The organism is Kitasatospora sp. NPDC048722, assembly GCF_040650235.1.
In the GTDB taxonomy this organism is placed as follows: Bacteria; Actinomycetota; Actinomycetes; order Streptomycetales; family Streptomycetaceae; genus Kitasatospora.
Map to the genome: position 1 here is coordinate 1 of NZ_JBEZGX010000052.1, position 57,671 is coordinate 57,671.

General features: G+C 71.3%; 35 protein-coding genes and 2 pseudogenes (1 of these 37 running past the window's edge). 18 read left to right on the forward strand and 19 right to left on the reverse strand.

The features are described from left to right. A pseudogene (locus AB0C76_RS30985) lies at positions 1-135 on the forward strand (alpha-L-arabinofuranosidase); the annotation flags it as partial. Positions 136-194: 59 nt separating this feature from the next. Here the strand turns inward: AB0C76_RS30985 and AB0C76_RS30990 are convergent. Next, positions 195-1,868, reverse strand: a complete 1,674-nt coding sequence (locus tag AB0C76_RS30990; protein ID WP_359971939.1) for a hypothetical protein — start codon at positions 1,866-1,868, stop codon at positions 195-197. A 189-nt stretch (positions 1,869-2,057) separates the two neighbouring features. Next, complete coding sequence (locus tag AB0C76_RS30995; protein ID WP_359971941.1) at positions 2,058-2,348, reverse strand: D-arabinono-1,4-lactone oxidase; 291 nt, start codon at positions 2,346-2,348, stop codon at positions 2,058-2,060. 336 nt (positions 2,349-2,684) lie between these two features. Between AB0C76_RS30995 and AB0C76_RS31000 the strand changes: the two genes are divergently transcribed. Beyond that, the gene (locus AB0C76_RS31000; protein WP_359971943.1) at positions 2,685-3,047 is read left to right on the forward strand and encodes a DUF1304 domain-containing protein; all 363 of its coding nucleotides are present in this window, start codon (positions 2,685-2,687) and stop codon (positions 3,045-3,047) included. A 424-nt stretch (positions 3,048-3,471) separates the two neighbouring features. On the opposite strand, the gene mmsB is transcribed toward AB0C76_RS31000, so the two are convergent. From mmsB to AB0C76_RS31030, 6 genes are all read right to left on the reverse strand, one after another. Beyond that, the gene (gene mmsB, locus AB0C76_RS31005; RefSeq protein ID WP_359971945.1) at positions 3,472-4,707 is read right to left on the reverse strand and encodes a multiple monosaccharide ABC transporter permease; all 1,236 of its coding nucleotides are present in this window, start codon (positions 4,705-4,707) and stop codon (positions 3,472-3,474) included. Positions 4,708-4,710: 3 nt separating this feature from the next. Next, positions 4,711-6,258, reverse strand: coding sequence for a multiple monosaccharide ABC transporter ATP-binding protein (gene mmsA / locus AB0C76_RS31010; RefSeq protein ID WP_359971947.1), 1,548 nt, complete (start codon positions 6,256-6,258; stop codon positions 4,711-4,713). Positions 6,259-6,360: 102 nt separating this feature from the next. Continuing rightward, positions 6,361-7,455 (reverse strand): multiple monosaccharide ABC transporter substrate-binding protein, encoded by a 1,095-nt coding sequence (gene chvE / locus AB0C76_RS31015; RefSeq protein WP_359971949.1) that lies wholly within the window; start codon positions 7,453-7,455, stop codon positions 6,361-6,363. 625 nt (positions 7,456-8,080) lie between these two features. Further along, entirely contained in the window at positions 8,081-9,088 is a 1,008-nt protein-coding gene (locus AB0C76_RS31020) for an ABC transporter permease (protein ID WP_359971951.1), read from the reverse strand. Beyond that, positions 9,085-10,650, reverse strand: a complete 1,566-nt coding sequence (locus tag AB0C76_RS31025; protein WP_359971953.1) for a sugar ABC transporter ATP-binding protein — start codon at positions 10,648-10,650, stop codon at positions 9,085-9,087. Before AB0C76_RS31025 ends, AB0C76_RS31020 begins: the two co-directional genes overlap by 4 nt. Beyond that, on the reverse strand, positions 10,647-11,789 hold the full coding sequence (locus tag AB0C76_RS31030; RefSeq protein WP_359971954.1) for a substrate-binding domain-containing protein: 1,143 nt from the start codon (positions 11,787-11,789) through the stop codon (positions 10,647-10,649). The genes AB0C76_RS31025 and AB0C76_RS31030 overlap by 4 nt, the downstream gene beginning before the upstream one ends. A gap of 432 nt (positions 11,790-12,221) precedes the next feature. Here AB0C76_RS31030 and AB0C76_RS31035 point away from each other — a divergent pair, with 432 nt between their 5' ends. The 7 genes from AB0C76_RS31035 to AB0C76_RS31065 all read left to right on the forward strand — a co-directional run bounded on the left by AB0C76_RS31035 (position 12,222) and on the right by AB0C76_RS31065 (position 21,239). Next, positions 12,222-13,613 carry an arabinofuranosidase catalytic domain-containing protein gene (locus AB0C76_RS31035; RefSeq protein WP_359972010.1) on the forward strand — a complete coding sequence of 464 codons (1,392 nt, stop codon included), beginning with the start codon at positions 12,222-12,224 and terminating at the stop codon, positions 13,611-13,613. A gap of 190 nt (positions 13,614-13,803) precedes the next feature. Continuing rightward, on the forward strand, positions 13,804-14,457 hold the full coding sequence (locus AB0C76_RS31040; RefSeq protein WP_359971956.1) for an MOSC domain-containing protein: 654 nt from the start codon (positions 13,804-13,806) through the stop codon (positions 14,455-14,457). Positions 14,458-14,815: 358 nt separating this feature from the next. Then, positions 14,816-15,847, forward strand: coding sequence for a LacI family DNA-binding transcriptional regulator (locus AB0C76_RS31045; protein ID WP_359971958.1), 1,032 nt, complete (start codon positions 14,816-14,818; stop codon positions 15,845-15,847). Positions 15,848-16,175: 328 nt separating this feature from the next. After that, positions 16,176-17,873 carry a ribulokinase gene (locus AB0C76_RS31050; RefSeq protein ID WP_359971960.1) on the forward strand — a complete coding sequence of 566 codons (1,698 nt, stop codon included), beginning with the start codon at positions 16,176-16,178 and terminating at the stop codon, positions 17,871-17,873. Continuing rightward, a complete protein-coding gene (locus AB0C76_RS31055; RefSeq protein WP_359971961.1) occupies positions 17,870-18,541 on the forward strand; it encodes an L-ribulose-5-phosphate 4-epimerase in 672 nt (223 codons plus the stop codon). Before AB0C76_RS31050 ends, AB0C76_RS31055 begins: the two co-directional genes overlap by 4 nt. Positions 18,542-18,553: 12 nt before the next feature. After that, positions 18,554-20,059 carry an L-arabinose isomerase gene (araA, locus tag AB0C76_RS31060; protein WP_359971963.1) on the forward strand — a complete coding sequence of 502 codons (1,506 nt, stop codon included), beginning with the start codon at positions 18,554-18,556 and terminating at the stop codon, positions 20,057-20,059. A gap of 91 nt (positions 20,060-20,150) precedes the next feature. Continuing rightward, on the forward strand, positions 20,151-21,239 hold the full coding sequence (locus AB0C76_RS31065; RefSeq protein WP_359971965.1) for an aldose epimerase family protein: 1,089 nt from the start codon (positions 20,151-20,153) through the stop codon (positions 21,237-21,239). A gap of 87 nt (positions 21,240-21,326) precedes the next feature. Here the strand turns inward: AB0C76_RS31065 and AB0C76_RS31070 are convergent, their stop codons facing one another. The 10 genes from AB0C76_RS31070 to AB0C76_RS31115 all read right to left on the reverse strand — a co-directional run bounded on the left by AB0C76_RS31070 (position 21,327) and on the right by AB0C76_RS31115 (position 37,759). After that, positions 21,327-23,444 (reverse strand): beta-galactosidase, encoded by a 2,118-nt coding sequence (locus AB0C76_RS31070; RefSeq protein WP_359971967.1) that lies wholly within the window; start codon positions 23,442-23,444, stop codon positions 21,327-21,329. 69 nt (positions 23,445-23,513) lie between these two features. Beyond that, positions 23,514-25,265, reverse strand: coding sequence for a cellulase family glycosylhydrolase (locus tag AB0C76_RS31075; protein WP_359971969.1), 1,752 nt, complete (start codon positions 25,263-25,265; stop codon positions 23,514-23,516). A gap of 44 nt (positions 25,266-25,309) precedes the next feature. Beyond that, complete coding sequence (locus AB0C76_RS31080; RefSeq protein ID WP_359971971.1) at positions 25,310-26,821, reverse strand: glycoside hydrolase family 43 protein; 1,512 nt, start codon at positions 26,819-26,821, stop codon at positions 25,310-25,312. 84 nt (positions 26,822-26,905) lie between these two features. Beyond that, positions 26,906-28,675, reverse strand: coding sequence for a cellulose binding domain-containing protein (locus AB0C76_RS31085; RefSeq protein ID WP_359971973.1), 1,770 nt, complete (start codon positions 28,673-28,675; stop codon positions 26,906-26,908). 171 nt (positions 28,676-28,846) lie between these two features. Further along, on the reverse strand, positions 28,847-30,988 hold the full coding sequence (locus AB0C76_RS31090) for a glycoside hydrolase family 36 protein (protein ID WP_359971975.1): 2,142 nt from the start codon (positions 30,986-30,988) through the stop codon (positions 28,847-28,849). Between the two features lie 82 nt (positions 30,989-31,070). Continuing rightward, positions 31,071-33,056: a beta-galactosidase gene (locus tag AB0C76_RS31095; RefSeq protein WP_359971977.1), complete on the reverse strand. Its 1,986-nt coding sequence runs from the start codon at positions 33,054-33,056 to the stop codon at positions 31,071-31,073. A gap of 36 nt (positions 33,057-33,092) precedes the next feature. Next, positions 33,093-34,112: a LacI family DNA-binding transcriptional regulator gene (locus AB0C76_RS31100; RefSeq protein WP_359971978.1), complete on the reverse strand. Its 1,020-nt coding sequence runs from the start codon at positions 34,110-34,112 to the stop codon at positions 33,093-33,095. Between the two features lie 115 nt (positions 34,113-34,227). Continuing rightward, positions 34,228-35,202, reverse strand: coding sequence for a carbohydrate ABC transporter permease (locus AB0C76_RS31105; RefSeq protein ID WP_359971980.1), 975 nt, complete (start codon positions 35,200-35,202; stop codon positions 34,228-34,230). Then, on the reverse strand, positions 35,199-36,146 hold the full coding sequence (locus tag AB0C76_RS31110; protein ID WP_359971982.1) for an ABC transporter permease subunit: 948 nt from the start codon (positions 36,144-36,146) through the stop codon (positions 35,199-35,201). Before AB0C76_RS31110 ends, AB0C76_RS31105 begins: the two co-directional genes overlap by 4 nt. Continuing rightward, positions 36,143-37,759 carry a Tat pathway signal sequence domain protein gene (locus AB0C76_RS31115; RefSeq protein WP_359971984.1) on the reverse strand — a complete coding sequence of 539 codons (1,617 nt, stop codon included), beginning with the start codon at positions 37,757-37,759 and terminating at the stop codon, positions 36,143-36,145. Before AB0C76_RS31115 ends, AB0C76_RS31110 begins: the two co-directional genes overlap by 4 nt. Positions 37,760-38,039: 280 nt before the next feature. Here AB0C76_RS31115 and AB0C76_RS31120 point away from each other — a divergent pair, with 280 nt between their 5' ends. The 8 genes and pseudogenes from AB0C76_RS31120 to AB0C76_RS31155 all read left to right on the forward strand — a co-directional run bounded on the left by AB0C76_RS31120 (position 38,040) and on the right by AB0C76_RS31155 (position 52,234). Then, positions 38,040-40,886, forward strand: a complete 2,847-nt coding sequence (locus AB0C76_RS31120) for a glycoside hydrolase family 3 C-terminal domain-containing protein (protein WP_359971986.1) — start codon at positions 38,040-38,042, stop codon at positions 40,884-40,886. A gap of 108 nt (positions 40,887-40,994) precedes the next feature. Continuing rightward, positions 40,995-42,068, forward strand: a complete 1,074-nt coding sequence (locus AB0C76_RS31125; RefSeq protein WP_359971988.1) for an acetylxylan esterase — start codon at positions 40,995-40,997, stop codon at positions 42,066-42,068. A 42-nt stretch (positions 42,069-42,110) separates the two neighbouring features. Further along, positions 42,111-43,511 (forward strand): GH1 family beta-glucosidase, encoded by a 1,401-nt coding sequence (locus tag AB0C76_RS31130; RefSeq protein WP_359971990.1) that lies wholly within the window; start codon positions 42,111-42,113, stop codon positions 43,509-43,511. Beyond that, positions 43,508-45,790, forward strand: coding sequence for an alpha-xylosidase (gene yicI / locus AB0C76_RS31135; protein WP_359971992.1), 2,283 nt, complete (start codon positions 43,508-43,510; stop codon positions 45,788-45,790). Before AB0C76_RS31130 ends, yicI begins: the two co-directional genes overlap by 4 nt. A gap of 514 nt (positions 45,791-46,304) precedes the next feature. Further along, a complete protein-coding gene (locus tag AB0C76_RS31140; protein WP_359971994.1) occupies positions 46,305-47,855 on the forward strand; it encodes an alpha-L-arabinofuranosidase B in 1,551 nt (516 codons plus the stop codon). Between the two features lie 153 nt (positions 47,856-48,008). After that, entirely contained in the window at positions 48,009-49,562 is a 1,554-nt protein-coding gene (locus AB0C76_RS31145) for an alpha-L-arabinofuranosidase B (protein WP_359971996.1), read from the forward strand. A 152-nt stretch (positions 49,563-49,714) separates the two neighbouring features. Continuing rightward, a pseudogene (locus AB0C76_RS31150) lies at positions 49,715-50,212 on the forward strand (gfo/Idh/MocA family oxidoreductase); the annotation flags it as partial. A 39-nt stretch (positions 50,213-50,251) separates the two neighbouring features. After that, positions 50,252-52,234 carry a glycoside hydrolase family 31 protein gene (locus AB0C76_RS31155; protein ID WP_359971998.1) on the forward strand — a complete coding sequence of 661 codons (1,983 nt, stop codon included), beginning with the start codon at positions 50,252-50,254 and terminating at the stop codon, positions 52,232-52,234. Between the two features lie 601 nt (positions 52,235-52,835). On the opposite strand, the gene AB0C76_RS31160 is transcribed toward AB0C76_RS31155, so the two are convergent. Next, positions 52,836-55,070, reverse strand: a complete 2,235-nt coding sequence (locus AB0C76_RS31160; RefSeq protein WP_359972000.1) for an alpha-L-fucosidase — start codon at positions 55,068-55,070, stop codon at positions 52,836-52,838. A gap of 512 nt (positions 55,071-55,582) precedes the next feature. On the opposite strand from AB0C76_RS31160, the gene AB0C76_RS31165 reads away from it, so the two are divergent. After that, positions 55,583-57,671, forward strand: partial view of an alpha-galactosidase gene (locus tag AB0C76_RS31165; RefSeq protein ID WP_359972002.1) — the 5' portion only. The gene runs 44 nt beyond the window's last position; 2,089 of the gene's 2,133 nt are visible here — the first part of the coding sequence; it begins with the start codon at positions 55,583-55,585; its stop codon lies off the right edge, out of view.

A 57,671-nucleotide genomic window follows, 5' to 3' on the forward strand; every position in this document is an offset into this window, starting at 1 on the left:
CGCAACAACCCCGACCAGACCATGACCATCGACCCCTGCAACCTCCAGTTCCTCTACCAGGGCAAGTCCCCCACCGCCACCGGCCCCTACGACCAGCTCCCCTGGCGCCCGGGCCTCCTCACGCTCCAGCGCTGACCGGCACTCGCCGCCTCGAGGGACCCCCGGCCGACGCGACGGCCGGGGGTCGCTCCCGATCAGCGACCGGCCCCGCAGGCGCGCAGCGCGGCGCAGAGGGCGGGGCCGATCGGGACGAGGAGGTCGACGTTCCGGTCCCGGGGGGTGCCCGCCGACTCCGGACGGCCGACCCGAGCCGGCTCGTTCGCGCCGAGCTCGCGGTGGGCGGCGGCCAGGTCCCACAGGTCGAGGGCGGTTCCCGGTTCGAGCGGCGCGGCGTGGTCGATCATCGTGGAGCGGACCACCAGGACGCCCGTGCCGACGAGGAGTTCGACCATGCGCGCCTGGGACGGCCACTCGCACAGGCCGGCCGTGATGACGTGCCAGAAGCCGCCACCACCCGAACGCCTCCTCGCTGTGACCGAGTTGAGGTGTTGGTGGCCCGCCAGCCAGAGCGCCACGTTGCCGAAGCGGTGCAGGAGCGCCTCGACCTCGCCGCCGAGTACCCGCGGCAGGTCCGCATCCGGGTGTGCCGCCTCGTCCGGCCGTTCGGTGGTGTTGTCGAACACGGCCAGCCCGTGGTGCGAAGCCAGGACGACCACCCGGTCCTGGAAGCCCGTGCGGACCTCGGCGCCGGCCGCGTCCCGGTAGGAGGAGTGCACCTCGATCAGGCGCTGCTCCAGCCAGTCCCGCTGGCGCCGTCCGATGCTGCCGGTGACGTGGCCGGCCGGGTTGGTGGTGTCGAGGACGATCACCCGGACGCCGGGGACCTCGTCGTAGCAGTAGTAGGTACGGCCCTCGGCGAGGTCGGTCTCGCTGAACCCGTGCCCGCGGGGTGTGCCGGGGCTGTCCAGGTGCGCCCGGATGTACTCGGTCTTGTCGATGATCCGCCGGTCCGCTCGCGGCCGGATCTTCATCGCCGGTCCGCCGGCCAGCACCGCCGGGTCCGTGAGGTAGGCCTCGGCCGGCGCCCGGGGCAGTGCGGCGGGTGCGGCGACCGGCCGTTGGTCACCGGTGAGCACGCTCTGGAAGCCCGGTGTGACCGGTGCACGCCCCTGCGCGAGGCAGTCGTGGTTGCCGAAGCAGGCCAGCCAGTCGACGCCGAAGCCCCGGGCGGGGAACGGCTCGGAGGCCGAGGCCAGCAGGCCCGGCCGGTCCGGGAAGCCGTACCTCTGCTTGTACCGGTCACGCGACGTCGGCTCCGGGTTGTAGTAGTCGCCGGACACGGTGTACGAGGGGATCGCCGTGGTGTCACCGCTCCCGCTGACGCCGAACGTCGGATCCACGTCCTCGCCGCCGTGCATCAGCGTCAGGAACTGGCGGAGCTCGTTGCGTTGGGCGTTGTCGGTGTTGTCCCCGGTGGTGAGCACGAACCGGACGGGCGTGCCCGGATCCCTCGCCAACCTCGCCACGGTGCGCGCCATCGCCTCGAACGCGTGGGTGGAGACGATCTCCTGCGGACGGTACGCCGGTACCATCCTGGCCCAGCCGCGCCGTTCGGCGTACCGCTGGACGAAGTCGATCCGGCCGGGGGAGGCAAGGTCCGCGAGCTGGTAGTCGGTGACGTGGACGAACCGCAGGAGGGAAAGGAGCGGTCCGGTCCGGCGCCCGGTCAGGTCGTCCCGCGTGACGTGCGGTTCGCCGGGCGCCGGGGCGAGCCTGCGGTACGTCTGCTCACTGCCGTGGCCGACCACGTCGCCCGGGACGATGGTGGCGTCGAGCGTGGTCACCACGGCATCGGTCGGTTCCGGCACGGTTTCGGGTCTCCTCATGGGCCTGGGGTTCGCGATGGCGGATGGAGTGCAGGGGCATGGGCGTCCTCTGTGCTGAGCGGCGATGCACGGACCTGAGGTGCACCAGTCAAAGCCGATACAGTTGAACCGTCAAGTATAATGTTAGCGCTAACACGCCAGGTCACCGCAAGGGCCCCTGGAGCGCAGGTGCTACTCGGCGTGGAAGTGGCGGGTGACGAACTCGTTGCGGAACTTGCCCGCCGGGTCGAACTCGCCCAGCGGCCGGCGGAAGTCCTCCCAGCGCGGGTACGACTCGCGGACCGCCTCGGGCGCCATGGCGAAGACCTTGCCCCAGTGCGATCGGGCGGCGAAGGCGGACCGGGCCTGCTCGACCGCCTCGACCGCGCCCGCCACGGCCGCCGCGTCGGGGTGCGAGGTGAAGTGGAAGGCGACGCAGTCACGTTCGTGCGCGGGGCTGAGCCACAGGTCGTCCGCCGCCACCGTGCGGATCTCACCGATCTGCAGGGCCGGTGAGATCCGGTCCGCCAGCCCGTGAAGAGGCTGACGCTGTACGCGGCCGCCATGACCTCGTCGAACCGTTCGAGCAGCACGGCCGTCGGCAGTCCCTCGTAGACCCACTGCCGCACCTCGAACGCCGGGCGTCAACAAGGTGTTCTTGGAGCACGGCCGGCGGGCTCACCGCGGCGGAGGTCAACGTGTGCCGCGCCATGGCACTTGGGGCTTGCCGGACTGATCGTGTGTCACCTCTCCGCCCCCGGGGGCGCGTCAGCCTCACGACCGGTCAGGTGCTTGCCATGGCGGCGTAAGATGCCCGATATGTCCACAGTTGCCCTCATCGCGGTTGTCGCGCTCGCCCTTCTGCACGTCTACATCCTGGTCCTGGAGATGTTCCTGTGGACCACACCGCGAGCCCGGGGCTCCTTCGGGACGACCGAGGAGTTCGCGGTCTCGACCAAGGCGATGGCCGCCAACCAGGGCCTCTACAACGGCTTCCTGGCGGCCGGGCTCCTCTGGGGCGCGTTCGCCCCGGACCCGGTCGGGTTCCAGACGCGGGTCTTCTTCACGTCCTGCGTCGCCGTCGCCGGGCTGTTCGGTGCCCTGACGTCCTCCCGGAAGATCCTCTTCGTGCAGACCGTGCCGGCGCTGGTCGTGCTCGTCCTGGTCCTCCTGGCCCGCTGAGTCCCCGCTCGCCGAACACCCGGACGACCGTCCACCGAGGGGTGCCTCTCCCGAGAGGCACCCCTCCTGCTTTTCTCACGGCCGGTCCGTCCGGCTCGCGGCCGACACCTCCGGCGCCAGCCGCGTCCTGCCCATGCCGCCTGTGTCGCCCATATCCATGAATATGACCAACCGGCGCGTGGCCGGCAGGCGGCGGATCTCGTCGATCTCGCGCCGTCGGCCCACGAAGCCGGTCAACGCGGCGGGCGGGTTCCCGCGCTCGGGGGCACCCTGGTGACGTCTGATCCTGTCCTCTCACCAGGCTCGGGAGGCGCTATCGCACGGAGAAGTCTGACTGGAGAAGGTGGGCGGAACGACGACAAGCGGGCGGGGAGCCGCGCCGTGCCCTCAATCACGACGCTGCTCCCCGCCCGCGCTCAGGAGGTCAGGACCCGGCCTTGCGCTTGTTGTAGACGTCGAACCCGACGGCCGCGAGCAGCACCAGTCCCTTGATCACCTGCTGGTAGTCGGTTCCCACACCGACCAACGACATGCCGTTGTTCAGCACGCCGAGCACGAGGCCGCCGATGATGGCGCCGAGGACGGTGCCCACGCCGCCGCTGGCGGAGGCGCCGCCGATGAAGGCCGCGGCGATGGCCTCCAGTTCGAAGTTGATGCCGGCCTGCGGGGTGCCGGCGTTGAGGCGCGCGGCGAAGACGAGCCCGGCCAGGGCCGCGAGGACGCCCATGTTGGTGAAGGCGAGGAAGACGACCCGCTTGCTCTTCACTCCGGACAGCTTGGCCGCGGCCTCGTTGCCGCCGATGGCATAGGTGTGCCGCCCGATGATCGAGTTGCGCATCAGGTAGCCGAACCCGACCAGCAGGGCGCCGAGGATCAGCAGGACGATCGGCACACCGTGGTAGCTGGCCAGCAGCAGCGTGAAGACCACCACGGCGGCCGTGATCGCGGCGAGCTTGACGAGGAACAGCCCGGCCGGGAGGACCTCCAGCCCGTACGAGGCGGTCTGCCGCCGGCCGCGCACCTCCTGGAGGACGGCGACGGCCAGCACCGCGAGGCCCAGCAGCAGGGTGAGGTTGTGGTAGTTGGTGTGCGGTCCGACCTCGGGGAGGAACCCGCTGCTGATGCTCTGGAAGCCCTTGGGGAACGGTGCGACCGACTGGCCCTGCAGCAGGATCTGGGTGCCGCCGCGGAACAGCAGCATGCCCGCCAGGGTGACGATGAAGGACGGGATGCCCAGGTAGGCGATGAAGAAGCCCTGCCAGGCGCCGGCGAGGGCGCCGACGACCAGCGCGGCCAGCAGTGCCACGGGCCACGAGACGTGGTGCTTGACCATCATCACCGCGGCCGCGGCCCCGACGAAGGCGGCCAGCGAACCGACCGAGAGGTCGATGTGCCCGGCGATGATGACGATCATCATCCCGATCGCCAGGATGAGGATGTAGCCGTTCTGCTGGATCAGGTTGGTGATGTTGAGCGGCTGGAGCAGGATGCCGTCCGTCCAGACCTGGAACAGCAGCACGATCAGCGCGAGCGCGACCAGCATGCCGTACTGGCGCACGTTGCCGCGCAGGGCGCGGGCCAGGACGCCGCCGAGGGACGGGCCGGGGCCGGCCTGCGGTGCCTTCGGGGACGAATCCGGGATGATCTCGGTCGGGGCCATGCCTCACACCTGCTCGTTGCTGGATGCGGCGCTCATGGTCATGAGCCGCATGAGGGATTCCTGGGTGGCGTCGGCACGGGCCACCTCACCGGTGATCCGGCCTTCGGCCATGGTGTAGATCCGGTCGCACAGACCCAGGAGTTCGGGGAGTTCGGACGAGATGACGAGCACGGCCTTGCCCTGGGCGGCCAGCTCGGCGATGACGGTGTAGATCTCCGCCTTGGCGCCGATGTCGATGCCCCGGGTCGGCTCGTCGAGGATGAGGACCTCCGGCTCGGCGAAGATCCACTTGCTGAGGACGACCTTCTGCTGGTTGCCGCCGCTGAGCGTGCCGGTCCGGGTGAACACGGTCGGGGCCTTGATGTTCATGGTCCGCCGGAACGATTCGGCGACCCTGGCCTCCTCGTGCCGGTCGACCCGGCCGCGGTGGGAGAGCTTGCCGAGCGCGCTCAGGGAGATGTTCCGGCTGATGTCGTCGATCAGGTTGAGGCCGAGCTGTTTGCGGTCCTCGGTGACGTACGCGATGCCGTGCGCGATCGCCTCGGGCACCGTCCGGGTGCGGATCTCCTCGCCGTGCAGCCGGACCTTGCCGCCCGCCCACCGCCCGTACGAGCGGCCGAAGACGCTCATCGCCAGCTCGGTGCGGCCGGCCCCCATCAGGCCGGCGATGCCGACGATCTCGCCGCTCCGCACGCTCAGCGAGGCGCCGTCCACCACCGTGCGCTGGTGGTCGATCGGGTGCCGGACGCTCCAGTCCTCGACCTCGAAGGCGATCTCCCCGACGTCCGGGGTCCGCTCGGGGTAGCGGTGTTCCAGGTCGCGGCCGACCATGCCGCGGATGATCCGGTCCTCGGAGATGCCCTCGGAGCCGATCGCGATCGTCTCGATCGTCTGCCCGTCACGCAGGATGGTCACCGCGTCGGCGACCCTGGCGATCTCGTTCAGCTTGTGCGAGATGATGATGCACGAGATGCCCTGCGCCTTGAGCTCCAGGATCAGGTCGAGCAGCTTGCGGCTGTCCTCGTCGTTCAGCGCGGCGGTCGGCTCGTCCAGGATGAGCAGCTTGACCTTCTTGGCCAGCGCCTTGGCGATCTCGACCAGCTGCTGCTTGCCCACGCCGAGGTCGGCGACCCTGGTGTGCGGGTTCTCGTCCAGGCCGACCTGACGGAGCAGTTCGGCGGCGTGGGTGAGCGTGCGGTGCCAGCTGATGATGCCCCGCGTGGCGTGCTCGTTGCCCAGGAAGACGTTCTCGGCGATGGACAGGTACGGCACCAGGGCCAGTTCCTGGTGGATGATGACGATGCCGCGCTGCTCGCTGGCCCGGATGTCCTTGAACCGGCAGGGCTCGCCCTCGAAGAGGATCTCGCCCTCGTACCCGCCGTGCGGGTAGACGCCGCTGAGCACCTTCATCAGGGTGGACTTGCCGGCGCCGTTCTCGCCGCAGATGGCGTGCACCTCGCCCGCGGCGACGGTCAGGTTGACCTCGGACAGTGCCTTGACGCCGGGGAACGACTTGCTGATCGACCGCATTTCGAGAACGGGTCCAGCCATGGTTGTGCTTCCGTATCGTTCGGGGGCGGTGCGGTGGCCGAGGGCTGTTCGGCCCCCGCACCGCCGGTCGGGAGCCGGGCCCGCCGGGGCGGGCCCGGGGGACTACTTCAGCTGGTCAGCGGTGTACTGGCCGCTGTCCACCAGGACCTGCTTGTAGTTGTCCTTGTCGACGCTCACCGGCTGGAGCAGCTGCGCCGGGACGGTCTTGGCACCGTTGTCGTACTGGCTGGTGTCGTTGACCTCGGGCTTCCCGCCGGTCAGCACCGCGTCGCCCATCTGGGCGGCCGCCTTGGCCAGTTGGCGGGTGTCCTTGTAGACGGTCTGGGTCTGCTCGCCCGCGATGATCGACTTCACCGAGGCCAGCTCGGCGTCCTGGCCCGTGACGACGGGCAGGGACTTGGCGGTGCCGTAGCCGACGCCCTTGAGCGAGGAGATGATGCCGATCGAGATGCCGTCGTACGGCGAGAGCACGGCGTCGAGGCGGGCCGAGGTGTACGCCTTGCTCAGGAGGTTGTCCATCCTGGACTGGGCGAGACCGCCGTCCCAGCGGAGGGTGGCGACCTGGTTGAAGTCGGTCTGGCCGCTCTGCACGACCAGCTTCTTCTGGTCGATGAACGGCTTGAGGACGCTCATCGCGCCGTTGAAGAAGAAGGTGGCGTTGTTGTCGTCCGGCGAGCCCGCGAACAGCTCGATGTTGAACGGGCCCTTGCCGTCCTTGAGCCCGAGCTTGTCGACGATGTAGCCGCCCTGGAGGACGCCGACCTTGTAGTTGTCGAAGGTCGCGTAGTAGTCGACGTTCTTCGTGCCGCGGATCAGCCGGTCGTAGGAGATGACCGGGATGTGCGCATCGGCGGCCTTCTGCAGCACGTTGGTGAGAGAGGAGCCGTCGATGGCGGCGATCACCAGCAGCTTGGCGCCCTTGGTGATCATGTTCTCCACCTGGGAGACCTGGTTCTCCACGACGTTGTCGCCGTACTGGAGGTCGGTCTTGTAGCCCTTGGCCTGGAACTCCTTGACCATGTTGTTGCCGTCGTTGATCCAGCGTTCCGACGACTTGGTCGGCATGGCGATGCCGACGAGACCGCCCTTGGCGTCACCCTTGCCCGCGCCGTCGCCGGCGCCGTTGGCGCTCTGGCCGCAGGCTGCCAGGGAGAGGGCGAGACCCGCGGCGACGATGCCCGCTGAAAGCTTCCGCACAATTCCTCCAGTGATGTTCCGCGACCGGCACGGCGCCGCCTGTTCCTGGGCTGCCGGGGGAACGGTCGAGGGATGGCCGACCGGGAGCGGTCCTCGTGTCGAGGGAGTGGGTCCGCAGGGCACCGGCCTGGCGTGAAATGAAGTGTTAACGCTAACAACGGTGGCGTCAAGGGGCTCCGGATCACCGTTGGATCGCGGTTTCACTCGGCCGGTCCGCGTGAACGTCCGTCACTGGAGGGGTGGTTGCCCGGAGGGGCAAAGGGTGAATTTTCGGTGAAGCCTTGATGTCATAAAGGCTTCCAAAAGGGTGCCCGCCTCTCGCCGGCGGACGGGAGGCGGGCACCCCGCTCGGAGGGGCGGTCAGCTGGTGGCCAGGGTCAGACCGTAGGTGTCGAGAATCGGGTTGACGGGCTGGAAGTACGTGGTGCCACCGAAGGTGCAGCGGTCGGAGCCACCGGGGCGGAGCGCTGCGCCCCGGCCCGGCGGAGCCCGCGCGCGGTGCGAGTTCTCAGCCCTCGGGCCGGGGTGCTGCGCCCGGCGGACACGGCGAAACCCCCGCCGGGCCGGGGGGCGTGCCGGGACGGCCGAGGGGCGCGAGGCCCCGCCGGCCGTCCCGGGAGCAGGTTCAGGAGCGCCTGGCCACGTGCCTGGCGCGCAGGCGGTCGGCCGTGATGGCCAGGCCCAGGACGCAACCGAGCACGATGTTGGTGTAGTTGGCGTTGACCTGGAGGGTGGTCAGTCCGTTGTTGATCAGCTCCAGCAGGACGGCACCGGCGACGATGCCCACGACGCGCCCCTGCCCCCCGGTCAGGCTGACCCCGCCGATGACCGCGGCCGCGATCGCCGAGAGCTCCCAGCCGACGCCGACGCCGCTGGCGGAACCGACCCCCATCCGGCCCAGCACGAGCATTCCGGCGAAGGCCGACACCAGGGAGGAAGCCACGTACATCGACACCACCCGCCGGTCGCCGCGGATGCCGGCCAGTCTGGCGGCCTCGGGGTTGCCACCGACCGCGTAGACCTGCCGCCCCGCGTAGGTGCGCTCCAGGAAGAACCACGCGGCGGCGGTCACCACCGCGAACAGCACCAGCGGCACCGGGATCTGGGCCAGGTAGCTCTGGCCGACGTCGCCGAAGAAGGGGGAGATGCCGACGATCGAGGTCCCGGAGGTGATCGCCAGGGTCACGCCCTGCGCCACCGTGTACGTGACGAGCGTGACGACGAACGGCGGCATCCGCAGCCGGGTGACGGCCAGTCCGTGGACTAGGCCGACCAGTCCGGCGATCGCCAGGGTCGCCAGGACCGCCACACCGGCGGGCAACCCGGCCCGGACGTCGAACCAGGACATCAGGATCACGCTGGTGCCCAGCAGAGCGCCCACCGACAGGTCGATGCCGCCGGTCAGGATGACGAGCGACTCGCCGATCGCGATCAGCCCGTACTGGGCCAGGTCGGCGCCCATGCCCTGGAGGTTGACCGCGCTCGCGAAGGTGTCCCGGGCCAGCGCGAGCGCCGCGAACACGGCGACGCAGGCGAGGACGACGCCCACTTCGGGAGTGTCGACCAGGACGCGCAGACGGTTCCGGGCCGGTGCGAGCGCCTCCTCGCGGGCGGGGGCGGTCTCGGTGGTCATGCGTGCTCCTCGGTGCTCGCCGACGACTGCGGCCGACTGGTCGCCGCCGTCATGATGCGTTCCTTGCCGAACTGCTCGCGGGGCAGGTCGGCGACGATCCGTCCGTGCGCCATCACCAGGATCCGGTGGCAGATCCACAGCAGTTCCTCCAACTCGGACGAGGCGGCCAGGACGGCCAGGCCGTCCGCCGCGGCCCGGTCGACGAGCCGGTAGATCTCGGCCTTGGCCCCCACGTCCACGCCGCGGGTGGGCTCGTCGAGCAGCAGGACGTCCGGGGCGGCGTGCAGCCACCGGCCGAACACGACCTTCTGCTGGTTGCCGCCGGACAGGTCCCCGATCGGCTGCTCCTGGCTGTGCAGCCGGACCCCCAGACCGTCGACGATCCGTTGTGAGCGTGCACGGTCTCCGCCCGGGGTGAGGACGCCGTGCCAGGAGTCGCGCCGCAGCGTGGCGAGGGTGGCGTTCCAGCGCACCGGATGTGACAGCAGCAGGGACTGCTCCTTGCGGTCCTCCGGCACCAGACCGACGCCCGCGGCGACGGCATCGGCGGGATGGCGCGGGCGGAAGCGGCGTCCGGACAACTCGACTTCGCCGCCCGTACGGGGTTGCGCACCCATGAGGGTGTGCAGCAACCGGCTGCGGCCCGAGCCCATCAGCCCGGCCACGCCGACGATCTCGCCGGCCCTCAGGTCCAGATCGACCGGGCCGAGCCCGTCCGCGGTCAGCCCCCGTGCGGTCAGGACGGTTCGGGCCGGCGCGGGGACGGGCCGTGCCGCGGTGTGGGCCAGTTCCCCGCCGACCATCTCGCGGATCATCCGCGCCTCGGTGGCCTCGTCCGGGCGGAGGTCCGCGACCAGGCTGCCGCCGCGCAGCACGAGCACCCGGTCGGCGATGTCCCGCACCTCGTCCAGACGGTGGCCGATGAACAGAACCGCGCCGCCCTGCGCCGCGTGCCGCCGGGCGAGGGCGAGCACCTTCCCCGCCTCGACCGGCCCGAGCGAGGAGGTCGGCTCGTCCAGGATCAGGACCAGCGGCCGGTTGCCCCAGGCCTTGGCGATCTCGATCATCTGGCGCAGCGGAACGGGCAGCCGCTCCACGGGCCGGTCGACGTCGACGCCCTCGACGCCGACCTCCGCCAGCAGTTCGCGGGCCTCGCGCCGGGTGCCGGCGCGGTCGAACAGCGCCCGGTGCAGCATCCCCGCGCCCTGCCTGGCGCGAGTGCGCCGGCCGAGCAGCAGGTTCTCGGCCACGCTCAGTCGCCCGACCAGCGGGAACTCCTGTGCCACGAGACTGACGCCGAGGGCCTTCGCGTGGTCGGGACGGCCGGGGTGGAGGGGGCGGTCGGCGATCAGGACCTCCCCTGCGGAGGGGGAGACGGTACCGGACAGCACTCCCATCAGGGTGGACTTCCCGGCGCCGTTCTCCCCGACCACGCAGGTGATCTGACCTCGCATCAGGTCGAGTTCTGGGATGTCCAGCACGGTGACCGGCCCGTAGCTCTTGCGCACCGCGCGCAGGACCGCGGCCGGCCGAGCGGCCGCGGGGACGCCGACCCCGGTCATCCGGTGATGCCGAGCTGGGTCTGCTTGGCCCGGAAGGCGGCGAGGTTGTCCTGGGTGACGACGCCGACGCCGGAGCTCAGGGTGCTGCCGTCGGACTCCAGGAACGGCTTGACGACGGCCGTCGTGGCATCCTTGCCGAGCACCTTGAGCGCGGCCAACAGGTAGGCACCGGTGTAACCCTGCTGGTAGGGCGACTGCACGACGGTGGCCTGGATGACGCCCTGCTGGATGAACGTCAGGGTCTGGGCGTCGCTGTCGTCGGAGATCACCTTGACCTTGCCGGCCCGGCCCGCCGCCTGCACCGCCTGGGCGGCCGAGGGGCCGTCGTAGGAATAGACGCCGTAGAGGCCGGTCACTCCCGGGTCGGTCTGGATGGCGGTCTGGGCGTTGGTGAGGGCCTTGGCCGCGTCCATGTTGTCGGCGAGCTTGTTGGACACCTTGATGTCGGTGCCCTTCAGCGCGTCCTCGAAGCCCTGGATGCGCTCGACCGCGTTGGAGGCGGTCAACGAGCCGACCAGCACCACGACCTTGCCCCGGCCGCCCAGCGCGGCCTTCATCGCCTCGCCGGCCCGCTTGCCGGCCTGGTAGTTGGGCGTGCCGAGGTACAGCGCTGCGCCGTCCTCGGCCGGCAGCGGCGAGTCGATGGCGAGGACCGGGATGCCGGCCGAAGCGGCGGACTGGATCGGTGACTTGACGGCCGTCGGGTCGATCGCGGAGAGCGAGAAGGCGGAGATGTCCTGCCCGCGCAGGGTCTGGAGGATGGACAGCTGCTGGTCGAGCCGGCCGTTCGCCGGGGCCTGGAAGGTGCCCTTGACGCCGAGGTCGGCGAGCCCCTTGGTGAAGCCGGTCCTCCCGGCGTTCCAGTAGTCCACGGCGACGTTGACCACCATGGCCAGGTCCAGCTGGGAGAGGTCCTTGCCCTGGAGCGCCGCCTTGAGGGCCGCGTCCAGGCGGGTCAGGTTGTCGTCGTTGAAGGTGATGTCGCCCTGGATCGCGGGCGCGGCGGCCGTGGTGCCGCCGGCGGACGTGCCGGAGTCACCGGCGCCCTGCTTGCTGCAGCCGACGGCCAGTGCCAGGGCGGCGGTCGTTGCGGCCGCGACACGGGCCGCTCTGGAGAGCCGGGGCTGGGGTGCGCGCATGGATGGTTCCTCTCGATCGCTGCCGGTGGGTGGGGGAGCAAGTGACAAGCGCGGCGAACCGGCGCGAGTGCTCGGGTGTGCTGTGGAGTGTGAGCGCTAACATCGCCTAGCGTCAACCATCGTGCAGCAATGGAACGGTGCCGGCTGACGGCGGCTCAGTCCGGGTCGGCCGGGTTCCGTGTGGACGTGTCAGAAGTCTTGACGTCACACGGTCGTTGGGGGCACTGTCACCGGTCCAGGAACCCCTTCACCTCCGGCCCGGGCCAGACGTGTCTCGTTCAGGCTGGATTGTTAGCGCTCACTTACCCTTGGGCCGCGCTCACCGATGAGCAGGGAGACACCATGAGTGACAACAACGGGACGATCCGCGGACGCGGCGCGTTGCGCCGCCTCGCCCGCGCCACGGCGGCACTCGCCGTCCTCGTCGGCGCGATGGCCGGTGCCACCGCGACGAGCGGTGTGGCGCAGGCTGCTGCGCAGGGCCCGTGCGACGTGTACGCCGCCGGCGGCACGCCCTGTGTGGCCGCGCACAGCACCACCCGCGCGCTCTACGCCGGATACGGCGGTCCGCTGTACCAGGTCCGGCGTTCGTCGGACCAGGCCCTGCGGGACATCGGCGTGCAGGGCGCCGGTGGCTACGCCGACGCCGCCGCCCAGGACTCCTTCTGTGCCGGCACCAGCTGCGTGATCACCGTGATCTACGACCAGTCCGGCAAGGGCAACCACCTCACCCAGGCCCCCGGGGGCGGGGCCGCGTCCGGGCCGGACAACCTGGCGGACGCGACCCTGGCACCGACCACGCTGAACGGCCACCGGGCCTACGGCGTGTACGTGGCACCGGGCACCGGCTACCGCGACAACCACACTTCGGGCATCGCGACCGGCGACCAGCCCGAGGGGATGTACGCGATCCTGGACGGCACGCACTACAACGGCGGCTGCTGCTTCGACTACGGCAACGCCGAGACGAGCAGCAACGACACCGGCAACGGTCACATGGAGGCCATCTACTTCGGCAACATCAAGGTCTGGGGCTACGGCGCCGGTCCGGGCCCCTGGGTGATGGCCGATCTGGAGAACGGCCTGTTCTCCGGCGAGAACGCGCGCTACAACGCCAACGACCCGACGGTGAGCCACCGTTACCTGAGCGCCATGGTCAAGGGCGCGCCGAACCAGTGGGCGATCCGTGCGGGCGACGCCCAGTCCGGCGGCCTGTCGACCTTCTACTCCGGACCGCGCCCGAACGTGGCGGGCTACAACCCGATGCACAAGGAGGGTGCGATCATCCTCGGAATCGGCGGCGACAACAGCAAGGGCGCCCAAGGCACCTTCTACGAGGGCGTGATGACGTCCGGCTACCCGTCGGAGGCCACCGAGAACGCCGTCCAGGCCAACATCGTCGCCGCCGGTTACGCCAACTCCTCGGCCACCACGGGGGCGTTGCGCGGCACCGGCTCGGGCAAGTGCCTGGACGTCCCCAACGCCTCGGCCACCGCCGGGACGCAGACGCAGATCTACACCTGCTGGGGCGGGGCGAACCAGACCTGGACGCGCACCGCCGACGGGCAGCTCACGGTGAACGTCTCCGGCAGCACGCTGTGCCTGGACGCGTCCAGCGGCGGGACGGCCGACGGCACCAAGGTGGTGACCTGGCCCTGCAACGGCGGTGCCAACCAGAAGTGGCAGTTCAACTCCGACGGCACCGTCACCGGCGTTCCGTCCGGCCGCTGCCTGGACGTTGCCGGGGCGGCCGTCGCCGACTCCACCCCCGTCCAGTTGTGGAGCTGTTGGGGCGGCGACAACCAGAAGTGGACCCTCGGATAACACCCACCCCGGTCGGGCCCGGCTCCGCTGCCGTGCGGAGCCGGGCCCGGCCACCGGCCGGTGGCGGAGGGGGCCGGCGGCGGACGACAGCTCCTGGCGCGACGGGATCCGGGTGGACCAGAAGCCCGACTCCGCGACGCGACCGGGAAATTGGTCGCCCCGGGGTGCGAGGATCCGTACAGTCGCGGGCATGGAACTGCTCTCCGTCAACGTAGGCAGGCCCCGTCCCAACCCCTGGAAGGGCTTCAGGGCCACGGGCATCGACAAACAGCCGGTCGACGGTCCCGTCACGGTCACCTCTCCCGGCCCGAAGGGCACCGGTGAGGTCGGTCTCGCCGGCGACCGGGTCTACGACGTGAAGCACCACGGCGGTTTCGACCAGGCCGTCTACGCCTACGCCCGCGAGGACCTCGACGGCTGGGAGGCCGAGCTCGGGCGGCGGCTCGGCAACGGCGTCTTCGGGGAGAACCTCACGACCGTCGGCCTCGACGTCAACGGCGCCCTGATCGGTGAGCGCTGGCGCATCGGGGCGGACGTGGTCCTGGAGGTGTCGTGCGCCCGGATCCCGTGTGCGACCTTCCAGGGGTGGTTGCAGCGAGAGGGCTGGATCACGCGTTTCACCCGGGCCTCTGTGCCGGGCGCCTACCTGCGGGTGATCGAGCCCGGGGACATCCGGGCCGGCGACCCCGTCGAGATCGTGCACCGGCCCGACCATGACGTGACCGTCGACGTCGTGTTCCGCGCCATGACACTCGAACCGGACCTGCTGCCGCGACTTCTGGTCGCCGACGCGCTGCCCGAGGCGGATCGGGCGCTGGCTCGCAGGCGTACCGTGGGGGAATGACCGAGCTCTGCACGGGATCCTCGGCATGCACGAGACGAGGTGCACACGAGACGAGGTGCACGAGACGAGGTGCACACGGCTCCACGGCAGGGTGGATGCACGGCGTGCCGGCCTGATCCGCCAGGCCTGATCACGATGCGTGTGTAGGCGTTCACGAATTGCTTCCACTTCGTAATCCACAGGGCCGTGATCTGGCAAGGTCCCCCGCGTGGGAGGTGTGAGCGCTAACTTGGCACTATCGGCACGTGTCGGCGGCCCGAAGGACTGGTATGAAGGGACGCCGCCTGTTGAACCGAGGGTGACGGATTGGCCTGGACCTGGTCGCGTACTGTGGTTCCAGCCGAGGAGGGGACTGCGAGTGGGAACCGACAGCGCCGGGACGGAACAGCGCCAGCCCGTGATGGCGGACGTGGCGAAACTGGCGGGTGTCTCCCACCAGACGGTGTCCCGGGTGCTCAACGGCGCCCCGCACGTCCGGCCGGACACCCGGGACCGGGTGCTGGCCGCCATACGGGAGCTGGACTACCGGCCGAACTCGGCGGCCCGCACGTTGGTCACCCGCCGCTCGCAGACCCTCGGCGTGGTCAGCTTCGACTCGACCCTCTACGGCCCCGCCTCGATGCTGGACGGGATCGAGCGCGCCGCACGGAGCGCCGGGTACTTCGTGAGCGTGACCAGCCTGCGCTCCCTGGACGGCCGTTCGGTCCAGGAGGCCGTCGACCGGCTGCGCGACCAGGGGGTGGAGGGTGTCGTCGTGATCGCTCCGCAGACCTCCGCGGTCAGTGCCGTGGCCCGCCTCTCCAGCTCCGTGCCGCTCGTCGCCGTCGGTTCGGGCAACCAGACCCGGGTGCCCATGGTGTCGGTGGGCAACCGCTTCGGTGCCGGAGAGGCCACCGGGCACCTGCTCGACCTGGGCCACCGTACCGTTCACCACCTGGCAGGACCGGCCAACTGGCTGGAGAGCAAGGACCGCGAGGAGGGGTGGCGGCTCACGCTGCAGGCGGCCGGAGCCGCGGTGCCGGCCGTGGAGCGCGGCGACTGGAGCGCCCGCTCGGGCTACCAGGCCGGTCTGCGGATCGCCGGACTGGACGACGTCACCGCCGTCTTCTGCGCCAACGACCACATGGCCCTCGGCCTGCTGCGCGCCCTGCACGAGGCCGGCCGGTCGGTCCCCGAGGAAATCAGCGTGGTCGGCTTCGACGACATCCCGGAGGCCGCCTACTTCACCCCGCCGCTCACCACCGTGCGGCAGGATTTCGGCGAACTCGGCCGCAAGGCCCTGGAACTCCTCGTCGGGGAGCTGGAGGGCGTCGCGCCCGCCCACGCCCATGTGCAGATCACTCCGGAGTTGGTGCTGCGCCGCAGCGTCGGCCCCGCCGGGCACCGGTGATCCGGTCGTCGGAGTCCATGCCGGCGCACGCTCGATCACGATCGTGCACCGGGCCGCCTGCGGACGGGCGGGGCCGACCGGCGACACGTCCCTTGACAGCACATATGTGAACGCTAACAATTCATGTGAGCGCTAACAAAGGCGCTTCTCAGCTCCGCCGGCGGGCAACGACATCGCCTCCGTTCGTTCGCCGGCGGGTCCTCCTTCCGCCCTCCTCCGACGGAGCCGGCGGAACGGAGCCTGTCGCCGGTCCGGTCCGCCCTGCCCCGGACTTGGACCGCACCGGCGTCAGGCGACAACACCGGTCTCCCGCACGAAGGATGAGGAAGTGACCGTGAATCCTGCCGCCCGGGACTCCGAGGGGTACGTCGTCGGCATCGACTTCGGCACCCTCTCCGGCCGCGCCGTGGTGGTCCGCGTGCGCGACGGCGAAGAGATGGGCACCGCCGTCCACGAGTACCCGCACGCCGTCATCGAGCGCGAACTGCCCGGTACCGGCCGACCGCTCCCGCCCGACTGGGCGCTTCAGCACCCCGCCGACTGGCGTGCCGTGCTGCACACCGCCGTCCCGGCGGCGCTCGCCGACGCCGGGGTCGACCCCACCCAAGTCATCGGCATCGCCACCGACTTCACCGCCTGCACGGTCCTCCCGGTGCTCGCGGACGGCACACCCCTGGCGGAGACGCCCGAGTGGGCGCCGTACCCACATGCCTGGCCCAAGCTCTGGAAGCACCACGCCGCCCAGGGGCAGGCGGACCGGATCAACGCGCTCGCGCACGCCCGCGGGGAGAAGTGGATCTCGCGGTACGGCGGCCGGATATCCGCCGAGTGGCAGTACGCGAAGGCCTTGCAGGTCCTGGAGGAGGATCCGGCCGTCTACGCCGCCTGCGCCCGTTGGATCGAGGCCGCGGACTGGATCGTCTGGCAGCTCACCGGAGCCGAGAGCCGCAACACCTGCACCGCCGGCTACAAGGGCATCCACCAGGACGGCAGCTACCCGAGCGAGGAGTACCTCGCCGCGCTCCACCCGGAGTTCGCCGACTTCGCCCGCACGCGCCTGGAGCATCCGCTCTCCCCGCTCGGCTCCCGGGTCGGCTCCCTCAGTGCGCAGTCGGCGCGGTGGACCGGCCTGCCGGAGGGCATCGCGGTGGCGGCCGGCAACGTGGACGCCCACGTCGCCGCGCCCGCGGCCCGGGCCGTCGACCACGGCCAGCTCCTCGCCATCATGGGCACGTCGACCTGCCACGTCGTCAACGGTGCCACGCTGGCCGAGGTCCCGGGCATGTGCGGCGTGGTCGAGGACGGCATCGTCGCCGGTTCCTACGGCTACGAGGCGGGCCAGAGCGCCGTCGGAGACATCTTCGCCTGGTGGTTGCGTCAGGGCCTGCCGGCCGACTACGCGGCCGAGGCCGAGCGGAACGGGGAGGACGCGCACCAGCTCCTCACCCGCAAGGCCGCCGCCCAACCCGCGGGCGCCCACGGCCTGGTGGCGCTCGACTGGATGAACGGCAACCGCTCCACCCTGGTCGACCACCACCTCTCCGGCGTGATCGCCGGGCTCACCCTGGCCACGCGGCCCGAGGAGATCTACCGCGCCCTGCTGGAGGCCACGGCCTTCGGCACCCGCGTCATCGTCGAGGCGCTGGAACAGGGGGGCGTCCCCGTCACCGAGTTCGTCGTCACCGGCGGCCTCAAGAAGAACGCCCTGCTCATGCAGATCTACGCCGACGTGCTGCGCCGCCCGGTCTCGGTGGCCGAGTCCGAGCAGGGCCCGGCGCTCGGATCGGCCATCCACGCCGCCGTCGCCGCCGGGGCGTACCCCGAGGTCCGGGCCGCCGCCGCCGCCATGGGCCGCGTGCATCCGGCGGCGTACCTGCCGGACCAGGCCTCCGCCGACGTGTACGACCGGCTCTTCGCCGAGTACCGGTCCCTGCACGACCACTTCGGCCTCGGCGCCGACAAGCTCCTGCACCGCCTGCGCGACATCCGCAACGCCGCCCTCACCCCATCGAGCGAGGCCCTGTGAACGCGACCACGAACCTCATCCGCCAGCAGGTCAGCGACCTCCACCAGGAACTCGTCCGCTACGGCCTGGTGGTCTGGACCGCCGGCAACGTCTCCGCCCGGATCCCCGGCGAGGACCTGCTCGTGATCAAGCCGAGCGGCGTCCCCTACGACGAGCTGTCGCCGCAGAACATGATCGTGTGCGACCTGGATGGCAACGTGGTCGAGGGTGACCACTCGCCTTCGTCCGACACGGCCGCGCACGCCTACGTCTACCGCCACATGCCCGAGGTCGGCGGGGTGGTCCACACCCACTCCACCTTCGCGTGCGCGTGGGCGGCCCGCGGGGAGGCCGTGCCCTGCGTCCTCACCGCGATGGCGGACGAGTTCGGCGCCGAGATCCCGGTGGGCCCGTTCGCGCTGATCGGGGACGACTCGATCGGCCGGGGCATCGTGGACACCCTCAAGGGCCACCGCTCGCCCGCCGTCCTCATGCAGAACCACGGCGTCTTCACCATCGGGAAGGACGCCAAGGCCGCCGTCAAGGCCGCCGTGATGTGCGAGGACGTGGCCCGGACGGTCCACGTCTCCCGGCAGCTCGGCGAGCCGCTGCCGATCGCCCAGGCGGACATCGACAGCCTCAACTTCCGTTACCAGAACGTCTACGGCCAGCCCCCCGAGGCCCGGTAAGGAGTCACCACCATGACGTCACTCGCTGGACGCGAGATCTGGTTCCTGACGGGAAGTCAGGGGCTCTACGGCGAGCAGACGCTGCGGCAGGTCGCCGAGCAGTCCCAGCGGATCGCCGACGTACTGGGCACGGAGGCCGCCCTGCCGGTCGACGTCGTCTGGAAGCCGGTCCTCACCGACGCCTCCGCGATCCGCCGCATCTGTCTGGAGGCAAACGCCGAGGACCGGTGCATCGGCCTGGTCGCCTGGATGCACACCTTCTCCCCGGCGAAGATGTGGATCGCCGGCCTGGACGCCCTCCGGAAGCCGCTGCTCCACCTGCACACCCAGGCCAACGTCGACCTGCCCTGGTCCTCCATCGACATGGACTTCATGAACCTGAACCAGGCCGCCCACGGCGACCGCGAGTTCGGCTACATCCAGTCCCGCCTGGGCGTCGCCCGCAAGACAGTCGCCGGGCACGTCACCGACCCCGCCGTGACCGCCCGGATCGCCTCCTGGGCCCGCGCCGCCGCCGGCCGCGCCGAACTGCGCGGCCTGAAGCTCGCCCGCTTCGGCGACAACATGCGCGACGTCGCCGTCACCGAGGGCGACAAGGTCGAGGCCCAGCTCCGCTTCGGCGTCTCCGTCAACACCTACGGCGTCAACGACCTCGTGGCTGCCGTGGACGCCACGGCCGACGCCGACGTCACCGAGCTCGTCAAGGAGTACGAGGACAGCTACCACCTCGCGGCCGAACTGCGGGCCGGCGGGGAACGTCACGAGTCGCTGCGCTACGCGGCGCGGATCGAGCTCGGCCTGCGGGGCTTCCTGGAAGAGGGCGGCTTCAAGGCCTTCACCACCAACTTCGAGGACCTCGGCGGCCTGCGCCAGCTGCCCGGCCTGGCCGTGCAGCGGCTGATGGCCGACGGCTACGGCTTCGGCGGCGAGGGCGACTGGAAGACCTCCACGCTGCTGCGCACCCTCAAGGTGACCGCCACCGGCCTGGCCGGCGGCACCTCCTTCATGGAGGACTACACGTACCACCTGGAACCCGGTCACGAGCTGATCCTCGGCGCGCACATGCTGGAGGTCTGCCCGAGCATCGCGGCCGCCACGCCCTCCTGCGAGATCCACCCGCTCGGCATCGGCGGGCGCGAGGACCCGGTCCGCCTGGTCTTCGACGCCGAGCCGGGCCCCGCGGTGGTGGTCGGCCTCGCCGACCTCGGTGACCGCTTCCGGCTGGTCGCGAACGACGTCGACGTCGTCGAGCCGCCGGCGCCGCTGCCCAACCTGCCCGTGGCCCGCGCCGTGTGGAGGCCGCGTCCGGACCTCCACACCTCCGCCGAGGCGTGGCTGACGGCCGGCGCGCCGCACCACACCGTGCTCTCCGGCGCGCTGGGCACCGAGGAACTGGAGGATCTCGCCGAGATGCTCGGCGTGGAGCTCCTGGTGATCGACGAGGACACGTCGATCCGGCGGTTCACGAAGGAACTGCGCTGGAACCAGGCCTACCACCGCCTGGCCCAGGGGATGTGACCCACCACCGTCATACCGACGACGCCCGCCCGCCCGGCGGGCGTCGTCGCTCTCCGCACCGCACCGCACCGAACGCAATGGAGTAGCACCCGTGCCGAGAGACGCCCTCGTATCCCACGGCGAAGTGACGGTGACCCAGGAGCCCGCCGGGACCCTGCCGGACGGGCGGCGGATCACCCGGTGGACCTTCAGCGCGCCCGAGGGCGTCACGGTGGAGGTGCTGAGCCTGGGCGCCCGCCTCCAGGCCGTGCACGCGCCGGACCGGGACGGACGGCGCTGCAACGTCGTCCTCGGCTGTGAGGACGTCGAGGACCTGCTCGGGCAGGCCGCGTACTTCGGAGCGACGGTCGGCCGCTACGCCAACCGGATCGCCGGCGGGGTCCTGCCGATCGACGGCACGAGGCACCGACTGGCGGCACAGGAGAACGGCCACACCCTGCACGGCGGCCCGGACGGCTTCGCCACCCGGCTGTGGGACGGGGTGGCGGTCCGGGAGGGCCGTCGGGCCGGGGTCCGGCTGCGGCTGCACAGCCCCGACGGCGACCAGGGCTTCCCGGGCGCCCTGACCGCCGAAGTGATGTACCTGCTCGACCCGGCCGGCGACCTCTTCATCGTCTACCGCGCCGCCGTGGACGCGCCCACGGTGGTCAACCTCACGAACCACGCGTACTTCAACCTGGCCGGTGAGGGCTCCGGAACGGTGCTCGACCACCTGCTCCAGGTCGAGGCCTCGGGATACCTCCCGGTGGACGGGGAACTGATCCCGCTGGGGCCCGTGCAGCCGGTCACCGGCACACCGTTCGACCTCCGCGAGCCCAGGACGACCGCGGACCGCATCGCGGACGGGCACCCGCAGGTCCGCCGGGCCGGCCAGGGATTCGACCACAACTGGGTGCTCACCGGGAGGGGCTTCCGGAAGGCTGCGGTGCTGAGCCACCCGGCCAGCGGCCGCCGGGTCGAGTGCTTCACGATGGAGCCCGGCCTCCAGGTCTACACCGGCAACCACTTCGACGGCTCGCTGACCGGCCGCTCCGGCCGCCCGTACCCCGCTTACGCGGGCATCGCGCTGGAGACGCAGCACTTCCCGGACTCGCCCAACCGGCCCGAGTACCCCTCCACCGTCCTGCGCCCGGGGGAGGAGTACGGCTCGATGACGGTCTACCGCTTCCTGTCCGAGTAGGAGCACCCGGGGCTGAGCACCCGGGAAGGAGCACCCGGCCGGGTGGAGAACGGGGCGGTGGGCTCGGCGGAGCCCACCGCCCCGTTCTCAGTGGGCCACGAACACCCGCACGTCCCAGGCGCCCAGGGGCACCGACGCCCCGGCCGTCACCGCGGTCCCGTCGAGGACGTCGGTCAGATCCGCGGGTACCCGGACGTCGGCGGGCTGCCAGCTCCAGTTGTGGACCACGTGGACCCGGCGTCCGTCCGGGGCGGTGCCGGTCGTCGCGGTGACGGAGGCCGGCAGGTCGTGCCAGCCGCTCACGGGAACGGGAGCAAGCCATGCGGCGAGCTCCCGGGCGAGGTCGCGTCCGGGCACGGTGCCGACGCAGGTCACCCGGCCCTCGCCGTGGCGGCGGGTGGTGACGGCGGGCCAGCGCCCGAAGTGGGGGTGCTCGTAGCCGGCCAGCACCGTGGCGTCGGTGGTCGTGAGGCCCTCCACCCAGCGGGTCGCGGTGGCGCCGGACGGCAGCTCCAGCGGGCTGCCGGGCACGGCGCGCAGCGGGAGGTCCGCGCTCAGGTTGCCGAACTCGTCGTACCAGGCGCCCGCGGCGGCGGTGAGGCGCGGCGGGGCGGTCTCGTGGCGGGCGCGGGCCTCGTGGTCGGCGTAGCCGGTGCGGGGGCCGAGGACGAGGTGGCCGCCGGCTGCGGCGTAGGCCGCGAGCCAGTCGAGCAGGGAGTCCTCGGCGAGGTAGAGCCCGGGGACGACGAGCACGGGGTGGTGCCGGGCGGCCTCGTCGGGTGCCAGGCCGTCGCGCTCGCCCCGGGCGTCGTGGAGCCGGCGGACGTGCAGGATCCGCACCTGCCGGCCGGCGTCGAAGGCGCCGCGGTAGAAGGGGTCGAAGATGCGGTGGTAGGAGGCCGGGTCCGGATCGCCGTTCGGCTTCGCCAGCGGCGGGTACTTCTGCATCAGCCACTTGCTGGGCATCGAGTAGACCATCGCGATGTCGGCGTCCGGCTCGATCCCGGCGACCAGCGGCCCGGCGGTCTCGAACTCGGCTCCGAGGCGGGCGAGTTCGGCGTACACCCGGCCGGGCTTTCCGCTGTGGGGGAGGATCCCGCCCCAGTACGTCTCGGTGCCGAAGTGCAGGGTGTGCCAGTGCCAGTACTCGATCATCCGGGCGCCGCGCGAGACGAGCGCCCAGGCGGCCTGCCGCCACTGGCCGTCGAAGGCCGGCCGGTTCTCCGAGGTGCCGCTGATGGCCTGGGCGTTGGTCTCGGTGACGAGGAACGGCTCCTGGCGGGAGGAGAAGATCCGGTCGGCGCTCTGGTACAGCGCCCACACGCCGGTGGTCTTCCACCACTGCTCGTGGTCGTCGGGGGTGGCGTCGGGCAGCGCGAGGGCGTCCTGCATGTCGTAGTACGGGTTCCCCGCGGTGACGTCCAGGGCGTCGGTGATCTCGTCGTCCTCCATCGCGGGGTGGTTGTAGGCGAGGCAGGTGGTGACGAACTGGCCGGGGCGGGCGTACTCGCGGGTGATCCCGGCCTGCCAGGCGATGAACTCGGTGGTCTGGCGGGCCTGGAACGCCCGCCAGGCGACGTCGTACTGCGGCTGCTGGTTGCCGTCGGGCCGCCACAGGTCGGCCCAGGTGGAGAGCCGGTGCGACCAGTAGACCAGGCCCCACTCCCGGTTGAGCGTCTCCACGTCGCCGTAGGTGTGGCGCAGGTGGTCGACGAAGCGCTGGAAGACGCCGTGGTTGTGCGGCAGGCGCAGGCCGGGCTCGTTGTCGGCCTGGAAGCCGATGACGGCCGGGTGCGCGGCGTGGCGGTCGAGGATCGCCCGGGTGACGCGTTCGGCGTGGTGGCGGAAGGCGGGGTGGGAGAAGTCGGCCTCCTGGCGGGCGCCCCACCCCGTCGGTCGGCCGGTGGCCTGCTCGGTGACGATCTCCGGGTACTGGCGGGCCAGCCACGGCGGCACGGCGTAGGTGGGGGTGCCGAGGACGACCGCGATGCCGCGCTCGTGGGCGCCGTCGAGGACGGGGGTCGGCCAGTCGAGGTCGAAGCGGCCGTTCTCGGGCTCCCAGGTGGACCAGACGGACTCGCCGACCCGGATGACGGTGAACTTCGCCTCGGCCATCAGGTCGAGGTCTTCCTTGAGCCGCGGGTACGGCTGGTACTCGTGGTAGTAGGCGGCGCCGAACAGGACGCGCGGGGGCAGCGGGAACACGGGTGCACCTCGGGACGTGTGGGAGCCCCGGCTGCCGGGGGAGGCAGCCGGGGCGGGGAGGAACAGCGGTCAGGAGACGGTGCCGGTCACGGTGTTGCCAGACTTGGTGACGGTGTAGGTGACGGTGTCACCGGTCCAGAAGCGGAAGGTGAACGTCGCCGGGGCGCCGTCCTTGAGGGACTTGACGTAGTCGGGCTTGAGGGTGGTGGTGCCGGTGCTGTAGTCGGCACGGAGGTTGTCGAACGACTGGTAGGTGGTCCAGTTGGCCGGGCCGGCGGCGGTGCCGTCGGCGTAGGTGGACTGCACGTTGGCCATCAGGGCGCCGTTGAACCGGGTGGGGATGGTGAGCCCGTCGAGCGTCCCGGTGGCGTTGGCCATGGTCGGCTTGTCGTAGGAGCGCACGAAGAGCTTCCACGGGACGCCGTCGGAGTACCGGACTTCGAGGGTGGCGTTGATCCCGGCGGCGCGGTCCCCGGCCAACCGGGTGAGGGCGTCGGCGGTCAGGGTGAGCTTGTCGCCGTCGAGGGTGTAGTCGAGGAAGGGGATCAGCGGGCGGCCGCCCTGCCAGAGGCCTGCGAACCAGGAGCCGTTGCGGTTGAGCGTGATGGTCTGCGCGGCGATGGGGCCGGACTTCGGCAGGAAGACGTTGTCGGTGGAGGCGGTGCCCGAGCGGGTCCGCCAGGAGCTCTGGATCAGGTCCTTCATCTCGGGGACCATCCACTGCATGGTGGAACGGTTCAGGAAGTCGTTGGCGGCGTCCCAGACGGCGGAGGTCATGCCGTTGTGCCGCGCCTCGTAGTTGACGTGCTCGAAGTACTTGAGCATCTCGCCGCGCTCGACCACGCCGGAGTAGGGCGAGGTGAGCAGGCCGTACTCGCCGAGGTAGACGGGGATGCCCTTGGCGACGAAGGTGTCGTGCACGCGGGCGAAGCCGTCGGTCAGGTCCGACTGGGCCTTGGCGTCGTACGTCGGGTCGTTCGCGATGTTCACGCTGAACGGGTACCAGCTGTAGTAGTGCACGGTGGCGACCAAGTCGCGGTCGTTCAGCGAGCTCATCGTGGTGGACAGGTCGTCCAGCCAGCGCTGGGCGTTGTTGGTCTCCTCCGTGGGAAGGACGAGCAGGCGGTCCTTGTTCTTGCCACCGGAGTTGCGCACGATGCTGTGGAACGTGGTGTTGAGTTCCCGCAGGTACTGGGTCTTCTGGGCGTCGGTGGCGTCGGCGAACTGCGGTTCGTTGACGCTCTCCATGAGCAGCGTGCGCGGCTCGTCCTTGAAGGTGGTGGCGATCTGCTGCCAGGTGGAGCTGAACCGGGCCGTGATGTTGTCGTGGTCGGTGGACATGTACTTGATCCACTGCCACGAGTCGTGGTGGACGTTGATCTCGACGTAGAGGCCGTCCGCCAGGGCGAGGTCGACCACCTGCTTGACCCGCTTCATCCACACCGGGTCGATGGTGTACGGGGCGGTGGCGGACTGGTGCGGGTACCAGCTGACCGGGATCCGGACGCTGCGGAAGCCCTGGGCCTTGAGGCCGTCGAAGGTGGCCTTGGTGGTGAGCGGGTTGCCCCAGGACGTCTCGTCGGGGAGGGCGTCGAGGGTGTTGCCGAGGTTCCAGCTGGGCTGCATCTGCGCCACGGCGGCCATCGGGTTGTCGGGGACCCTGAGCCCGGCGGCCTCGGCCGCGGACGGGGCCTTGTCGGCGGGGGCGGCGATCGCCGTGCCGCCGCAGAGGGCGCCGGTGGTGACCATGGCCACCACGAGTCCGGCCGTGCGGTGGAGGCGGCGGTTGTGGGGGCGTACGGCCTGCGGGGCGTTGTTCACGGGATGTCCCTTCGGGTGAACGGGTGGGGTGCCATGACGGATGGTCAGGGGAGCGGGAGGGGCTCGTAGTCGAACCGGTCGAAGTGGACGGTGCCTTCGGCGGCGTACATGCCGATGACCCGGCCGGTGAAGCCGCCGGCCACCTCGGTGGAGAGGTAGCGCCCGTCGATCGCGGCGAGCGCGGTGAAGGTGCCGTCGGGCTCCTCGACGCCGAGGACGATGTCGTCGGGGCCGGTGCGCGGGCCGCGCGTCGGCCGCGGGACGACGTCGACACCGAGTACCACGGATCCGGCGGGCACCGGACGGGTGGCGACCTCGGTGCGCAGCGAGCCGATCCGGGCGAAGACCTTCACCTCGCCGTCGGCCGCCTCGATCTCGTAGTGGTGGTCCTCGTCCATGCGGACGGCGAGGCCGCCGCGGCCCCCGGCGGGGTCGATCAGGGTGCGGGCCCGGCAGCCGAGGTGCTGCTGGCGCCGGCCGACGAACACCACGTCGTTCTCGTCCAGGGAGGCGCCCGCGGCACGCAGGGTGAGCCAGCCGGAGCGCTCCTTCGTGGTGCACAGGTGCTCGGCGCGCCGGCGCACCGAGATCCACTGGGGGTGCAGCTCGGCCTGGTCGAAGTCGTCCCGGGCCGGAACGGCGGGCACGGGGTGCAGCGGCCAGGCCGGGGTGGGCAGTTCGGGGGTGACCGCGCCGACCACCGGCCAGCCGTCCACCCACTCGACCGGCGCGAGGAAGGTCTCCCGGCCGAGCACGTACCAGGCGGGGGTGCCGCCGCGCGGTCGGACGGCGAGCAGCACCATCCACCAGGAGCCGTCGGGCGCCTGGACGAGGTCGGCGTGCCCGGTGTTCTGGATGGGACTGTGGATGCCGCGGTGGGTCAGCACCGGGTTGGCCGGACACGGCTCGAAGGGGCCGGAGGGCGAGGCGGCGCGGGCGATGGAGACGGCGTGGCCGCGCTCGGTGCCGCCCTCGGCGATCAGCAGGTACCAGTACTCGCCGATCCGGTACAGGTGCGGCGCCTCGGGGGCCATGGCGCCGGGCGCGCCGGACCAGATCCGCTGCGGCTCGCCGAGGGTCTCGCCGGTCGTCGGGTCGATGCGGACCTGGGAGACGCCGGCGACGGTGCACCAGCAGGTGCCGTCCTCGTCCCAGGCGAGGTCCGGGTCGATCCCGGGGACCCCGGGCAGCGGGACCGGGTCGGACCAGGGGCCGGCCGGGTCGGTGGCGGTGAGGAGCATGTTGCCGCTGTCGCTGACGTTGGTGACGATCAGCCAGAAGCGGCCGTCGTGGTGGCGCAGCGTCGGGGCGTAGATCCCACCGGAGGACGGGGACTCGCGCGGCAGGCGCAGCTGGCTCGGCCGGTCCAGGGCGTTGCCGATCTGGGTCCAGTTGAACAGGTCGCGGCTGTGGAAGACGGGGATGCCGGGGAAGTACTCGAAGCTGGAGCAGACGAGGTAGTAGTCGTCGCCCACGCGGCAGACGCTCGGGTCCGGGTGGAATCCGGGGATCACCGGGTTGGGGAGGGTGCCGGTCGGCTGGGGCTGGTCTGACACGTGGTCGGTTCCTTTCGGAGGTCCATGTCGGGGTGGTGGTGCCCCGGGCCCTGGGGAACCCGGGGCACCACCGGCTCGTCGGGTTCAGCCGATCGCGCAGGAGGCGCCGTTGAACCAGAAGGCGGAGGGGTTGGCGTCGCTGCTGGACCAGGTGGCCTTGAAGCCCCACTGGACGCTGCCGCCCTGCGGGACGGCGGCGTTGTAGGACACGTTCCCGGCGTTGACGCGCGGGCCGTTCTGCGACACCGAGGCGTTCCAGCTGTTGGTGATGCCGTTGTCGCCGGGGAAGGTGAAGCCGAGGGACCAGCCGTTGACCTGGCCGAGGCCGTTGTTGACGACGGTGACGGAGCCGACCATCACGCCCTGCCACTCGTTCTTGTTGTAGACGACCCGGCAGGCCGCGCTGGTCGGGTGCATCTGGACGACCGTGATGCCGTAGGCGGGCACGGTCTGGGTGGTCGGGCTGCCGGACTGCGCGGTGCCGATCCCGTGGGCGTTCTTGAGGTAGGAGTGGACGGTCGGGGTGGCGGAGGACGGGGTGAACCCGGTGTAGGAGAGGTTCACCGTGGCGTCGTTGTCCGGGTCTTTGTTGATCAGCATGACGTCGACGTCGCCGTTGGCGCGGCGGACGGCGTGCGCGGTGAGCAGCGTGGACGAGCTGGCGGCCTTGACCAGGGTGTCCCCGGGCGCGCCCAGCCTGCTGATCATCTGGATGCCGTAGTAGGCGGGGAAGGGCGTGTTGACGGCCGGCTCGCAAGGGGAGCCGCTGGAGACCATGCCGCCGTCGTCGTAGTCGGTGGCGCCCTCGACGGTGGTCACCTTCGTGCAGTCGGTGCCGTTGCGCAGGTCCCACCAGTCCACGTTGAACGCGCCGTTCTCCAGCCAGGTGAGGTAGTCGTCCGGGGCGAACAGTCCGTTGGGGGAGGTGTCGAGGTAGGCCTGGGCGTTCGCCTCGGTCACCGCGATGCCGACGTCGGCGGCGTTGGATCCGGCGTACTGGTCGATCAGTGAGCGCACGGCGCCGGCGATGTTCGGGTTCTGGGCCTGCGGCTTGGTGAGCAGGTCGGCCGGGCTGGTGCTGGTGGGGTAGGCGTGCACGACGGCGAAGTCGATCTTCGAGCCGGCGATCGACAGGACGGTGTGGTTCCAGTCCATGGTGTCGCCCGGGCCGACGATTCCGTCCGGCCAGTAGCCGGGGGTGGTCAGCACGGCGCCGATCTTGATGCTCGGGTCGGCCGCCTTCATCGCCGCGATGTACTGGAGCAGGTTGTTCGCGTAGGTCGTGGCGCTCTTGCTGCTGTGGGTGTCGTACTCCCAGCCGCTGCCGTTGCTGTACTCCCCGTTGCCGTAGACCTCGTTGCCGATCTCCCAGTACTTGACGCCGTAGCGCTTGGTGACGTTGGCGTACTGGACCCAGGCGGCGGCCTCCTGGGGGGTGCCGGAGCCGTAGTTGGCGGTGATGATCGGCTGCGCTCCGGCGGCGCGGACGGTGCCCATGAAGGCGTCGAAGCCGGTGTTGGGGGCGACGTACGCGCCGCCCTCGGCGGTGCCGGTCTGCCAGTGGTAGACGTCGGAGTGGCTGCCGCCGGGGTAGCGGACGGCGTTGAAGCCGGCCGTGCCGAGCAGGCCGGGGGTGGCGGCGGCGTTCATGTTGACGTCGTAGACCGGGATGTTGACGCCGACGCCGGTGTCGGGGACGGCAGCGAGCTGCAGGGCCGCGTCGACCGACACGGACACGGAGTTCGCGGCGGCTGCGGGCGGTGCGACGGCGGCGATGGCGCCGGTGAGCGCGAGCGACAGGGCCGCCGCGGCTGCGATGACGCGTTCACGACAAGACTGGACGGGTGATGACATTGCGTCCCTCCAGGGGTGGGGGTGCGTGGTGTTCGGGTGGGGGATCGAACTCCCGCGTTCTGGACGGCTAGGGCCCGGTGCGGCTGCAAGGGATCGGGCCCGGACGCGAAGCGTGTTCCGTTGGGGATGCGGACCGGCGCGGTGGGGCGCGCGCAGTCGCGAGGCGCATCGTCAACTCCTCTCGGACGGCTCCTTGGTGAGGCGCAGCAGGACGGCGGAGGGGGTCGTCGGTAGGGTCAGGGTGAGCTCCGCGGTATCCGGGTGCCAGACTGCGGAGGCTTGGCTGGCAGCCGGGTAGAGCACCTCGACGCGGACATCGCCGCCGGCCAGGTGGGGCAGGTCGAGATCCCTGATGCCGTCCTCGCCGGAGCGGCGCCAGACGGTGACGTAGGTGGTGGCGGGCGTGTGCAGTGCCAGGGCGACCCACGGGTCCTCCCAGCCCGGGAGCCCGAGCGGCCAGGCGGGCAGCGCCTTCGGCAGGTCGGCGCGGATCGACTTGTGGACGGTGACCGCTTCGTGGACCAACCCCCGTGCTACCGCGGAGAGTTCTGTGATCCGGCCGGAGAGGTGGATGCGGCCGAGGAGCGCATTGGCCATGGTGAGGGCGACCTCGTCGAGGGAGTCCTCCGGCAGCGGGTAGGCCCAGACGGCGCCTTGCTCGGGCGTGACCGCGGTGGGGGCGGCTGCCGCGATCGGCGCGTAGCGCAGCAGGTCCTGCTGGTCGCTGGTGGACTGCAGCTGGAGCCGGGAGAGCAGGGCGTGGTCCATGCGCATGCCGCCGGAGGCGCAGTTCTCGATCACCAGGTCCGGGTACCGGTCCAGGACCCCGTCGAGCCAGTCGAGTTGGGCCCGGTTGTGGCCGAGCAGCCCGGCTGCCGGAACCTCTCCCGGGTGGCTGCTGGTACCGGAGCCCGGGTCGGTGTTGTGGTCGAGCTTGAGGTAGCCGACGCCCCATCCGCCGACCAGGCGCTCCACCACCCGGTCCAGGTGGGCGCGGGCGGCCGGGTGGCGCAGGTCCAGGTGGTACCGGCCCCCGCCCTCCTCCACGCGGTGTCCGTCGCGCCGGAAGAACGCCTCCGCCGGAAGGGAGCAGGCCACCGGGCTGTTCACCCCGACCGCCTCCGGCTCCAGCCACAGGCCCGGGACCATGCCCCGCTCCCGGATTCGGTCCAGGACTTCGTGGATGCCCTTCGGCCCGGGGAAGCGGGAGACCGATGGCTCCCAGGCCCCGACGGAGCTCCACCAGTTGTCGCCGTCGTCGTACCAGCCGGCGTCGATGACGAAGTACTCCGCGCCGGCCTCGGCGGCGGCGTCGACCAGTGGCAGCAGCTTGGCCGTGGTCGGATCGCCCATCAGGCAGTTCATGTAGTCGTTGAAGATGACCGGCAGCCGCTCGTGGTCGCGGTGCGGCCGGCGGGTGGCGCGGCGGTAGCGGGTGAGAGCGGCGAAGGCGTCGTCGGGGCCGCCGTCCGTGGTCAGTGCGAGCGCCACGGGCACGGTGCGGAACTCGGCACCCGGCTCCAGCGGATGGCGCCAGCCGTGGTCGGCGTCGTCCGGGCCGTACAGCGCCGCGTAGGCGGTGTCATCGCGCACACCGCACTCCCAGCGCCAGCCGCCGCCGTTGTGCTCGATCTGCCACAGCCAGGTGCGTCCGGACTCGCGGTCCGTCAGGCCGCCCATCGGCAGGTGCCCGCAACTGGACCACACGCCCTGCCCGGCCACGACGCGGGTGCTGCGGCCGGAGGTGGTGTGGAAGCGGCCGCTCCGTTCGGGTGAGGACACGCGCAGCGGCTGGCGGTGCCAGCGACATTCGGCGAACCACTCGTTCTCCGCCCACAGCAGGTCGGCGTTGTCCAGAGCCACCGGGTCGGCCCCGGTGAGGCAGCCCGCCACGAGCGAGCCGACCGACTCGAGGTGCAGTGTCCGCGTCCCTTCGTTGCGCAGGAGCACCTCGCTGCGCAGCACCGGCAGGCCGTCCGGAAGGCGGTAGACCACCTCGGCGGCCAGCCCGGTCTCCGGCTCGTGGAGTTCGACGGTGAGCACGTGCCAGTCGCCGTCCCGGGTCGCGCGGTGGGAGCGGTGGCGCAGCCGTCCGCCGAGGGCGCTGTCGACGAGGTGCCGGCCCGACCAGTAGCGGCCGAGGCCGGCGGTGGTCACCTCCACCAGCGGCAGCGGTGCGCCGGGGCGCGGGATGGTGGTCTTCTCGCCGGGGGCGCCGACGCGAACCAGACGGGGAGTGCCGTGCTCGCCCAGGGCGATCTCCAGCTCCAGGGCGCTGTGGCCCCAGCGGATCGTCTCGTGCGGGTCGGTCATGGTGGCCTTCCTCGGGCGTGCGGGGGAGGCATTGGGAACGCTCACAATGAGTTCGGGAGCGCCCACAACGCGTTGAGAGCGTTCACATCGCGCGCAGGACCGCGCAGCCGCCGGGAGGCAACTGGCCCAGGGTGGCGTCGGTGAGCAGGTCATGGGCCTGCCGCGGGAGCGGTACGGCTTCGGAGCGGTGGTTGAGCAGCAGGTGCCAGCTCCGGCCGTCCGGTGCGTGGCGGGTGACGACTTCGACGCCGGTCGGCAGGCCGGGCGGGTCCGGGGTGACGCCGGCCTCCGCGAGCAGCCGCTCCACCAGGGCGGCGTAGCCGGAGTCGTCGAGCCGCGTCGAGAGGTACCAGCCGCGGCCATCACCGAAGTGGTGCCGGGTGAGCGCCGGGCTGTCGGCGAGCATCCCGTGGGTGTAGGCCGCGAGCGCCTCGGCGCCCTCGGTGCGCAGGGATTCGCTCCAGGACGTGGCCGTCGAGCCGTCGGAGAGCACGATCTCCTCGTCCTGCCGAAGCGGGCGGTGCTCCTCGACCCGGATGCCCAGCGCCTCGCGCAGCGGTGCGGCCGGGTAGCCGCCGAGCCGGGCGTGCAGGCGCTCGTCGACGATGCCGCCGAAGTACTGGACGAGCAGGGTGCCGCCGTCGGCGACGTAGCGGCGCAGGTTCTCGGCGCCCGCGTCGGTGAGCAGGAACAGGGCCGGCGCGAGGACGAGCCGGTAGCGGCTCAGGTCGTGCTCGGGATGGGCGAAGTCGACCGTCGGCCCGGCGTCCCACAGTGCCCGGTGGGCGCGGCGCAGCGGGGGGAGGTAGTCGAGCTCGGTGGACGGGAGTCCGTCGACCTTCATCGCCCACCAGCTGTCGGAGTCGTGCAGCACGGCGACCTCGGCCCGGACGGTGGAGCCGGCGAGCTCGCCGAGCCGGGCGACGGCCTCGCCGGCCGCCGTGACCTCGCGGAAGGTCCGGCTGTCCGGCCCGGCGTGCGGGACCATCGACGAGTGCCACGTTTCGGCGCCGGCCCGGGACTGGCGCCACTGGAAGAACAGAGCGCCCTCCGAGCCGCGGGCGATGTGGGCGAGCGAGTGGCGCAGGATGTCGCCCGGCTCCTTGGCGAGGACGCGGTCGCCGACGTAGACGGTGTTGGTGCCCGATTCCATCAGCAGCCAGGGGGCGCCGGCGGCGAAGGAACGGGCCCGGTCGGCGTCGAAGGCGGCGTGGGCGGCGGCGTCGACGCCGGGCGCGGCGGGGTAGTGGTTGACGGAGACCAGGTCGACCTCGCGCCCGAACGCCCAGAGGTCGAGGTTCTGGTAGCCCGGCAGCATGAGGTTCGTCGTCACCGGCCGGTCGCTGTGGGCGCGGATCGCGTCGCGTTGTTCGCGGTAGGCGGCGAGGGTCTCGTCGGACCAGAAGCGGTTGTAGTCCAGGGCCTGGCCCGGGTTGCGGTGCCACTGGCTCTTGCGGGGCGGCAGGATCTGCTCCCAGGAGGTGTAGCGCTGGCTCCAGAAGGCCGTCCCCCAGGCCTCGTTGAGGGCGTCGAGGGAGCCGTGGCGGGCGCGCAGCCAGACCCGGAAGGCGGCGGCGGCGTGGTCGCAGTGGCAGAGGGAGACGTACTCGTTGTGCACGTGCCACAGGGCGAGGGCCGGGTGGTCGCCGTAGCGCTCGGCGAGTGCACCGGCGATGCGGCGGGCGGCCTGGCGGTAGGCGGGGGCGGCGACGCAGTAGGTGTCCCGGCTGCCGTGGGTCAGCCGGGTGCCGTCGGGGCCGACGGGCAGGGCGTCCGGGTGCGCCAGGCTGAACCACGGCGGCGGGGAGGCGGTGGGGGTGGCCAGGTCGACGGCGACGCCGGCCGCGTGCAGCCGGTCGAGGTGGCCGTCGAGCCAGCCGAAGTCGTAGCGGCCCTCCTCGGGCTCCATCAGGGCCCAGGAGAAGACGCCGACGGTGGCGAGGTTGACGCGCGCGCGGCGCATCAGCTCGTCGTCCTCCTTCCACACCTGGGCGTCCCACTGCTCGGGGTTGTAGTCCCCGCCGAAGGCGAGGCCGCCGAGGCGATCGGTGAGCCGGCGGATGTCCATCTGGGAACCGTCCTTCTGCACGTGGGGTCAACTGCGTTAAGGAGCCGGTGCGGTGCTCTCGCGGACCACCAGTTCCGGTGGCATCAGGAGGAGTTGGTCCTCCGGGGCGGCGCCGGCCGCGCTCGCGGCGATCCTCGCCATGACCTGTTCGACGGCGACCGCCCCGAGGTCCTTCTTGGGGCTGGTCACGGAGGTGAGCCGGGGCGAGTGCTGCTCGGCGAGTGCGTCCGGGCAGACGGCGATGACGGAGGCGTCCTCCGGCACGGTCCGCCCGCTGGCACGCAGCAGGCTGAGCAGCGGGCCGATCGCGGCCTCGTTCTGCACGACGAACCCGGTGGTGTCCGGGCGGTCCGCGAGGATGCGGGCCAGGGTGCCCGCGGTGCTCTCGTAGGTGCCCTCGCAGGGCCGGTGGAGGAAGCGCAGGCCGCGCCGTTCGGCGCGGGAGCGGAAGCCGTTCAGGGTGCGCTCGGCGTAGCCGGCGTGCCGCCGGTAGACGCCGCTGCTGTAGCCGATGAAGGCGACGTCGCGGTGGCCGAGGTCGGCCAGGTGGTCGGCGCACAGGGCGCCGGCGGTGGCGAAGTCGTGGTCGACGCAGGAGAGCCCGGCCGGGTCGTCGGGCAGGCCGATGAGCGCGGCCGGGATCTCCTCGGCCCGCAGGACCGGGATGCGGTCGTCGTCCAGTCGGACGTCCATGAGGATGACCCCGTCGGCGAGTCCGGTGGCGGCGACCCGGCGGACGCCTTCGGGTCCCTCGTCGTTGGTGAGCAGCAGGACGTCGTAGCCGTGTTCGCGGGCCGCCACGGTGACGGCGATGGCGATCTCCATCATGGTGGGCACGTGCACCTCGGGGTGGAGCGGCACCACCAGGGCGATGATGTGCGAGCGCTTGCCGGCCAGGGCCCGGGCACCCGCATTGGGGTGGTAGCCGAGGTCCGTGATGGCCCGTTCGATCCGGATCCTGGTCCCGTCCGAGATCGGGCGCTTGCCGCTGAGGGCGTAGCTGACCGTGCTGGACGAGACGCCGGCGTGCCTGGCCACATCGGCGAGTGTCACCATCGTTCTGCTTCCTTCGTGTCGGTTCCGGTGCGGAGCGGTCCCGGTCGTGCGTCGGGGAGGCCCGGGGCGGGACCGCTCCCGGTCCGCGGGGCCCGTCGGGCCCGGCACGGACGGCTCAGCCCTTGATCGCGCCGGTGAGGACACCGGTGCGCAGGTGCTTCTGCACGAACGGGTACACGATCACCAGTGGTACCAGGGTGAGGACCACGACGGCCATCTGCAGCGACAGCGGAGCGGTCTGCGCAGTGGCGTTCCCGAAGCCCGAGTTGACCGAACCGGGTAGGCCGTTCGCCCGGTTGACGTAGGTGAGCAACACGTACTGCAGCGGCCATTTCTGACTGTCCGTCGGCATGTAGAGCATGACGTTGAAGAAGGAGTTCCAGTACCCGACGGCGTAGAACAGCGCGGTGACGGCGGTGACGGCGCGTGAGGTGGGCAGCACGACTGACCACAGGATCCGCCAGTCCCCGGCGCCGTCCATCCGGGCCGCGTCGATCAGTTCGGATGAGGTCTCCTGGTAGAAGGCCCGCAGCACCAGGATGTTGAAGACGGAGACCGCGCTCGGCAGGATCAGCGCCCACCACTGGCCGTAGCCGCCGAGGCCGGTGACGACCAGGAAGCTCGGGATCAGGCCACCGCTGATGAACATGGTGACGATCAGCAGCAACAGGACGAAGCGGTGCCCGAGGGAACGCGGCCGGGAGAGGCCGTAGGCACAGAGGATGGAGACGGCCATGGACAGCGCGGTGCCGACCACGGTGATGCCCAGGCTCACCCCCAGCGCGGTGACGACCGTCGGGTCGCCGAGCATCTGGCGGTACGTCTCGGTGGTCAGGCCGTCCGGCCAGATCACCAGGCCGCCGGCCCGGTTGATGGCGCCCGGGGTGGAGAAGCTGGTCAGGACGATGATCCAGAGCGGGACCAGGATGACTGCGAGCGTCCCGCCGAGCGTGAGCCCCTTGGTGGTCTGGCCGACTGCGGTGGGCGGTTCCTCCCACGGCGGGCGGGTGGAACGTGCTCGGCGCCGGGCGGACGCCGCGACGTGGCGGCGCTTCTCCCGCCGGGAGCCGATGGTGAGTGCGTTGGTCATTTGCGGTACAGCCCGTCCTCGCCGAAGGCGTGCGCCAGCCGGTTGGCACCCCAGATGAGCAGGAGGGAGACCACGCTCTTGAAGAGCCCGGCCGCCGCGCCGTAGCTGTAGCCGCCGCTGGCGATGCCGTAGTAGAAGGAGAAGGTGTCCAGGACGTCCGCGGCCTCGTGGCCGACGGCGTCGCGCTGGACCAGGAACTGCTCGAACCCGACGGACAGGGCGTTGCCGAGCCGCAGGACCAGCATCAGTACGATCACCCCGCGCAGGCCCGGAAGCGTGATGTGCCACATCCGCCGCAACCGCCCGGCACCGTCGGCGGCCGCGGCCTCGTAGAGCTCGCTGTTGATCGCGCTCAGCGCCGCGAGGAAGACGATGATCCCCCAGCCCGCCTCCTTCCAGACCGCCTGGGAGGTGACCAGCAGCGCGAAGGTGCGCGGGTTGGTCATGATGTCCCAGGTGCCGATGTCGTGCTGGCGCAGGAACTGGTTGAGCACACCGGCGCCGCCCAGCATCTGCTGGAAGATCGTGACGGCCAGCACCCACGAGAAGAAGTGCGGCAGGTAGACCACGGACTGGAAGAAGTTGCGGATCCGCTCGCTCACCACCGAGTCGAGCAGCAGGGCCAGCGCGATCGGAACCGGGAAGAACAGGATCAGCTGGACGAAGCTCAGGTACAGGGTGTTCTTCATCGAGGCCCAGAACGCCGGGTCACCGAACAGCTGGTGGAACTGGTCGAAGCCCACCCATTCGCTGTGCCAGACCCCGACCAGCGGGTCGTACTCCTGGAAGGCGGTGACGATGCCGAACAGCGGGACGTAGTTGAACACCAGGAGCAGGACGACCGCGGGCACCGTCATCAGCAGGAGCGACCTGTCGCGCCGCAACCTGGTCCGCCAGGTGATCCGCGCGGGGCCGGCCGGACCCTTCTGCGCCTCGGTGCTCACCGGCCGGTGCCGTACTTGTCGAGGACGTTGTCGGTCATCCACTGCTTGAGCCGCTCCCCGGGGCCGGAGCGCCAGCTGGCGATGGCGTCCTGCACCTCGGAGACCTTCTTCTTGCCGTGGTAGCAGTCCTTGATGGTGTCGTTGACGCTCGCCGCGGCCGCGGCCGCGGCGAGGGACTGCGGCATGCTGAGGTTCATGCCCCAGAAGGGCGGCTTGGAGAGGTACTTGACGTTGGCGGCCGACCAGCCCGCGTAGTCCCTGGTGATCTGCTCGCCGCCCGGGTTGCTGATCACGGAGGCGGAAGCGGCCAGGAACGGGTAGGTCGTCGGCTGGACGTCCTTCTTGCCCTCGTCCGTGAAGGTCGGCACGCCGTTCACCCGGGTGTGGTGGACGCCTTCGACCCCGAAGTTGACCATGGTGTACTCGGCCGTGCCGTAGGGGGCGGCGAGGTAGTTCGCGACGGCGAGCAGTTCCTCGATCTGCGCCGGCTTCAGATTGGAGTTGAGGTAGCTGATCATGCTGGCGGCGGCGCCCATGTAGACCACCGGCGTGCCTTTCCCGTCGGCGGTGATGGCGTTGAACGCCCCGCGCCGGTAATTCGGGTCCGCGGCGATGCCGGACTGGTGGTCGGAGAGGTTCCAGGCGCCCAGTCCACCACCCGCGACGAGCACCTTGCCGCTGTAGAAGCGGGTGGCCCCGTTGGAGACGTCACCGGCGAGTGTGTCCGGGTGCATGTAGCCCGCGGTGGCCAGGCGGTTGTGCCAGTCGAGGGCCTCCAGGAACTCCTGGGTCTCGAAGGGGTGGACCAGCTTGCCGTTGTCGATCCGCCAGTTCATGGGAACGTTCCAGGAGAACTGGAGGTAGGTCCACACGTCGTCGAAGGCCCACACGCCCCGCTTGGCGTCGGTGAGTTCCTTGCCGATGGTCATCAGGTCGTCGGCGGACTTCACCTGATCGGCCGTGATGCCCCGGGCCTCGAGGACGTCCCGGCGGAAGAAGGTGGCGCCCGGGATGCCGAAGCTGGTGGAGAAGCAGGGGATCCCGTACAGCTTGTCGCCCCAGACCCCGCTCTGCCAGGCACCGGTGGGCAGGGCTGCCAGGTTGGGGTACTTCTTGACGTTGTCGCCGGACAGGTACGGCGTCAGGTCCGCGAGCTGGGTGCCGACCAGTGCGCCGGTGTTGAAGTTGGAGTTCAACCAGGCCGGCAGGTTGATCCAGTCCGGCAGCTTCTTGGCGGCGGTCATCGTCGGGATGATGGTGCTGTAGTTGATCCCGTCCGTCGGTTTGACGGTCAGGTCGACCCCGAGCGCCTTGTTCAGCGCCTGGTAGAAGGAGTTGCCGACCGGTGGGTTGGTGCCCCACATCGGGGTGACCGCCGTGTAGCTGCCGCCCTTGCCCGGAACGCCGGAGACGCTGGTGGGTGGGGAGGCCGGGTAGGAGAGGTAGGCGGGGTCGGTCGCGGCGTCGGATCCGCCCTGGACGGGGGCTATGTCCGGCTTGACCGCGCCGGCGTTCGGTGCGTAGGTCGGCAGGGCCGCCTTCAGGCCCTCCTTGGTGTTCGCGCCGGCCTTCTTGCTCGGGTCGCCGCCGCAGGCGGACAACAGGGGCGCCATCGCGGCGGCTCCCGCGATCGTCGCAGTGGTACTCAGGAAGCTTCTGCGATTCATCCCGGATCTCATGGCGAGCGGCCCTCCGTCGAAGCCTCGAAGCGTCGAAGCGCTTGGATGTTTCGGCGAGACTAACGACGCGTTACTGATTCAGCAAGAGGCTGAACAAATGCAAAATCGTTTGCTGCATGGGGAGTTGACAGGCCATCCAGACCGTGCCAGCGTCGAAGCGCTTCGACTTGTGACCACCGAGCCCAGCCCGCCGAGGGGTATTCCAGTGAGTTCCGTGCCCGCGTCCGCAGTCGGCCTGCCCGACTTCCGCAATCCCACGCTTCCCCTGCGCAAGCGTGTCGACGACCTGCTCCACCGGCTCACGCCGGACGAGCGGCTCGCGATGCTGCACCAGTACGTGCCGGCCGTCCCACACCTGGGCGTCGCCGCCTTCCGCACCGGCAGCGAGGGTCTCCACGGTGTCTCCTGGCTCGGCGTGGCGACGGTGTTCCCGCAGGCCGTAGGCCTCGGCGCCAGCTGGGACGAGGACCTGGTGCGCGCGGTCGGCGAGGCGGTCTCGACCGAACTGCGGGCCTTCCACCACCACCGCCCGCCCGCGAACGGCGCCCCCGAGCACGGGGCCAACTCCCTGCAGGTCTGGGCCCCGGTGCTGAACCTGCTGCGGGACCCGCGCTGGGGGCGCAACGAAGAGGGCTACTCCGAGGATCCGGTACACACCGCGCGGGTCGGCGAGGCGTTCTGCCGCGGCCTCTCCGGCGACCACCCGACGTACCTGCGGACCGCCCCGGTGCTCAAGCACTTCCTCGCCTACAACAACGAGGACGACCGCTGCACCACCTCCTCCGGACTGCGTCCCCGCGTACTCCAGGAGTACGACCTCGCCGCGTTCCGCCCCGTCGTCGCCTCCGGCGCCGCGACCGGTGCCATGGCCGCCTACAACCTGGTCAACGGCCGCCCCTGCCACGTCAGTCCGCTGATCGAGGAGGAGCTGCGCCGCTGGGCCCGGCCGACCGGACACGAGCTGTTCGTCGTCAGCGACGCCGAGGCCCCGTCCAACCTGGTCGACCCGGAGCACTACTTCGACGACCACGCCGAATCCCACGCCGCCGCGCTCAAGGCCGGCATCGACAGCTTCACGGACCACGGCGAGGACAGCGAGACCCCGATCGGCCGACTGCGCGAAGCACTGGAGCGCGGCCTGATCGACGAGTCCGACGTGAACCGCGCCGTCCGGCGTCAGCTGGAACTGCGCTTGCGCCTCGGCGAGTTCGACCCCGAGCTGGACCCGTATGCCGGCACCGTCCCCGAGGTGATCGACAGCCCCGAGCACCGCGCCCTGGCCCGGAAGGCGGTGACCGAGTCGACCGTGCTGCTCAAGAACGACGGCCTGCTGCCGCTCGATCCGGCCCGCACACCGCGCATCGCCGTCATCGGCCCGCTCGCCGACCCCCTCTTCGAGGACTGGTACAGCGGCACCATGCCGTACCAGGTGGGCATCGCCACCGGACTGGCCGCGGCCCTCGCCGCCCACGACGGTGAGGTCGTCCCGGTGGAGGGCTGCGACCGGATCGCCCTGCGCTCGCGCACCACGGGCGAACTGCTCGGCAAGACCGCCTTCGACGTGACCGACTGGGGCGGCGGCGCCTCGACCCTGCGCGCCGCCGACACCGGCCGCTACCTGAGCCTCCAGGACGACGGTGCCCTGGCCGCCGACCAGGACGTCATCAAGAGCTGGTTCGTCAAGGAGACATTCGAGCTCGAACCGGCCGGCCCCGGGGCCGTGCTGCTCCGCTCGGTGTTCACCGGGCGCTACGCGGCCGTCGACCCGCTCGACGGCCGGGTGAGCGTGACCGCCGAGAGCGCCGAGGACGCGGAGCACTGGCAGCGCGAACTGGTGCGCGACGGCGCCGCCGAGGCACGGGCGGCCGCCGCGACGGCGGATGCCGCCGTGGTCGTCCTCGGCAACCATCCGATGATCAACGGCCGCGAGACGGAGGACCGTGCGGACATCGACCTGCCCGAGGGACAGGGAGCACTCCTGCGCGCCGTCGCGGCCGTCCGCCCGGACACCGCCCTGGTCGTGATGAGCAGCTACCCCTACGCCCTCGACTGGGCCGACGAGCACCTGCCCGCCGTGGTGTGGACCTCCCACGGCGGGCAGGAGACAGGACACGCGCTGGCCGCCGTGCTGCTCGGCGAGGCCGAGCCCGCCGGCCGCCTGCCGCAGACCTGGTACCGCGGCGACGACCCGCTGCCCGCCCCGCTCGACTACGACATCATCAAGGCCGGCTGGACCTACCAGTACCACCGGGGTGCCACCCTCCACCCCTTCGGCCACGGGCTGTCCTACACCGACATCGCCTACCGCGATCCGCGCCTGTCGCAGCCGTCGATCGGCCAGGACGGCGCGGTCGACCTCACGATCACCCTGGAGAACCGCGGCCTGCGCTCCGGCAGCGACGTCGTCCAGGTCTACGTCCGGGCCCTGGACGCCCGCTACGAGGCCCCCCGGCTGCGCCTCGCCGACTTCCGCAAGGTCCGCCTGGAGCCGGGGGAGAACCGCGAGCTGGTGTTCCGGCTGCCGGCCGAGCGGTTCGCCCACTGGGACGTCGCCACGGGCGCCTTCGCCGTCGACCCCGGCGACTACGAGGTCGTGGTGGCGAGGTCGGCCGAGGACGAGGTCCTCGTCACGCCGCTCACCGTGACCGGGGCGGCGCCCGCCCCCCGCGCCGTCGTCGAACGGTCGGTCCGGGCCGTCGACTTCGACGACCACACGGACGTCACCATCGTCGACGCCACCCGCGCCGACGGCGACGCCGTCACCCCCGCCGACCCCGGGCGGCCCGCGACGCTCCTGTTCCGCGCCTGCGACGTGACGGGGGCCGCCCGGATCGAGGCCGAGACCGCCCGCGCGGACGGCGCGAACGGCGCCGCCCGGCTGGAGGTCCGGGCCGGCGGGCAGGTGCTGGCCGAGATCGACGTGCCCGTCACCGGAGACCGCTACGCGTGGACGACGGTCACCGCCGACCTCGCCGCCGCGCTCGACGGCGTGCACGACCTGGCCCTGACCCTGCACGGCGACTTCCGGCTCACCGCCTTCCGCCTCGGCGCGGCCGACTGAGGACAGCAGCCCCGCGCACCGGCGGTCCGCCCGTGGCAGGCGGACCGCCATCCGTTCCGGCCCGGCTCACCGGCCGGGCGGTCCCGCCCGCCCCGTACGAGCCGACCCGTGGCCACCAACCGCCCGGAGGCGGCCCGCATGTCGCTGCTCACAGCACACCACCTGACCTCGAACTCGCCGCACCCGGAGGAATCCCCCGTGCCGATCACCGACTTCGGAGCCGACGAACTCGGCGACTACCAGCCCGAGTCGACCGCCCCGCAGGACTTCGACGCGTTCTGGCAGCGCACCCTCGCCGAAGCCCGCTCGCACGGCGGGGCGGTCAAGGTCGAACGCGTCACCGCGCAGCACGGACTGCGCACCGTCGAGGTCGACGACGTACGGTTCCCCGGCTGGAACGGCGAACCGGTGGCCGCCTGGCTGCTGCGCCCGCGCGGCGTGGCGGGCCCGCTGCCGGTCGTCGTCACCTACATCGGCTACACCGGCGGCCGAGGGCTGCCCACCGAGCACCTCTTCTGGTCCGCCGCCGGCTACGCCCAGCTCGTCGTGGACAGCCGGGGACAGGGCCACGACACCCCGGACCCGACCACGGGCGACGGGACCCAGTGGGCCGGGGGTTTCATGACCCGTGGCATCGACTCGCGGGAGAACTACTACTACCGGCGGCTGATGACGGACTGCGTGCGCGCCGTGGACGCCGTCTCGGAACTGCCCGGTCTCGACGCCGGCCGGATCGTCGTGGCCGGCGGCAGCCAGGGCGGCGGCCTGGCCCTCGCCGTCGCAGGGCTCACCGGGGACCGGGTGGCCGCGGTGATGCCGGACGTGCCGTTCCTGTGCCACTACCGGGAGGGCGCGCAGACCTCGCTGGACGGGCCGTACCAGGAACTCGTCAACTACCTGCGCTGGCACAGCCGGCACCGAGTTCAGCCGACCTTCGCGACCCTCGACTACTTCGACGGCGTCAACTTCGCCCAGCGGGCCACCGCGCCAGCCCTGTTCAGCGTCGGTCTGATGGACCCGGTCTGCCCGCCGCGGACGGTCTACGCAGCCTTCAACCACTACGCGGGCGAGGACCGCACCATGACCGTCTGGCCCTTCGCCGACCACGCCGGCGGCTGCGGCTCCAACCCGCCCGTCCAACTGTCCTGGCTGTGCGACCGCGGGCTGGCGCCCGCGCTGTGACCGCCGTGCCCGCTCACCGAGACACCCCGTGAGGTATGCCGCATGACCACCGTGCCCTTCCCGGAACTGCCCCCCGGCTTCCGGTTCGGCGCCGCCACCGCCGCCTACCAGATCGAGGGCGCCCACGACGAGGACGGCCGCGGCCCCTCCATCTGGGACACCTTCAGCCACACCCCCGGCCGCACCCTCGGCGGTGCCAGTGGCGACACCGCCTGCGACCACTACCACCGCTACCCCGAGGACGTCGGACTCCTCCGTGGGCTCGGGGTCGACGGGTACCGGTTCTCGATTGCGTGGCCCCGCCTCGTGCCCGGCGGCACCGGCGCGGTCAACCCCAAGGGCCTGGACTTCTACGACCGGCTGATCGACGAACTGCTCGCCGCCGGGATCGCGCCCGCCGCCACCCTGTACCACTGGGACCTGCCCCAGGCCCTGGAAGACCGGGGCGGCTGGCGGGTGCGGGACACCGCCGAGGCCTTCGCCGAGTACGCCGCCGTCGCCGCCGAACGGTACGGCGACCGCGTCGAGCGCTGGATCACCCTCAACGAGCCGTTCTGCTCCGCCTTCGTCGGCTACGCCGAGGGCCGGCACGCCCCCGGCGCCCAGGAGGGCCGCGGGGCCCTCGCGGCCGCCCACCACCTGCTGGTCGGCCACGGGCTCGCGGTCGGGGAGCTGCGCGCGGCGGGCGCCCGGGAGGTCGGGATCACGCTCAACCTCGACCGCCTCCACCCCGCCTCTGACCGCCCCGAGGACCTCGCGGCCCTGCGCCGCGCCGAGGTCCTGCACAACGAGGTCTGGACCGAGCCGTTGTTCGCCGGCCGCTACCCCACCCACGAGGCCGAGACCTGGCCGGGGCTCGCGGACGGGCCCTGGCGACGGCCCGGTGACCTCGAACTGATCGGCACGCCAGTGGACTTCGTCGGCGTCAACTTCTACCGGCCGGTCACCGTCGCGGCCGCCCCGCACCGCGAGGCCGACCCGGCACTGCGCACCGCCACGGACATCGGCGTCAGCGAACCGGACCCGTACGGCACCCGGCTCACCACCATGGGGTGGCCGGTCGTCCCGTCCGCGTTCACCGAGCTGCTGTGCGACCTCGACGCCCGCTACCCGCAGCTCCCGCCGCTCTGGATCACCGAGAACGGCTCCGCCGAGGCCGACAGCGTCACCCCCGACGGCCTGGTCCACGACCCGGAGCGGATCGACTACCTGTCCGGCCACCTCGCCGCGGTCGCCGACGCCGTCGCGGCCGGAGTCGACGTGCGCGGCTACTACGTCTGGTCGCTACTGGACAACTTCGAGTGGGCCCGCGGCTACGAGCAGCGTTTCGGCCTGGTCCGCGTCGACTACGACACCCTGACCCGAACCCCCAAGGACAGCTACCACTGGTACCGGGGCCTGATCACCGCGCACCGCGCGCGGACGGAGGAAACCGCCCGATGAAGTTCACCGACGGCTACTGGCTGATGCGCCCGGGCGTCACCGCGCGCTACGCCACCGAGGTCGCCGACGTCCGGACCGGCGAGGACCGGATGACCCTCTACGCGCCCGTCGAACACGTGCGCGGCCGTGGTGACACGCTCAACAGCCCGCTGCTGACCGTCGAGTGCTGGTCCCCGGCCGAGGGCGTGATCGGCGTGCGCACCACCCACCACGCCGGTTCGGTGCGGCGCGGGCCTGAGTTCGCGCTGCCCGGTACCGAACGGGGCAGCGGCAAGGTGCGCCGGGACGGAGACGTCGTGGAGCTCTGCGCGGGCGAGCTGACGCTGCGGGTGGACACCTCCGAGCCCTGGCGGCTGGAGTTCACCGCCGACGGGCGGGTCCTGACCTCGGTGGGGGAGCGCGGCACCGGCTTCGTCACCGACGCCGAGGGCCGCCACCACATGCTCGGGCAGCTCGCCCTGGGCGTCGGCGAGCTGGTCTACGGCCTGGGGGAGCGGTTCACCCCGTTCGTCCGCAACGGCCAGGTGGTGGACGTCTGGCAGGCGGACGGCGGCACCAGCAGCGAACAGGCCTACAAGAACGTCCCGTTCCACCTGACGAACCACGGCTACGGCGTGTTCGTCAACCACCCCGGCAAGGTCAGCTACGAGGTCGGCTCCGAGTCCGTCGGCCAGGTCCAGTTCAGCGTCGAGGACCAGTCGCTGGAGTACTTCGTCGTCCACGGCCCGACCCCCAAAATGATCCTGGAGCGCTACACCGCGCTCACCGGCCGGCCCGCACTGCCCCCGGCCTGGGCGCTGGGCCTGTGGCTGACCACCTCCTTCACCACCGAGTACGACGAGGCCACCGTCAACCGCTTCGTCGGTGGCATGGCCGAGCGCGGCATCCCGCTGAGCGTCTTCCACTTCGACTGCTTCTGGATGCGCGGGTACCAGTGGAGCGACTTCCGCTGGGACGAGGAGACCTTCCCGGACCCGGCGGGCATGCTCGCCAGGCTCAAGGAGCAGGGGCTGCGCATCTGCCTGTGGATCAACCCGTACATCGCGCAGAAGTCGGAGCTGTTCGCCGAGGGCATGCGCGACGGACACCTCGTGCGGCGCGCGGACGGCAGCGTCTGGCAGTGGGACCTGTGGCAGCCGGGCATGGCCCTGGTGGACTTCACCGACCCCGCCGCCCGCGACTGGTACACCGGCAAGCTGCGCGCCCTGCTCGACGTCGGCGTGGACTGCTTCAAGACGGACTTCGGCGAGCGCATCCCCACCGACGTGGTCTGGCATGACGGCTCCGACCCGGAGCGGATGCACAACTACTACACGCACCTGTACAACCAGGCGGTGTTCGAGCTGCTCCGCGAGGAGCGCGGGGAGGGCGAGGCGCTCCTGTTCGCCCGTTCCGCCACCGCCGGCGGTCAGCAGTTCCCGGTGCACTGGGGCGGCGACTGCGAGTCCCACTTCAACGCCATGGCGGAGTCGCTGCGCGGGGGCCTGTCCCTCGGCTTGTCCGGTTTCGGCTTCTGGAGCCACGACATCGGCGGCTTCGAGGGCACTCCCACCCCCGCCGTCTTCAAGCGCTGGACGCAGTTCGGCCTGCTCTCCTCGCACAGCCGACTGCACGGCAGCAAGTCCTACCGGGTGCCGTGGGACTTCGGCGAGGAGGCGGTCGAGGTCACCCGCGAGTTCACCCTGCTCAAGCACCGGCTCGCGCCCTACCTCCAGCGCGCGGCGCAGCAGGCGCACGCCACCGGGGTCCCGGTGATGCGCGCGATGGTGCTGGAGTTCCCGGACGACCCGGCCGCCGCCACGCTCGACCGGCAGTACCTGCTCGGCGACGACCTGCTCGTCGCCCCGGTCTTCACCGAGGACGGAACGGTCGAGTACTACGTGCCCGAGGGGACGTGGACCAACGTCCTCACGGGCGATCAGGTCACCGGACCCCGCTGGGTGCGCGAGCAGCACGGCTTCCACACCCTGCCGCTGCTCGCCCGCCCGGACTCCGTCATCCCGCTCGCGGCGGACGACCAGCGCCCGGTGTCCGCCTGGGCGGAGGGCGTCGAACTGCGGGTCCACGCCTTCGCGGACGGAGCCGAGCGCACCGTCGTGATCCCGCGCAGCGACGGCCCCGGCGGGACCGCGCGCTTCCACCTGCGCCGCACCGGTGACCGCCTCCGGGTGACGACCGACAGCCCGCACCCGTGGCAGCTGAGGATCGGCGGCCCGGACGGCGCCCTGCACATCGGCCCGGCCGATACGCACGAGGCGGATCTGCCGTACCCGGCCTGAACCTGCACCGGCACCGACGGCGGGGCCCACCCGGGCCCCGCCGTCGTCCCGCCAGCCCCACGACCGGAAGAGCTTTTGTGGATAGCCTGACCGGACGCCGGCTGACCGCCGATGAACTCGACACCCTGCTGCCCGTCTCCACCGGCCTGCGGTTACCCCGGCGGCTGCCCGGCCCCCACCACGAGGCAGCCGAGCCCGGCAGACGTGTGGAGGAGGACGTCCACCGGCCTCGCTCCCATCGCGGTGCCCAGAAGCAGCCCGGCCGGCCCTGGGGTGCCGGGTGCAACCCCGATCTCGACGCTGACGGGTCGATGCGAAGTACCGGCGGGCGGTCGGGTCTGGACCGTCCGTCAATGCGCGATGTCTTGACGGTGTCCTGGCGGCTGGCCATAGTGATGCCCGTTGCGGGCACGGGAGGTGTCCGTGCCGTCATCACGCACGCCCCTTTCCGGCCTGAATTGTTAGCGCTAACATCAGGCGCCTTTCCTTCTTCCACCCGCGAAGGAGTTCGTCCATGACCACTCGATCGTGGCTGCGCCGCGCCCGGCGGACGCTGCTGGCAGCGGGAACGGCCGCCCTGCTCGCCGCCGGCCTGCTCACCGGTGCGGCCACCGCCTCCGGGGCCGCCACCCAGGGCCCGTGCGACGTCTACGCCGCGGGCGGAACGCCGTGCGTCGCGGCGCACAGCACCACCCGCGCGCTGTTCGCCTCCTACAACGGTCCGCTGTACCAGGTGCAACGGGCCTCGGACGGCACGGTGCAGGACGTCGGCGTGCTGTCCGCCGGAGGCGTTGCCAACGCCGCGACGCAGGACTCCTTCTGCGCGGCCACCACCTGCACCGTCACCCGCGTCTACGACCAGACCGGCGACGGCAACACCCTGGTCTACCAGGGGCCCGGCGGGACCGGCGGCGCCGACACGGCGGCCGCCGCGAACACCGAAGCGCTGAGCGTCGGGGGCCGGAAGGTGTACGCGCTCTACATCAACCCCGGCAACAGCTACTTCGCCTACACCTCCACGGGGGGCGTGCCGACCGGCAGCTCACCCGAGGGCGAGTACATGGTCACCAGCGGCACCCACGTCAACAACGGCTGCTGCTTCGACTACGGCAACACGGAGATCGACCACAAGGCCGACGGCAACGGCGCCATGGACGCGATCAACTTCGGCACGGAGTGCTGGTTCGGCGGCTGCACCGGAACCGGACCGTGGGTGCAGGCGGACCTGGAGAACGGCCTGTTCCCAGGCGGCAGCAAGACCTGGAACCCCGACCAGGTCCCGCAGACCAGCCGCTTCGTCACCGCGATGCTCAAGAACGACGGCACCACCCGGATGGCACTCAAGGGCGCCAACGCCCAGTCCGGGGGCCTGACCCAGCTCCACAGCGGCTCACTGCCCAGCGGATGGAGCCCGATGCACAAGCAGGGCGCCGTCATCCTCGGCAGCGGCGGCGACTGCTGCCAGACCAACCGCAACGCGAGCGCGGGCACCTTCTACGAGGGCGCCATGGTCAAGGGCTACCCGTCCGACGCCACCGACGCCGCGGTCCAGGCCAACATCGCCGCGGCCGGCTACGGCACCACCACCCCCTTCACCCCCGGCGCGAAGGTGTCGCTCCAGGCCACCACCTCCTGCTGCACCGGCGACTACCTGCAGCGCGACACGAGCGACGACACGGTGGTGATCGCGCCGGTGACCTCCGCCAGTTCCGCCACCGACAAGGGCAACGCGACCTGGATCGTCCGGGCCGGCCTCGCGAACAGCAGCTGCGTCTCCTTCGAGTCGGCCGACACGCCCGGCAGCTACCTCAGGCACTACGCGTTCCAGCTCCACCTCCAGTCCGACGCCGGCACCAGCCAGTTCGCCGCCGACGCCACCTTCTGCGCCCAGCCCGGAAACAGCGGCACGGGCTACTCCCTCCAGTCCTTCAACTACCCGGCCAAGTACGTCCGCCATTACCGCCTCGCCGGCTACCTCGCGAGCAACGGCGGTACCAACGCCTGGGACAACCCGTCGTCATGGGCCCAGGACACCAGCTGGTTCGCGGCCGCCCCCTGGAGCTGACGAGCGGCAGTCCGTGCCGGGTCCGGTGCCGACGACGGACGGAGCCGGGCCGGACCCAGAGGCGTCAGCCCACCCCCCCCGCCGTCCACGCAACCGGACACCAAGACGTTCGTGGATGCTCATCCCACGCCCCACCCTGTCAAGGAGCTCCTCATGATCAAACCGTCGATCCGCAGGGTCAGGCGGGCCTTCCTCGCGGTCGGTGCGACCGCCGCGCTCGCCGCCGGCCTGCTCACCGCCGCGGCCGGGCCCTCGCAGGCGGCCACCCAGGGTCCGTGCGACATCTACCTCGCCGGTGGCACGCCGTGTGTGGCGGCGCACAGCACCACCCGGGCACTGTACGGGGCGTACGACGGCCCGCTGTACCAGGTCAGGCGCGCCTCCGACAACGCGACCAGGGACATCGGCCTGCTGAGCGCCGGCGGATACGCCGACGCCGCCGCGCAGGACTCCTTCTGCGCCGGCACCAGCTGCGTCATCACCGTCGTCTACGACCAGTCCGGCAAGGGCAACCACCTCACCCAGGCGCCTGCCGGCGGGGCCGCCGGCGGGCCGGACAACCTCGCCAACGCCGTCGAGGCACCGGTCACCGTCGGCGGGCACAAGGCGTACGGCGTCTACGTCGCCCCCGGGACCGGCTACCGCAACAACAACACCAACGGCATCGCCACCGGCGACCAGGCCGAAGGCATGTACGCCATCTTCGACGGCACGCACTTCAACGGCGGCTGCTGCTTCGACTACGGCAACGCCGAGACCAACAACCTGGACACCGGCGACGGCCACATGGAGGCCCTCTACTTCGGCAACAACAAGAGCTGGGGCTCGGGCAGCGGCAACGGCCCCTGGGTCATGGCCGACCTGGAGAACGGCCTGTTCTCCGGGGTCAACCGCGGATTCAACGCCAATGACCCCAGCGTCAGCAACCGGTTCCTGACCGCCATGCTCAAGGGCGGCCCGAACCAGTGGGCCCTCCGCGGTGGCGACGCCCAGTCGGGCGGCCTGTCCACCTTCTACAACGGCGTACGTCCCAACGCCACCGGCTACAACCCGATGCACAAGGAAGGCGCGATCATCCTCGGCATCGGCGGTGACAACAGCAAATGGGCCCAAGGCACCTTCTACGAAGGGGTCATGACCCAGGGCTACCCGTCGGACGCCACCGAGAACGCGGTCCAGGCCGACATCACCGCCGTCGGCTACAACAGCGGCTCGACCGGCACCGGCACGCTGACTCCCGGCTCCCGGATCTCCCTGCGGGCCACCACCGCGCCCTGCTGCACCTCGCACTACCTCCGCCACGACGACGCCGACAACAAGGTCGTCATCTCCGACACCGACTCCTCCAGCTCGGCCACCGACAAGGCCGACGCCACCTGGATCGTCCGCGCCGGCCTGGCCAACAGCTCCTGCCTCTCCTTCGAGTCCGCCAACAACCCAGGGGAGTTCCTGCACCACTACAACTACGAGCTCTACCTGGACTTCGACAACGGCGCCGGCTCCTTCGCCCAGGACGCCACTTTCTGCCCCACCAGCGGCAACAGCGGGGTCGGCACCTCCCTCCAATCCGTCAACTTCCCGACGAAGTACCTCCGGCATTACAACTACACGGCCTACGTAGCGAGCAACGGCGGGCCCAACAGCTGGGACAGCGGCACCAGCTGGGCCGCCGACACCAGCTGGCTGGTCGCCCAGCCCTGGAGCTGAGCCACCGGGGCAGCACCACCGCACACCGGCCCGCCACCGCCTCGCCGGCGGTGTCGGACCCGGTGCGCGCGACGGAGGAGCGGACGGACGTCGGCGGAGCGGTCCCACGCGGCTCTCGGGCGCGTCAGCGTCCGCGGCCGTGTCGGAACCGCGAAGTCGCCGGCGGCGGCAGCTTCCGAATGAACGAGTTCCGCCGGGTCGGATACATCGGCAAGGAGTCGCGCTTCCGCTACTTCGGCACGGAAGCAGTCTTCGAACAGCTCGACTCGGTGAGCCTGTGGCAGGACAAGAAGGGCACGCAGGACGTCACCGCGCACCTGCGCCCCGCGCCCAGCCTCAGCCCGGACGATCCGGCGCTCGCCCACCTCCCCCCGGAACTGCGCCCCGCCTTCGCCTCCGGCACCGCTCCCGTCCACGACCGCTCCCGGCTCCCGCGCGAGTTCGCGCACGCACCCAACGGCCACGAGGGAAGCCACCACTTCCTCGCCGGCGACTTCGCCACCGCGGTCACGACCCGGACGCCTCCGGCGCTGCACGCCTGGACCGCCGCCCGCTACACCCTCCCCGGCATCATCGCCCACCAGTCCGCCCGCCAGGGCGGAGTGCGGCTGCCCGTACCCGACCAGGGGGACGGCCCCGGAACCGCGTGACACCACCCGACCGACCCCAGGAACAGAGGAACCCGACCCATGTCCTACAGCATCCACGCGGGCGCCCTGGAACGGCACGCCGCCGCAGAGATCCTCCGTATCGAGCCCTGGGGACCGGACGCCGTCCGGGTGCGGGCCTCGCGCGGGACCATCGACCCCGCCGCCCCCGGTGCGCTGGAGAACCCACGGCCCGCCCCGCACGCCCAGGTGTCCGTGTCGGACGACGGCAGTGCCCGCCTGGTCAACGGCGACATGGCCGTCGAGGCCTCGGCGGACGGCCGGCTGAGATTCCGCCACGCCGTCTCGGGCCGCGAACTCCTCGCCGAGCGTGACCCGCACGCGCACCACAGCGGCTCCCGCGTCCACGGGGCCGACGGCCGGACGGAACAGTCCTTCCAGGCCTACGACGGCGAGAGGCTGCACGGCCTGGGGCAGCACCTGCACGGACGCCTGGACCAGAAGGGCTGTGTGATCGACCTCGTCCAAGCCAACACCGTGGCGGCCGTCCCCTTCCTGCACTCTTCGCGCGGCTACGGACTGCTGTGGAACAACCCCGCCACCGGCCGTGTCGAACTGGGCGCCGACACCACCCGGTGGACCGCCGACGGCGGCGGGCGCATCGACTACTGGATCACCGCCGGTGAGACCCCCGCCCGGATCCTGGACGCCTACACCCGGGTCACCGGTCGCCCGCCCCTGCTCCCCGAGTGGGCCTCCGGCTTCTGGCAGTCGAAGCTCCGCTACCGCACCCAGGACGAACTCCTGGCGGTGGCAAGGGAGTACAAGGAGCGTGGACTGCCGCTGTCCGTCATCGTCTGCGACTTCTTCCACTGGCCGAGGATGGGCGACTGGCGCTTCGAGGCGAGCGAATGGCCCGATCCCGCGGCCATGGTCGCGGAGTTGTCGGACCTCGGCGTGAAGCTCGCCGTCTCCGTGTGGCCCACCGTCGAGCCCGGAAGCGATGCGTACGACGCGCTTCGCTCGGCCGGCCACCTCGTCCGGGACGCGGCCGCCGGTCTGCTCACGTTCCCCTGGCCGTCCCGGTTCGGCGGGGATGCCCTGATCCGCCCGATGGCGTACTACGACGCCACCCACCCGGGAGCCCGCGCCGCGCTGTGGCAGCGGCTGAACGAGAACTACCGTTCGGTGGGCGTGGCGTGCTTCTGGCTGGACGCCTGCGAACCCGATGTGCCCCCGGGCCTCGCCGAGCGCGCGGTCTACGCGGCCGGGCCGGCCGCCGAGGCCGCGAACCTCTACCCGCTGGAGCACGTCCGTGCGGTGGCCGACGGCCTGCGTGCGGCGGGCGAGGACCGGCCGCTGTCGCTGGTCCGCTCCGCGTGGGCGGGCAGCCAGCACCACGGGGCCCTGCTGTGGTCCGGCGACATCCCCACGACCTTCGACTCCCTCGGGCGCCAGATCAGGGCGGGGCTGAACGTCGCGATGAGTGGCATCCCCTGGTGGAACACCGACATCGGGGGCTTCTTCGGCGGCGACCCGGACGACCCCGCGTACCGCGAGCTGTTGATCCGGTGGTTCCAGTACGGCACCTTCAGCCCGGTCATGCGGCTGCACGGGGACCGCGAGCCCAACTATCCCGCCTTCGCCACGGACATGACCGGCGGGCCGAACGAGATCTGGTCGTACGGGGAGGAGGCGTACGGCATCCTCCGCGACCACCTGTCGCTGCGCGAGCGCCTGCGCCCGTACCTGCATCGCCTGTCCGAGGACGCCCACCGCACCGGCGCGCCGCCGATGCGCCCGCTGTTCTTCGACTTCCCCGAGGACGAGCACGCCTGGGCCGTGGACGACCAGTTTCTGCTCGGCCCGGACGTGCTGGTGGCACCCGTGTACGAGGCGGGCGTCCGGGTCCGCCGGGTGTACCTTCCCTCCGGTGTCCGCTGGCGCGACCCGGTCACCGGCCGCGTGCTGGAGGGCGGAGCGACGCTCGACGCCGAGGCCCCGCTGGAGCGCATCCCGGTCTTCGTACGGGAAGGAGCCGACGTCGCGGACCGGCTCGGCTGACCAGGTCGCCGGCAGAGCCGAAGCACCGGGGCCGCGGGGCCGACCCGCGTGCTGGTCGGCGGAAGCGTGCTGGGCACGCTCTCGCCTTCGACGGGACCGGACGGCGGAGAAGGCTGCCGGCACGGGTGCACCCGAGCCGGACCGCTCACCGGCGCCCCGGGGGGTGTCGAGCCGGCTCGACTCCTCCGGTCGCGACCGCGACCGCACCAGCGTCAGGTGGCGGTTCTCCGGCCGGGCGACCAGGTCGGGTACGAGGATCCGGTCGCGACCAGGTTCGTGCCACGCCGTGGCGAACAGCCCGTCGCGCCAGGCGGCTCACGGCGACTGACGGCCGCTGGGAAGGAGTTCCTCGCGTCGGGCGGCCTGGAGCCGGGTTCGCCGTGCGACGCGGATGAGGGAGGGGCCCCGGTCGAGGTCCAACCGGACGACGGTGTCCACGCGCCCTCCACGCGCCGCCAGACGAGGTCGGCCGCGAGCGCGAAGGAGTCGCCAACGGCCTCCATGAGCCGCTGGCGGGCCCGGAGGGCCGAACCCCGTTCCGGATGAGGGGAGTTCGGCCCGTGCGTCGGTGTCACCGCTGTTGCTCACGCTCTCCGACCGGCTACTGGGCCGTGAAGGTCCACTGCAGGTTGGAGCTGCCGTCCCAGGTCCACTGCTTGGTGACCGAGCCTGCGGCGACCTGGCCGCCACCGTCCAGGACCAGGCCCGTGGTGCGGTTGGCGATGCTGTACGCGCCCTTGCCGTGGTCGGTGATCTGCCACTGCTGGTTGGTGCCGCCGTTCCAGGCGGCCTGCCGGGCGGGAGAACCGTTGGCGGTGGCGCCCCAGCCGTCGGCGACCATGCCGCTGGTGCGGTTGACCAGCTTGTAGTAGCCGTTGCCGAGGTCGACGGCCTGCCACTGGAGGTTGGGACTGGCGTCCCAGGTCCACTGCTTGAGGTTGCTGCCCGAGGTGACGTTGCCGCCGCTGTCCAGGGCCAGGCCGTCGGTGACGTTGTTGATCCGGAAGTAGGTGGCCGGGTTGAAGATCACCTTCAGCGAGGTGATGGCGTCGTTGTTGCCGGTGTTGCGCAGGTCGGGGTTGTCCGCGCTGAAGGTCCACGCCGTCCCGGTGAAGTTGTCGCCGGAGTAGCCGATCACCTGGTAGCCCGCCGGCACCCGCACGGAGGAGATGGTCCGCGCCGCCAGACCCGCGCTCTGCAACTGGGCGGCCGTGTAGCCGCCCAGAACGAGCCCGGCCGCCGTGCCCGCGTACGAGACGTCGCTGTACGCGGTGACCACGCCGGTGCCCCCGGGCTGCAGGACGGGGATCTGACCGGAGAAGGTGAACTTCAGCACGTAGGCGAGGGCGCCGAACGGGGCCGAGGACGACGGCAGGGTGATGTGCAGGCCGTCGCTCGCCTGGGTCGGGGCGGGCAGGCTGGTGTACGTGCCCGCGCTCGCGTCGAGCAGCTGGACCGACGTCAGGGAGCCGAGGTCGATGCGGCCGCTCGCCAGGGTGCTGATGGTCGTGGAACTCCCGGGCCAGCCCAGGACCGTGGCGTACAGGACGGTGCTGTCCTTGCTGCGGGTGAACCGGAAGTCCTTGTTCGTGCCCGCGACGGGGGTGGTGAAGGAGCCGCCGCCCATCTTGGTCGGCCCCTCCCCGTAGACCGTCCAGGCCCGGGTGGCGTACAGGGACTCGCCGAACCGGTGGAGGTGGTCGCCGATGCCCAGCAGGACGTCCTTCTGGCCCTGGGGAATCGTCCCGTCCGCCATGGGAGCGATGTTGAGCAGCATGTTGCCGTTCTTGCTGATCCGGTCGATCAGCGCGTGCAACATCTGCGTGGTGGAGTAGTAGCCGATGCCGACCGTGTAGCACCAGCTGGAGCTGCTGATGCTGTCGTCGGTCAGCCAGTACGGGTTGGCGATGTCGCCCGGGCCGCCGCGTTCGTAGTCGAAGACCTCGCCGAGGTTGTCGTAGCCGTCCTTGTAGGTGGCCACGACCTCCCGGCCCCAGCTCAGGGCCTGGTTGTAGTAGTACGACAGGAAGTTCAGGCGTTGCGTCTCGTCGACCCTGGAGAGGTCGAAGTCCTCCCACAGGATGTCCGGTTGGGCCAGGTCGATGACCTCCTTGAGCTTGTCGTACCAGAGCTGGTTCTCCGCCGTGGTGCCCAGCTGGCCGAAGAGCTTCTGCAGGCTCGCGGTCGGCTGCGCCGGCGCGTGGTCGTAGTAGCCGTTGAAGTTGTACGCGTGGTGCATCGCCACCAGCAGCTTCAGACCCTTGCGCCGGATCGAGTCGCGGAAGATCTGCAGGAGGTTCAGCTTCGGTCCTCGCTGCACCGAGTTCCACTCGTTGACCGTGCTGTTCCACATCGAGAAGCCGTCGTGGTGCTCCGCCACCGGCCCGGCGAACCGGGCGCCGGCGTCCACGAAGAGCTGGGCCCAGGCGTCCGGGTCGAAGTTCCCGCCCTGGGAGGCCAACTTGGGCGAGAACTGCACCCAGTTGCCGGCCTTGTCGCGGGCCCCGTCGAGGAAGTTGTCGTACGGCCACACCGACGGGTCCCCGTAGGTGGCGATGTGATGGTTGTTCACGTCGCTGCCGCTGATGTACATGTTCCGCGGGTACCACTCGCTGCCGTAGGCCGGGACGCTGAAGGCGCCCCAGTGGAAGTAGATCCCGAACTTGGCGTCCTGGAACCACTCCGGCGCCGGCGGGTGCCTGTCCACGGACGCCCAGGTGGGCGTGTAGGACGACGGGGTCGCGAGCGCCTTCGCCGTACCGATCGTCAGGTTCGCCGTCGCGGCGGCGACGACCCCTGCGGCGCTCGACAGGAACACACGTCTGGTGATGGCCATGGCCGGACCCTTCGTCGTCGGGCGTGCTGGATGTTCCGGTCCGCGACACCGAAGCGCGGCCCGCGCGGGCGGGGAGGCTCGAACGATCCGCACGCCGTCGAGCCGGGACCAGTTGTTAGCGATAACACGGCGGGCTTCCGCCGATTCTGGCAGCGCCACGGTGGCTGTCAAGATGTGCGGCACGGCGAACTGCTCGCCATCAGACATGGGATGTGTGAGGGCGACATCGAGTGGGCCGTAATCGGCCAAGACCTCTCGCGGAACCGGCTTTTGATGGATTCTTCGGACGCTGGTCCCTTCGCCATGGCCCTCAGGTTTGTGCTATTCATGGGATGTTCTGTGCGGGGTGAGCGTGCTATCCCTACGAGTGCGCCCTGTCCGCGGGGCACGGCTCGCCGGCCGCTACGGAGACCGCACCACCGGCTGTCGCCCACGGCTGCCGTGCTGCCGAGGGTGTGGCCCGGCGCACTGCCGGGAACTGAACCAGGACCCGCCCCCTGAACGAGGACGAAATGACTGAAACGAACGTCGTCGTGCTGACGGCCGGTGATGCTGCCCTCGCGATCGACACCGCCGGCCCCGGGCTGCCTCGAGTGCTGCACTGGGGCGTCGATCCCGGCTTCCGCGCCGGCGACGCCGCGCAGGTGCTCGACGCCATGGGCCGGCGGCCCCGGGCCGGGAGCCTGATGCCCTCCCAGGGGCAGGCCTGGTTCGGACGGCCGACCCTGGCCGGGCACCGCGAGGGCCGGGTCCGCCCCCCGCGCTTCGAGCTCGCCGAGCCGGTCGGCGTGCGCGCCCAGGACGTCCGGGGCGGTGCCGTCCGGGTACGGGCCGTGGACCGTGGCGCGGGGCTCGCGTTGGACACCGAGCTGCAGATGACGGATCAGGGCGTGGTGCGGATGCGCCACGCCCTGACCAACACCGTGACCGACGTCTACACCCTGGATGTCCTCGCGTGCGTGCTCCCGGTGCCCGCCCAGGCCGAGGAACTGCTGGACTTCGCGGGCCGCTGGGCCCGTGAGCGCTCCCCGCAGCGAGCCCCGCTGCGGCAGGGCACGTGGTCGAGGGAGAGCCGGCGCGGCCGCACCGGCTTCGACGCCGGACTGCTGCTCGCCGGGACGCCGGGCTTCGGTTTCCGGCAGGGCCAGGTCTGGGGCGTGCACGCCGCCTGGAGCGGCAACCACGTCCAGTACGCGGAGCGGCTGGCCGACGGGACGACGGTCCTCGGCGGCGGCGAACTGCTGGACGCGGGTGAAATCCGGCTGGCGGAGGGCGAGTCGTACCGGACCCCGTGGGTGTACTTCGCGACCTCCGGCTCGGGTCTGGACGGGATCAGCCGGGGATTCCACGACATGCTCCGGGGCCGGCCCCGGCACCCGACCAGCGCCCGGCCGGTCACGATGAACATCTGGGAAGCGGTCTACTTCGACCACGACCCCGAGCGGGTGCGCGCCCTCGCGCACACCGCGGCGGCGGTCGGCGTGGAGCGGTTCGTGGTGGACGACGGCTGGTTCCGGCACCGCCGCCACGACCGGGCCGGCCTCGGCGACTGGTACGTCGACGAGAAGGTGTGGCCCGACGGGCTCGGCCCGCTCGCCGACCACGTCCACGGGCTCGGGATGCAGTTCGGCCTCTGGGTCGAGCCCGAGATGGTCAACCCGGACTCCGACCTGGCCCGCGCCCACCCCGACTGGTTCCTCGCCGATGCCGAACGCCTCCCGTTCGAGCAGCGCAGCCAGCACGTCCTGGACGTCGCGAACCCCGACGCCCACGCCTACCTGCTGGAGCGGATCAGCACCCTGGTCGGGGAGGTGGGCATCGACTACCTCAAGTGGGACCACAACCGCGACCTGGCCGACGCCGTCCACGACGGCCGGCCCGGCGTGCACGCCCAGACGACGGCGGTCTACCGGCTCCTCGACGAACTGCGCGGTCGCCACCCCGGGCTGGAGATCGAGTCCTGCTCGTCCGGCGGTGCCCGTGCGGACCTCGGCATCCTGGAGCGCACCGACCGGATCTGGGGATCGGACAACATCGACCCGATCGAACGCCAGGCCATCCAGCGCTGGACCAGCCTCCTCCTGCCCTACGAGCTGATCGGCTCCCACATCGGCTCCGCGCCGGCCCACATCAGTCACCGGGACACCACGCTCGCCTTCCGCTGCGCCACCGCCCTGTTCGGACACGCCGGCATCGAGTCCGACATCTCCGCTTGGTCACGGGACGACCTGGACGCGCTCACCTCGTGGGTCGGGGCCTACAAGCAGCTGCGGCCGCTGCTCCACGGCGGCGACGTCGTCCGCACCGACCACCCCGACCCGGCCGCCTGGGTCCACGGCGTCGTCTCCCGGGACCGGGCCCACGCCGTCTTCGCCTACGTCCAGCTGGGCACCTCGGTCGCCGAGAACGGTGCGCCCGTGCGTCTGCCCGGTCTGGAACCCACGAGCCGTTACGCCCTGCGGGTGCGCCCCGAAGTCTCCTCCCCGGAGCACACCTGGCCCGCCTGGGCTCGGCGGACGACCGCGCTGACCCTGACCGGCCAGTACCTCGCCCAAGTCGGCGTCGCAGCCCCGGGCCTGACCAACCACCCCGGTCACGCAC

What these genes read in the sequence shown, in the direction of transcription:
- AB0C76_RS31000 (WP_359971943.1), top strand. Translation starts at nt 2,685, where the DNA reads ATGTCCACAGTTGCCCTCATCGCGGTTGTCGCGCTCGCCCTTCTGCAC.
- mmsB (WP_359971945.1), bottom strand. Translation starts at nt 4,707, where the DNA reads ATGGCCCCGACCGAGATCATCCCGGATTCGTCCCCGAAGGCACCGCAG.
- mmsA (WP_359971947.1), bottom strand. Translation starts at nt 6,258, where the DNA reads ATGGCTGGACCCGTTCTCGAAATGCGGTCGATCAGCAAGTCGTTCCCC.
- AB0C76_RS31020 (WP_359971951.1), bottom strand. Translation starts at nt 9,088, where the DNA reads ATGACCACCGAGACCGCCCCCGCCCGCGAGGAGGCGCTCGCACCGGCC.
- AB0C76_RS31025 (WP_359971953.1), bottom strand. Translation starts at nt 10,650, where the DNA reads ATGACCGGGGTCGGCGTCCCCGCGGCCGCTCGGCCGGCCGCGGTCCTG.
- AB0C76_RS31030 (WP_359971954.1), bottom strand. Translation starts at nt 11,789, where the DNA reads ATGCGCGCACCCCAGCCCCGGCTCTCCAGAGCGGCCCGTGTCGCGGCC.
- AB0C76_RS31035 (WP_359972010.1), top strand. Translation starts at nt 12,222, where the DNA reads ATGGCCGGTGCCACCGCGACGAGCGGTGTGGCGCAGGCTGCTGCGCAG.
- AB0C76_RS31040 (WP_359971956.1), top strand. Translation starts at nt 13,804, where the DNA reads ATGGAACTGCTCTCCGTCAACGTAGGCAGGCCCCGTCCCAACCCCTGG.
- araA (WP_359971963.1), top strand. Translation starts at nt 18,554, where the DNA reads ATGACGTCACTCGCTGGACGCGAGATCTGGTTCCTGACGGGAAGTCAG.
- AB0C76_RS31085 (WP_359971973.1), bottom strand. Translation starts at nt 28,675, where the DNA reads ATGTCATCACCCGTCCAGTCTTGTCGTGAACGCGTCATCGCAGCCGCG.
- AB0C76_RS31090 (WP_359971975.1), bottom strand. Translation starts at nt 30,988, where the DNA reads ATGACCGACCCGCACGAGACGATCCGCTGGGGCCACAGCGCCCTGGAG.
- AB0C76_RS31095 (WP_359971977.1), bottom strand. Translation starts at nt 33,056, where the DNA reads ATGGACATCCGCCGGCTCACCGATCGCCTCGGCGGCCTCGCCTTCGGC.
- AB0C76_RS31100 (WP_359971978.1), bottom strand. Translation starts at nt 34,112, where the DNA reads ATGGTGACACTCGCCGATGTGGCCAGGCACGCCGGCGTCTCGTCCAGC.
- AB0C76_RS31105 (WP_359971980.1), bottom strand. Translation starts at nt 35,202, where the DNA reads ATGACCAACGCACTCACCATCGGCTCCCGGCGGGAGAAGCGCCGCCAC.
- AB0C76_RS31115 (WP_359971984.1), bottom strand. Translation starts at nt 37,759, where the DNA reads ATGGCGCCCCTGTTGTCCGCCTGCGGCGGCGACCCGAGCAAGAAGGCC.
- AB0C76_RS31130 (WP_359971990.1), top strand. Translation starts at nt 42,111, where the DNA reads ATGACCACCGTGCCCTTCCCGGAACTGCCCCCCGGCTTCCGGTTCGGC.
- yicI (WP_359971992.1), top strand. Translation starts at nt 43,508, where the DNA reads ATGAAGTTCACCGACGGCTACTGGCTGATGCGCCCGGGCGTCACCGCG.
- AB0C76_RS31140 (WP_359971994.1), top strand. Translation starts at nt 46,305, where the DNA reads ATGACCACTCGATCGTGGCTGCGCCGCGCCCGGCGGACGCTGCTGGCA.
- AB0C76_RS31145 (WP_359971996.1), top strand. Translation starts at nt 48,009, where the DNA reads ATGATCAAACCGTCGATCCGCAGGGTCAGGCGGGCCTTCCTCGCGGTC.
- AB0C76_RS31155 (WP_359971998.1), top strand. Translation starts at nt 50,252, where the DNA reads ATGTCCTACAGCATCCACGCGGGCGCCCTGGAACGGCACGCCGCCGCA.
- AB0C76_RS31160 (WP_359972000.1), bottom strand. Translation starts at nt 55,070, where the DNA reads ATGGCCATCACCAGACGTGTGTTCCTGTCGAGCGCCGCAGGGGTCGTC.